Below are 57,671 nucleotides of genomic sequence, written 5' to 3'. Positions count from 1 at the left end.
GCCCGTGGCTTTGAAGCACTGTTGCTCACCGCCGCTGCCGGTCCAGCCGATACCAGAACGAGCGTAGCCGTGGAAATCAACGGCCAGCGCCTGAGCAGACATAACGCCTGCCGCAACGGCGACCGCCAGTGGAAGTTTGCGCAGAGTAATCATCATTCTATCTCCTGAGATCATTGCTTTTCTTTGAACACTTCACCCTTCGGGCTGCCTCTTTGTTGGCTGCGCTCACTCACCCTGGTCACGTACTTTTGTACGCTCCCAGGGATTCATTCCCTTGCCGCCTCGATGCAGCGCGAATGGTTTTGTGTTTTTTTTTAGTTAGAAGCCTTACACGCCCGGCTCTTTATGCAGCCGACGACAAGCGGTGCCATCCTCACGGAATAAATGGCAGCGCTCCGGCGGCAAACCGATGGCGAATGTGGCTCCCTCTTCTACCAGCACCACGTCGTTCTGGCGGTAAACCAGGTTTTGACGGATGGATGGGATCTGGATATGAATTTGCGTTTCGTGGCCGAGCTGTTCGACCACCTGAACTTCACCTTCAAGGGTGACGTCGGCGATATCGCTGGGCAGCAGATGTTCCGGGCGAATCCCTAAGGACATGTTGGCGCCGACCTGAACGCGGGCGCTGTCCACCGGCAGCCAGACCTGCTGACGGTTTGGCAGCTCCACCTGCACCTGCTCAATGGCGGTAGCGGTGACTTTCACCGGCAGGAAATTCATCTTCGGCGAGCCAATAAAGCCCGCGACGAAACGATCCGCCGGGTAGTGATAGAGTTCGAGAGGCTTCCCGACCTGCGCGACGCGACCGGCGTCCAGCACCACAATCTTGTCGGCCAGGGTCATCGCTTCGACCTGGTCGTGGGTCACGTAAATCATCGTGCGGCCAAGACGCTTATGCAGACGGGAAATCTCAATGCGCATCTGCACGCGCAGCGCGGCATCGAGGTTAGAGAGCGGTTCATCCAGCAGGAACACGCGCGGTTCAGCCACCAGAGTACGGCCAATCGCCACGCGCTGACGCTGACCGCCGGAAAGCGCTTTCGGTTTGCGCTCCAGCAGATGGGCCAGCTGAAGAACTTCCGCCACCTGAGTCACGCGCTGGTTAATCAGCTCTTTTTTGGCGCCGGCCAGCTTCAGGCCAAAAGACATGTTTTCCGCGACGGAAAGGTGGGGGTAAAGCGCATAAGACTGAAACACCATCCCGATACCGCGCTCGGCGGGCGGGACATCATTCATTCGGGTATCGCCAATCAGCAGATCGCCGCTGGTCACCGTTTCCAGCCCGGCAATCATACGCAGCAGGGTGGATTTGCCGCAGCCTGATGGCCCAACAAACACGACGAACTCCCCATCCTGGATCTCGAGATTGATATCTTTCGATACCACTACGTCACCCCAGGCTTTCGTTACATTTCGCAGCTGTACGCTCGCCATGCCCTTCTCCCTTCGTTACAACCTGTCACTTAACGACACATTCAAGATGGGCTGACTATGCGGCATTCATAAATAGGGTAAATCCTCCACCCCCCGGCTTTTTTATGGGGGAGGAGGCGGGAGGATGAGAGATTGCGTCTCGCCGCCGGGGGGGACGGACGGACGTCGATTTCGTGATGTAGCCTGCAAAATTGGCCGCCTTTTTATGTGCTCCAGGACTCATAACCGGCATTTCTGTAATGGAGATCACACTATCGGGGGATGGGGCGTAGACATGGGGAGGATGGAAAGAGGTTGTTAAAAAAGGAAACTCATCACCGTTAAGCCACTCAAGTGTATCCACGAGCACATCACCAAATAGGACGGGTATATGAAAATCAAAACTGGCGCTCGCATCCTCGCGCTGTCTGCATTGACCACGATGATGTTTTCCGCCTCTGCCCTCGCAAAAATCGAAGAAGGTAAGCTGGTTATCTGGATTAACGGCGACAAAGGCTACAACGGCCTCGCTGAAGTGGGTAAAAAGTTTGAAAAAGACACCGGCATTAAAGTCTCCGTAGAGCATCCGGATAAGCTGGAAGAGAAATTCCCGCAGGTTGCCGCGACCGGCGACGGCCCTGACATCATCTTCTGGGCTCACGACCGTTTTGGCGGCTACGCGCAGTCCGGCCTGCTGGCGGAAATCACCCCGGATAAAGCGTTCCAGGACAAACTCTATCCGTTCACCTGGGATGCGGTTCGCTATAACGGCAAGCTGATTGCCTACCCGGTTGCCGTTGAAGCGCTGTCGCTGATCTATAACAAAGACCTGGTGCCAAACCCGCCGAAAACCTGGGAAGAGATCCCGGCGCTGGATAAAGAACTGAAAGCGAAAGGTAAGAGCGCGCTGATGTTCAACCTGCAAGAACCGTACTTCACCTGGCCGCTGATCGCCGCCGACGGCGGTTATGCGTTCAAGTTTGAAAACGGCAAGTACGACGTGAAAGACGTAGGCGTGGATAGCGCTGGCGCGAAAGCGGGCCTGACCTTCCTGGTCGACCTTATCAAGAACAAACATATGAACGCCGACACCGACTACTCCATCGCGGAAGCGGCATTCAACAAAGGCGAAACCGCGATGACCATCAACGGTCCGTGGGCGTGGTCTAACATCGATAAGAGCAAGGTTAACTACGGCGTTACCCTGCTGCCGACCTTCAAAGGCAACCCGTCTAAACCGTTCGTTGGCGTACTGAGCGCCGGTATTAACGCCGCCAGCCCGAACAAAGAACTGGCGAAAGAGTTCCTCGAAAACTACCTGATGACCGATCAGGGTCTGGATGAAGTGAACAAGGACAAACCGCTGGGCGCGGTCGCGCTGAAATCCTTCCAGGAAAAACTGGAAAAAGATCCGCGTATCGCCGCCACCATGGCTAACGCCCAGAAAGGTGAAATCATGCCGAATATTCCGCAGATGTCCGCCTTCTGGTATGCCGTTCGTACCGCAGTGATCAACGCAGCTAGCGGTCGCCAGACCGTCGATGCGGCGCTGAAAGACGCACAGGCTCGTATCACCAAGTAATACGGTTTCCCTTATTTCTTAGGGAATAAGGTTTGTTGAATACGTTGTTACGCGAAATCATTCGCGCTACATCGAGGCGGCAAGGATGCAAATCCCCAGGAGCTTACATCAGTAAGTGACTGGGGTGCGCATCCGCAGCCAACAAAGAGGTAGCGCGAAGGATAAAGTGTAAAGAGGATGATCCCCATGGATGTCGTGAAAAAGAAGCACTGGTGGCAAAGCCCGCAGCTCACATGGTCTGTGATCGGCTTGCTGTGCCTGCTGGTGGGTTACCTTGTTGTTTTGATGTACGCCCAGGGGGAGTACCTGTTTGCCATCATGACGCTGATTTTGAGCTCGGTTGGCCTGTATATTTTTTCCAATCGCAAGGCCTACGCCTGGCGCTATGTCTATCCGGGTCTCGCCGGGATGGGGCTGTTCGTCCTGTTCCCGCTGATCTGCACTATCGCTATCGCTTTCACCAACTACAGCAGCACTAACCAGCTGACCTTCGAACGCGCCCAACAGGTGCTGATGGACCGCTCCTTCCAGGCGGGGAAATCCTACAACTTCGCGCTTTATCCGGCGGGAGATGAGTGGAAGCTGGCGCTGACCGACGGCGAAAGCGGCAAAAACTATCTTTCCGACGCCTTTAAATTCGGCGGCGAACAGAAGCTGGCCTTAAAAGAGGCAGACGCCCTGCCGGAAGGCGAGCGCGCCACGCTGCGCGTGATTACGCAAAACCGTACCGCCCTGAACCAGCTGACCGCCGTGTTGCCGGATGAAAGCAAAGTCATTATGAGCTCCCTGCGTCAGTTCTCCGGTACCCAGCCGCTGTACGCGCTGGCCAGTGACGGCACGCTGACCAACAACCAGAGCGGCGTGAAATACCGTCCGAACGCCGAGGTCGGTTTCTATCAGGCGATCAACGCCGACGGTAGCTGGGGCAGCGAAAAGCTCAGCCCGGGCTACACCGTGACCATCGGCTGGGATAACTTCACTCGCGTGTTCCAGGATGAAGGCATCCAGAAACCGTTCTTCGCGATTTTCGTCTGGACGGTGGTGTTCTCCGTTCTGACCGTGATTCTCACCGTTGCGGTCGGCATGGTGCTCGCCTGTCTCGTCCAGTGGGAAGCCCTGAAAGGTAAAGCGATTTACCGCGTACTGCTGATTCTGCCTTACGCCGTACCGTCGTTTATCTCGATTCTGATTTTCAAAGGGTTGTTCAACCAGAGCTTTGGTGAGATCAACATGATGCTCAGCGCGCTGTTCGGCATCAAGCCGGCCTGGTTTAGCGACCCGACCACCGCGCGTACCATGATTATCATCGTCAACACCTGGCTGGGCTATCCGTACATGATGATCCTGTGCATGGGCCTGCTGAAAGCGATTCCTGACGATTTATATGAAGCCTCGGCAATGGATGGCGCTACGCCGTTCCAGAACTTCTTCAAAATTACGCTGCCGCTGCTGATCAAGCCGCTGACGCCGCTGATGATCGCCAGCTTCGCCTTTAACTTTAACAACTTCGTGCTGATTCAGCTGTTGACCAACGGCGGGCCGGACCGGCTCGGCACCACCACGCCGGCGGGCTACACCGACCTGCTGGTGAGCTATACCTACCGTATCGCCTTTGAAGGCGGCGGCGGTCAGGACTTCGGCCTCGCGGCGGCTATCGCCACGCTGATCTTCCTGCTGGTAGGCGCCCTGGCGATTGTTAACCTGAAAGCCACACGTATGAAGTTTGATTAAGGGAGATAACGATTATGGCTATGGTTCAACCCAAATCTCAGAAGCTGCGCCTGTTCACGACGCACCTCCTGCTGCTGATTTTTATCGCGGCGATTATGTTCCCGCTGCTGATGGTCATCGCTATCTCTCTGCGCGAAGGGAACTTCGCCACCGGTAGCCTGATCCCCGAAAGTATCTCCTGGGAGCACTGGCGGCTGGCGCTCGGCTTCAGCGTCGAACACGCTGATGGTCGCGTCACGCCGCCCCCCTTCCCGGTGCTGCTGTGGCTGTGGAACTCCATCAAGGTGGCAGGCATTACCGCCATTGGCATCGTCGCGCTCTCTACCACCTGCGCTTACGCTTTTGCCCGCATGCGCTTCCCGGGTAAAGCAACGCTGCTGAAAGGGATGCTGATTTTCCAGATGTTCCCCGCGGTGCTGTCGCTGGTCGCGCTGTATGCCCTGTTTGACCGTCTCGGCCAGTACGTGCCGTTCGTCGGCCTGAATACCCACGGCGGCGTCATCTTCGCCTACATGGGCGGTATCGCGCTGCACGTCTGGACGATCAAAGGTTACTTCGAAACCATCGACGGCTCGCTGGAAGAAGCGGCGGCGCTGGACGGTGCGACCCCATGGCAGGCTTTCCGCCTCGTGCTGCTCCCGCTGTCGGTACCGATTCTGGCGGTGGTGTTTATTCTGTCGTTCATCGCGGCGATTACCGAAGTGCCGGTGGCCTCCCTGCTGCTGCGCGACGTAAACAGCTATACCCTTGCGGTCGGAATGCAACAGTATCTCAACCCGCAGAACTATCTGTGGGGCGACTTTGCCGCCGCGGCGGTGCTTTCCGCCATTCCGATTACCGTGGTGTTCCTGCTGGCCCAGCGCTGGTTGGTTAACGGCCTGACGGCTGGCGGAGTGAAAGGTTAATTTTTTTGTAACACCCGCCCCAAATTTCAGATGAGGGCCGGCGGTTTAGCGGTAATACGCGACCCCAACCGGGTATTACCGCCGTCGCCCTCAGCTGAAAAAGTAAGGCAAATGCCACTGCTATCCTCAACTGGACCCTACATAAATTCTATTTGTGACTGTTGGTCAGCGGCCCTGGAGGCCGCTTTTTTTTATTCGCGCTTCAGACGGTTGGAGTTACACAGCCAGAGCGTTATCACCAGAATCAGGATCGCCGCGGAGTAAATCAGCACCGCCATAGGCGACTCATGATCGATAATGATCAGGCGGACGATTGCGGTGATGCCGATATAGACAAAGTAGCGCAGCGGGAAGTGAAATCCCGACTCAAAGTACTTCACTATCAGCGCGATAAACTCGAAATAGAGGAAGTAGACCACCAGCCCTTCCACCAGCTTGTACTTGCTGACAGGCTCCGGGGTGAACAGGACATGCGCCAGATGCAGCGTCTCCTTTCCCAGAAATACGATCAGAATGACCCCCAGGCACAGCAGGCCAAGATTCAAAACGGTTTGCATTGCGGTTGCAATAAAACTCACCAACGGACGATAAACCGGCGGCATAGGTACACCTCATCATCATGATTTCCTGTGACCTGTATAACGCAAAAATGTGATCCAGATCTACATTTGTAAGTCCCTTCTTTCCACTGCTTGCCTTTCTCATCTCCGACGAAATACGTAAAAAGAGAAATTTTTACTTTCGGCAACGCTGTGAGGTAGTTAACTAAATCCCTTTTTATGTTCAAAAAACAGAATATAAATACCCGTCAAATCAGTTAATTAACCATAATAAGATCACAATTTTACAATATTGTAATAAGCGAATATTTTTCTCTTTCAGGCATAAATTACGCCCGCATTAGAGTAAGTTTTTCCTTAGAAATTGACTTAGCATACTCGCAGATTAATAAACCCTCGTTAGCGGAACGATATAAAACATGATTACTGAACACTCATCCCTGCTTATAAACTGGCTAAAAAAAGAAGTGGCTCCGGCATTAGGCTGTACGGAACCCGTTGCTATTTCTTTTACCGCAGCTTACGCAGCGAAACATTTAGATACGGCTTGTCAAAATATTAGCGGTTTTATTTCTGCGAACCTGTACAAGAATGCGATGGGCGTAACTATTCCGGGCACTTCCGTCAGCGGGGTGGCGCTCGCAGCCGCGATCGGCGCATTTGGTGGCGATGCGGATAAAGGTTTAAAAACGCTGGAGGGAATTACCGAACGGCATGTTGAATTAGCCCAGAAGTTAATTGCCGCTGGCCAGGTCAATATTAGCGTGCAAGACACCCCTGATTTTATTCATCTGGATCTGACGCTAACGGGCGGCGAAAAGAGCTGCCGCGTGGTGGTCAAGGGCACGCATACCAATATCGTTGAGCTGTATATTAATGGCGAAGCGCAGGTGCTGGCGGACAAACAGAGTACGGTAACGCAGCAGGAAACATTAGCCACCTTTTCGCTTTCCGAGGCCTTTGATTTTATTAGCGAGGTCGAATTCGCCGACATCGCATTTATTCTCGAAGCCGCCCGGCTCAATTCGGCTCTGGCGGAAGAAGGTAAAAGCAAAAAATACGGCTTGAACATCAACGGCACCTTCTCTGATGCGGTAAAAAATGGCCTGCTCAGCAACGACCTGCTGAGTAAAGTCATCATCAATACCGTCGCCGCATCCGACGCGCGAATGGGCGGAGCCCCCGTCGTCGCGATGTCTAACTTTGGTTCCGGTAACCAGGGTATCGCCGCCACCATGCCGGTAGTGACGGTCGCGGAGCATCTTAACGCCGATGAAGAGACCCTCGCGCGGGCGCTGGCGCTCTCCCACCTGACCGCCATATCGATCCACTCCCGCTATACGCGTCTCTCCGCGCTATGCGCGGCGTCCACGGCAGCGATGGGCGCCGCGGCCGGCATGGCGTGGTTATTTACCCGTGACCTGCAAACAATTAATACCGCTATTATTAATATGATCAGCGATATTACCGGCATGATTTGTGATGGCGCCTCTAATAGCTGCGCAATGAAAGTGTCGTCCGTGGTTTCCAGCGCCTTTAAGGCCGTACTGATGGCGATGCAAAATAGCTGCGCTGGCTCTAATGACGGCATTGTTTGCGCTGACGTTGAGCAGACTATTAATAATCTCTGCCGTCTGGTAATTAAGCCTATGGCCTATACCGATAAAGAAATCATCAACATTATGGTAGCAAAGTAATCATTAATTAGCGTTTTAATGTACCTTACACAAATAATTAATCTCCTGAATACAACAGGTATTGTTTATGAACAAAAAAGTGATTCTACGGGGTATGAGCGCCATACTTCCCCTGTGCATCGGCGACTTTCCGTTTTCATTTATTGTCGGCGCGCTAAGCGTTAGCGCCGGGATGAGTATCTGGCAAAGTACGGCATGGTCGACGATTGTCATCGCCGGTTCGGCACAAATGCTGGCGTTAAATATGCTAAAAACCGGAGCGAGCCTTGGGGTGATTATATTCACCACGCTGATTATTAATCTTCGCCATGTGCTTTATAGCGCCTCTATTTCCAGTACGGTACGCGAAGCCTCCTTCTTTAAAAAATGCTTTATGGCGTATGCCCTGACCGATGAAGTGTACGCCACGACGGTGAAAGAGATGGAGGAGAATAAAAAAGATAAATATCTTTTCTATTTTTCAGCAATGCTGACGTTTTGGTTCGCCTGGGTGCTGGCCGATTTCCTTGGCGCTCTGGTTGGCGCCTCTTTTCCGCACATTGAAAAATATGGTCTGGACTTCGCGATGGTCGCCGCATTTATCGCCATCGTGGTCCCACAAATCAAAAGCCAGGCCTGCACCGTCGCCGCCGTTGTTGCTGCCGTATCCGGGGTACTTTTGGTCGTACTGCCCTACTCGTTAGGTATCGTCGTCGCGTCCGTACTGGGCGTAATGGCGGGCCTGAGCGTCGATCTCGCCGAAGAGCGTAAACAGGCGCAGGCCGCTGACAAACTCTCTCTCGAAGGAGCGCTGGAAAATGAGTAATAGCTTTTTTATCGCCCTGACGCTGGGCATGGCCGCCGTGACCTTTCTTATTCGCTTCTCGTTCATTGGCCTCGCCGGGAAGATTCAGATGTCGAGCCGGGTCAGCAAGACGCTGCGTTTTGTGCCGGTAACCGTGCTGCCGGCCATCATCACGATTCAGATCCTGAGCGTGAACTCCAGCATGGAGTTCGATTTGAAAAACCCGAAGGTGATCGCCGCGATTATCTGCACGCTCGCCAGCTTCCGCCTGGGCCTTGTCTGGGTCGTCGTCAGCGGCGTCGGTTCACTGGTTTTGCTCAACTATTTCATGTAACCACCTATCAGAAGGAATCAACAGAATGATAATTACCACCGCCGCTGCGCCTGCCGCCATTGGCCCGTATGTTCAGGGAGTAAACCTGGGTACCATGACGATGACCTCAGGGCAGCTCCCGGTCAATCCGCAGGACGGCACCATGTCTGACGACATCGCTCAGCAGACGCGACAGTCGCTGGATAACGTTAAGGCTATCGTTGAAGCGGCGGGTTTGCAGGTGAAAAACATCGTTAAGACGATGGTCTTCGTCAAGGATCTGAACGACTTCGCCACCATCAACGCGGTGTATGAAGCGTTCTTCACCGAACACAACGCGGCCTTTCCGGCCCGTTCCTGCGTTGAAGTCGCCAGACTGCCTAAAGATGCGGGCATTGAGATCGAAGCCATCGCCGTCGCCTGATCCCCAGCCGGAGGCCCTCCTCCGGCCACTTCTTATCCCCCCACTTTTGAGGTTTACCCGCAGCGAACTTTACGGGCAAAATATCGCCACTTCTTTGCGAGGAACGCAGAATGCTAAAGATTCGTCTTGCACGTCCGGAAGATGCGGCTTTACTCAACGAAATGGCCAATGCCAGCTATCGCCACCACTTTGCCCACCTCTGGCATAGCGCCGATGAAATGGAGCACTACCTGCAGCAAGAGTATTCCATGGCCGCGCTGGCGCACAGCCTGGCCGATCCGCAGTGCTGCTGGTTGATTGCTGAGGCAGAGGAGCCAATTGGCTTTGCTAAATATGCCTGCCGCCAGGATATCAACCCCGAAGGCCCAACGGGTACGCTATTGCATAAACTCTATCTATTACCTGACGCTACCGGGCATCGCTACGGCGAGCAGATTTTTCGCGCCGTCGAGAAGCGAGCGAAAGAGACCGGTGAAAGCTGGCTATGGCTGGAAGTGCTCGCCGCGAATACCGGTGCCCGCCGTTTTTATGAACGTCAGGGGATGCAGCACGTGAAGGATGTGGCATTTCATTCTGCAACCCAGGAAAGCACACTCCATATTCTGGCTAAACCAATCTGAGAGGCAGCATGCATACCCTTCGTGAAACCGCCATTCGCAACGTCGCCAGCGGCGAAAACGTGGTGATTTACCAGCCCGCCAACCTCTACGACTGCACGCTTGGCGATAACGTCTTCGTCGGGCCATTTGTGGAGATTCAGGGCCATACCCGTATCGGCAACGACAGCAAAATTCAGTCCCACACCTTTATCTGCGAGTACGTGACCATTGGCGAGCGCTGTTTTATCGGCCACGGCGTGATGTTCGCCAACGATATGTTCCGCGAGGGAAAGCCCAACGCCGACCGCGAGAGCTGGGGAAGAATTGTGATTGGCAACGATGTGTCTATCGGCAGCGGCGCAACCATTCTGGCGGTCAGCATCTGCGATGGAGTCGTGATTGGCGCGGGCAGCGTGGTGACCAAATCCATTACGGAGAAAGGCGTGTGGGCCGGGAACCCGGCAAAGCTGCTGCGGCGGCTATAACAAAAATGCCGGCCACATGGGCCGGCATTGCGAACGTTTTAGCGATTATGCGCGCCAGGATTTATAGCGGTTAATCAGGCCGTTAGTGGAGCTGTCGTGGCTGCTCACTTCGGAACCATCTTTCAGCTCCGGCAGGATGCGGTTAGCCAGCTGTTTGCCCAGCTCAACGCCCCACTGGTCGAAGGTGAAGATATTCATAATCACGCCCTGGGTGAAGATTTTGTGCTCATACAGGGCAATCAGCGCGCCCAGGCTGAACGGCGTAATTTCACGCAGCAGAATAGAGTTGGTGGGGCGGTTGCCTTCAAACACTTTGAACGGCACCACGTGTTCCAGGGTCGCCGGATCTTTACCCTGATCGCGATATTCCTGCTCAACCACTTCGCGGGATTTACCAAACGCCAGCGCTTCGGTCTGCGCAAAGAAGTTGGACAGCAGCTTCGGATGGTGATCGGACAGCGGGTTATGCGTAATCGCCGGCGCGATAAAGTCGCAAGGCACCATTTTGGTCCCCTGGTGAATCAGCTGGTAGAACGCGTGCTGACCGTTGGTACCCGGCTCGCCCCAGATGATTGGGCCAGTCTGGTAATCCACGGCGTTGCCGTTACGGTCAACGTATTTACCGTTGGATTCCATGTTGCCCTGCTGGAAGTAGGCGGCAAAACGGTGCATATACTGGTCGTACGGCAGAATCGCTTCGGTTTCAGCGCCGAAGAAGTTGTTGTACCAGATACCGATCAGCGCCAGCAGCACCGGCAGGTTTTTCTCAGCCGGCGTGGTGGAGAAGTGTTTGTCCATCGCGTGCGCGCCGGAGAGCAGCTCAACAAAGTTGTCGAAGCCCACGGACAGGATGATGGACAGGCCGATGGCTGACCACAGAGAGTAACGGCCGCCAACCCAGTCCCAGAACTCAAACATATTGGCGGTATCAATACCGAACTCGCCAACCGCTTTACCGTTGGTCGAGAGCGCGGCAAAGTGTTTTGCGACGTGCTTCTCATCGCCGGCGGTCGCCAGGAACCAGTCGCGCGCGCTGTGGGCGTTGGTCATGGTTTCCTGAGTAGTAAAGGTTTTCGACGCGACCAGGAACAGGGTAGTTTCCGGGTTCACCGTTTTCAGCACTTCGGCAATGTGGGTACCATCGACGTTAGAAACAAAATGCATATTCAGGTGATTTTTGTACGGGCGCAGCGCTTCGGTCACCATGAACGGGCCGAGGTCGGAGCCGCCGATACCGATGTTGACGACGTCGGTAATCGCTTTACCGGTGTAGCCTTTCCAGCTGCCGGAGATAATGGCTTCGGAGAAGGTTTTCATCTTCTCAAGCACGGCGTTCACTTCCGGCATCACGTCTTTGCCATCAACCAGAATCGGAGTATTGCTGCGGTTACGCAGCGCAACGTGCAGCACCGCGCGGTCTTCCGTGCGGTTAATCTTCTCGCCGGAGAACATGGATTTAATGGCGTCTGCCAGGAAGGTCTCTTTGGCCAGGTCCTGCAGTTTTGCTAACGTCTCTTCGGTGATGCGGTTTTTGGAAAAATCCACCAGCATCAGATCGTCGAACGTGGCGGAGAATTTAGAGAAACGATCGCTATCTTTCGCGAACAGATCCGCGATGGTAACGTCTTTCATTTCATCAAAGTGTTTCTGTAATGCCTGCCAGGCAGAGGTCTGCGTTGGGTTGATGTTTTTCATTAGCAATACTCTTCTGATTTGAGAATTGTGACTGCGGTCGATTGTAGCGCCGGTGACGAAAAATTGTGATGATTTTTGTGTTATGCCGATGATACGCGTCAGGATTAGAGCCAATTTGGCGCAAATCGCCCCTCATAGTATAGACATCATAAGGCTTTTTTCTGTCAGCGACTCGCGCATGAAAAATCCGCATAACCCTGACGTTGACATACTTCGCCTGAAGCCTTTATATAACGGCAGTACCTACATATACGTAGGTAGGTATGGATCGCGCATTTCACGCTACAGCGAAAGGGTATTGCAGGGGGGTATAATGTCCCGCGTCCCCCTGGCAAAGTGAAAGACGTCGGTAATTGCCAGAAGAGGTGCGTTGCCCAGGTAACCGTATTGGAGGAGCCAGTCCGGGGAAAATACGTGAGGGGGAGCAACGCCGAGGTGAATAAGCGTCTGGTTACGCTCATCACCGGCCACAGGGGCTGAATCCCCTGGGTTGTCACCAGAAACGTTCGCAGTCGGGCGTTTCATACTCGCCGTCTGATGCACAGCATCGGCAAGCGGGTCTACAAGGTGGAGCACTTCTGGGTGACATCGTAGTTTGTTTATCGCTCTGCGCCCACCCTGTTTTTCGCTCTTCCCTTGTGCCATGGCTGAATAATTTGGCCTGGCTTATTAAGACATTTTATTGCAATCCGGTTGCGTCCAGCCCCGCCAGGATTGGTTTTCTGGAATCGTTTTAATAAGTCAGGCCCCCTGACACGAGGTTGTTATGACAGACTTAGTTGTAGCCAAGTTCGGCGGCACCAGCGTTGCCGATTTTGATGCCATGAACCGTAGCGTGGACGTCGCGCTGCTGGACGCCAATACCCGCGTGGTGGTGCTTTCCGCCTCAGCGGGGGTGACCAACCTGCTGGTCGCCTTAGCGGAAGGGCTGGAACCCGGCGAACGTTTCGCGAAGCTCGATGCCATGCGTCAAATCCAGTTCAATATTCTGGAGCGTCTGCGCTATCCCAACGTTATTCGCGATGAAATTGAGCGCCTGCTGGAAAACATCACCACCCTGGCGGAAGCCGCCTCCCTGGCCAGTTCAACCGCGTTAACCGACGAACTGGTCAGCCACGGCGAACTGATGTCTACTCTGCTGTTTGTCGAGATCCTGCGCGAGCGCGGTATCGCCGCCCAGTGGTTCGACGTGCGCAAAATTATGCGCACCAACGACCGCTTTGGCCGCGCGGAACCGGATATTGCCGCCTTATCTGAATTAACCCAGCAGCTGCTGGCCCCGCGTCTTGCGGAAGGCGTGGTGATCACCCAGGGCTTTATTGGCAGCGAAGCCAAAGGCCGCACCACCACGCTTGGCCGCGGCGGCAGCGACTATACCGCCGCGCTACTCGGCGAAGCGCTAAACGCCACCCGCGTCGACATCTGGACCGATGTTCCGGGTATCTATACCACCGACCCGCGCGTCGCCCCGGCGGCCAAACGCATTGACGTTATCGCTTTTGAAGAAGCGGCGGAAATGGCGACCTTTGGCGCGAAGGTCCTGCATCCGGCTACCCTGCTCCCCGCCGTGCGCAGCGATATTCCGGTATTCGTCGGCTCCAGCAAAGAGCCGAAAGCCGGCGGCACGTTGGTGTGCAAAAACACCGAAAACCCGCCGCTGTTCCGCGCGCTGGCGCTGCGCCGCAAGCAGACGCTGCTAACCCTGCACAGCCTGAATATGCTGCACTCACGCGGTTTTCTGGCCGAGGTATTCAGTATTCTGGCCCGTCACAGTATCTCCGTCGATCTGATCACCACGTCGGAAGTGAGCGTGGCGCTAACCATGGATACCACCGGTTCGACGTCGGCTGGCGATACCCTGCTCACCCAGGGACTGTTGACCGAACTTTCCTCTCTGTGCCGCGTTGAGGTCGAGCAGGATCTGGCGCTGGTCGCCATCATTGGTAATGAACTGTCGAAGGCGTGCGGCGTCGGTAAAGAGGTGTTTGGCGTACTGGACCCGTTTAATATTCGTATGATTTGCTACGGCGCATCCAGCCATAACCTGTGCTTCCTGGTCCCGGGTGCGGATGCCGAAAAAGTGGTGCAGAAGCTGCATCATAATCTGTTCGAGTAATAGCGAATAAAATGGCCCGCCATTTCTGCCGGGCCATTTTTAGTTTCCCATCACCGTGGTCATCAGCAATCTGTTCAACTCCCTGACATCACCGCTCCGGCTCTCAGGCAGCGCTGGCGGGATTGCGCCTCTGAGCAGCTCGGACTGAATAAACGCATGCAGCAGCGGTCGACGCGGGCCGTTTTCCGCCTCTCCTGCGCGCTGTTTACGTTCCAGCAGCTCGTCTATTTCCGCACGTAGACCCGCTGCCAGCTCGCTTCCTGCCAGCAGTTCATCAAAGCGCATCGGCGGCACGCCTTTTCCCGCCTCAACCCAGCGGACGGCCAGCAGCGGGCGCAGTACGTAAAAGTACTTTTTCAGCCGCACCCGTTCGCCTTGCAGATAGCCGCGAAAATTTTTACGGGCCATCGAATAGTAATGCCAGCGGGCGCGAACCGGAGAAAACCAATGCGGTATTACTTTCTTCAGCGCCTGAACCGTTGCGTCATCCTGCTGATACACCACCGGTGAATCCAGCCATTCGATCAGCGTCGGGTTCGCCCCTTTCAGCAGACCCAGCGCCTTGCGCCACTCCCAGCCGCAGACGTCCAGCTCATCGTCGATGGGCAGCTCAATAACATCGCGCGGGGGCTCCACCCGCAGGTACCACTCCAGCGGGTGAACGTAGAGAAACCGCACATCATAATCGCTGTCCGGCGAGGCAAAGCCCCAGCCCCGGCTGCCGGATTCGCAGGCGTAGAGCACTCTGACGCCCTAGCGCTGCTCCACCTCTTTTAACTGCCGCCGCACCTTATGGCGCATGGCGGCGCTTACAGCGTGATACGTCATTTTCATTATCCTTTTAGATTCACCAGGCCATGCAGCACCTGGTCCAGGCCGCCGAAGACCGAGATTTTATCGATGCGCTCCGCCACTCTTTCCAGCGTTTCCAGCTCTTTTAAGCGCAGCGCGACCGGGTTGTTCTCCATCACCTTCGCGGTGTTGAGCAGCGAGCGCGTCGCCGCGGTCTCTTCACGCCGGCGGATCACGTTCGCCTGCGCCGATTTCTCCGCCTCCACCAGCTGCGACAAAATGGCTTTCATGTCGCCGGGCAGCACAATATCCTTCACGCCAAGCGACGCGACGTCGATACCAAATGCCGCCATGCGCTCGGTGACCTGCGCGCTCACGACCTCATCAATGATTTTCTTATCTTCCAGCAGCTCATCCAGCGTTCGCGTTCCGACGGCTTCACGCAGCGCAAACTGCAGCTCGCGATACAGATGGTCCAGCGGCTTCGTCAGCTGTCCAAACGCCTGCAGTACATCGCTGTAGCGCCAGTTCGCCGCCAGATTTAAACGCAGGTTCACTTTATCTTTGGTCAGAATCTCCTGGCCGCCAACCTCCAGCACCTGCAGGCGGGTATCAACCACTTCAGCTTCCACCAGGTGATTGACCTTCCAGTACGCGCTCAGGCCAGGCTGCAGCAGCGATTGTGTCTCGCCGTCGATTTTCAGCACCCCGACGTGCCACGCCGGCACCGATACGGTGAGGATCGCTTCGCGGCCTTTTACCGCCCCGTGACGTCGCGGCTGCAGCACCGCATTCATAATGTCAGCCGGAACCGCAACCTGCCGGGTATCGATACGTAGCAGCTGAATTTCATCACCGGCGGACCAGTACAGTCGGCGCGTCGAAGGGGGTAAAATTTCCTGCAGCACACCGTTGGCATACAGCGCCCCGGCCTCGACATCCGTCAAATCCGCCGCCAGGCAGTAGCGTTCAATCCATTCCGGCTGAAAGCGTCGTAAATACTCCGCCAGCGCCTCCGGCACTTCGCTGCCGTCCCGGTTAACGATCAGCACTTCGGGGACGTTGAACCACGGCAGGCGATGCTCGCCCGCTTCCAGAACCTGATAGTAGTCACCCTGACGGGATAAAAGGCCAAGCTGACCTTTACGTATCGTGATTTTCTTCGTCATTTTTTGTTCCTTAGCAAAATCAGGCGCGGGTGCAGGGGCGAAGCCGCAGGGGAACTCCCTTTTGCCTGCGGCACGGCGCCTTTACCGGCGGCCTGCTGTGGGGCGTGCTGACTGCGCATCACCCCGCGTTATTTCTATGATTAACGACCAGTTTTCATTGGAGATGAAATCGGGAATCGAACCCATTGGTGGTCATCGGCTGACGGAACGCGCCCGAAAAACGGCCTGTACCGTTCCTGGCGTGCCGGCGAGGTTTAACCCCCTGCGTTTTCAGCGTCGTGACGGAAGGGATATTGCCAGTTGCGTGCCAACAATAAAAAATGCGAGAGTTATTTTTCAATGAATTGATTAATAACGTTTTTATTTTTAATTCAAACGATAGCGCTTGCCGCCGGCAGCAGGTTTTTTTATCTTTAAATATCGAAACTTATCTTTTGGGATAAACATGAAAAAGCGGCGAGTGGTCATTGGCGTCCTCGGAACGGTGCTGGACAAACGCGGCAAGCGGGCGAATCGCTTTAAAAAATGGCGGCCTACCGTTGGGCTATGCCAGCAGGCCGATTTTCCTGTCGACAGGCTGGAGCTTCTCCACCAGCCGCGTGATGAAAATATGGCGCAAAAGCTGATTGACGATGTCGCCCAGCTTTCGCCGCATACCGAAGTGCGCCCGCATACGATTGAGATAAACGATCCGTGGGATTTTGAAGAGGTCTACGCGGCGTTTCTCGACTTCGCCAACCGCTATCGCTTTGATACCGAAAACGAAGAGTATCTGGTGCATATCACCACCGGGACCCACGTGGCGCAGATCTGCTGGTTCCTGCTGACCGAAGCGCGCTATCTCCCCGCCAGCCTGCTGCAGACCAGCCCTGCGCCGAAAGGCGCAGCGGATGACGCCGTCGCCGCCGGTATTTACTCGGTGATCGATCTGGACTTAAGCCGCTACGCCGCGCTCACCAGCCGCTTTCAGCGCGAGCAGCAGCAGTCCGTCTCCTTCCTGAAGGCGGGTATCGAGACGCGTAATGCGACGTTCAACGCGCTTATCGATCGTATTGAGCGCGTGGCGATCCGATCGACCGATCCGATCCTGCTGACCGGCCCAACGGGCGCCGGGAAGTCCGTCCTCGCCAAACGTATTTTTCAGCTTCGTCAGTCGCGCCATCGGGTGGCGGGAAAATTCATGGCGGTAAACTGCGCCACGCTGCGCGGTGATAACGCCATGTCCACGCTGTTTGGACATGTCAAAGGCGCGTTTACCGGCGCGGTTACGCCTCGCGCCGGGCTATTACGCGAAGCCGACGGCGGCGTGCTGTTTCTCGATGAAATCGCCGAGCTGGGGCTGGATGAGCAGGCTATGCTGCTGAAGGCCATCGAAGAAAAAACCTTTTTCCCGTTTGGCTCGGATAAAGAGGTGCACAGCGACTTCCAGCTGATCGCCGGCACCCATCGCGATATGCAGCAGTGGGTAGCGGAGGGGCGCTTTCGCGAAGATCTTTATGCGCGCATCAATATGTGGCGCTTTGCCCTCCCCGGCCTGGCGCAGCGGCGGGAAGATATTGCGCCGAACGTGGAGTATGAATTACGGCGACTGGCCAACGAGCGGCAGACGCAGATCCGCTTTGATAAAGACGCCCGCGAACGCTATCTGGCCTTTGCCTGCTCGCCGCAGGCGCAATGGCGCGGCAATTTCCGCGAGCTAGGCTCCTCCGTGGCGCGTATGGCGACCCTGGCCGAGCAGGGGCGCATTACGCTGGCCGTTGCGGAAGAGGAGATAATGCTGCTGAAAGAGAGCTGGCAGCTCACGACATCTTCTCCTGATATTGCAATGGAAATCGATCTGTTCGATCGCCGCCAGCTGGAAACGGTGCTGGAGGTCTGCCAGCGCAGCGTTTCGCTCTCCGAAGCCGGACGCGAGCTGTTCGCCGTCTCCCGGCAAAAAAAGGCCAACCCTAACGATGCCGACCGCTTGCGCAAATATTTAGCGCGCTTCGGACTCAGCTGGGAGCTTATCCGCAGCGGAACATGAGCATAATTTGTTTGAATAATATGTCTTAGCACGATAAACAATAGCGATGGCCGGGCTCGATCCCGGCCGGTCTATAACAAGCAAACACAACTTACGTGCAAGGAAAACAACATGCTCGCCACGCTTACGCGGCTGTTCCCATTATGGGCGCTGCTGCTCTCGGTTATCGCCTATTACACGCCATCCACTTTTACCCCCGTTGGCCCGTGGGTCCCGACGCTGCTGATGCTGATTATGTTCGGCATGGGCGTGCATCTGAAAGTCGACGATTTTAAGCGCGTGCTTTCCCGCCCCGCGCCGGTCGCCGCAGGCATTTTTCTCCACTACCTGGTGATGCCGCTCGCCGCCTGGCTGCTGGCGCTGATTTTTCACATGCCGCCCGAGCTCTCCGCCGGGATGGTGCTGGTCGGCAGCGTCGCCAGCGGTACGGCATCCAACGTGATGATCTTTCTGGCAAAAGGCGACGTCGCGCTCTCAGTCACCATCTCATCGGTTTCCACGCTGGTTGGCGTGGTCGCCACCCCGCTGCTGACGCGTCTGTACGTGGATGCGCATATTCAGGTGGACGTGATGGGGATGCTGCTCAGCATTCTGCAAATCGTGGTGATCCCGATTGCGCTGGGGCTGGTAGTGCACCATCTGCTACCGAAAGTGGTGAAGGCGGTGGAGCCGTTCCTGCCGGCCTTTTCGATGGTCTGCATTCTGGCGATTATCTGCGCCGTGGTGGCCGGTTCCGCATCGCATATCGCTTCCGTAGGCTTTGTGGTGATTATCGCCGTCATCCTGCATAACACCATCGGCCTGCTCGGCGGCTACTGGGGCGGACGGCTGTTTGGCTTTGACGAATCCACCTGCCGCACGCTGGCGATCGAGGTGGGAATGCAGAACTCCGGACTTGCCGCCGCGCTGGGGAAAATCTACTTTGGCCCGCTGGCCGCGCTGCCCGGCGCGCTGTTCTCAGTCTGGCACAACCTGTCCGGCTCGCTGCTGGCCGGCTACTGGTCAGGGAAGCCTATCGCCGACAAACCGCGTAAACGGTAAAAGAGCGCGAATAACCCGTAATTTTCCCGGCTTGCGCTGCGCTTAGCCGGGCTACGGTCCGTGCAGCTTGCGGGTTTTGTAGCCCGGACAGGTGCGCAGCGCCGCCTCCGGGATTTTCTGCGAGGCACAACAATTTACCGTGAGACGTCAGCCCCAATACCGTACACTGAAACCACAGGCTAATTGAGGGCACCACTATGGCACTCCCCCGCATCACGCAAAAAGAGATGACCGAGCGCGAACAGCGCGAACTGAAAACCCTGCTAGACCGCGCGCGCATCGCCCATGGCCGTCCGCTGACCAACGCGGAAACCAATAGCGTGAAAAAAGAGTACATCGATAAACTGATGGCCCTGCGCGAGGCCGAGGCTAAGAAAGCCCGCCAGCTGAAGAAAAAGCAGGCTTATAAACCAGACGCAGAGGCCTCGTTTTCCTGGTCGGCAAATACCCCGACGCGCGGCAGACGTTAACGCCCTTTCTTCTTGCGCCCCGGCGCGGTAAAGCGTTTGCCGTTCGACGCCGGGCGGGAAGACTTGTCGCTGGTTTTTTCAATCGCCACGACGGGACGCTTGATGCCGGCCGTTTTCGGCTTCGCTTTTGCCTTCGGTTTCGCTTCTGAAGACGAGTTTTCAATCAGTTTGAAAAGATCGATCAGCTCATCGTCGGTCAGATCGCGCCACTCTCCCAGCGGGATCCCCGTCAGGCTGACGTTCATGATCCGCGTCCGCTCAAGCTTCGTCACTTCATAGCCAAAGTGTTCGCACATCCGGCGGATCTGGCGATTCAGCCCCTGCACCAGGGTAATGCGGAACACAAACGGCGCTTCTTTTTTCACTTTGCACTTCTTCGTCACCGTGCCGAGAATCGGTACGCCCGCCCCCATGCCGCGGATAAACTCATCGGTTATCAGCTTATCAACGGTGACCAGATACTCTTTTTCGTGATCGTTACCGGCGCGCAGGATTTTATTCACCAGATCGCCATGGTTGGTCAGAAAGATCAGCCCCTGGGAGTCTTTATCCAGGCGACCGATGGGGAAAACGCGTTTACTGTGGTTAACGAAATCCACAATATTGTCGCGCTCGCCGTCTTCGGTGGTGCTGACGATGCCAACCGGTTTATTCAGCGCAATCAGGACCAGATCGTCCGCTTCGCGCGGCTCAATCAACCGGCCATTGACCTTTACCACGTCGCCCGCTTTAACCTGGTCGCCGATGGTAGCGCGCTTGCCGTTGATAAAAACGTTGCCTTGTTCGATAAAGCGATCGGCTTCACGACGCGAGCAAATTCCGCTTTCGCTGATGTATTTATTGAGTCGGGTTGATGAGTCGGGCAGCATAAAATCTCCTGTAAAAGCGAAATATACCCTACCTTATGGGCGATAAAAAAGAATCGCGCTCTCGTCGCCTGCCGCTAAATGTGATCTGCTCCGCCTTTCAACACAAAAGTGTGCCCATGAAAGCCCGGCAACTTTGCCCGGCGAAACAAAGCAGAATCAGGCTCTTATCACGTCCGGCACAAAGGTGCCATAAACCACCGGTAAGCAACGCAAATGTGCAACAGAAACGGTCGGAACATCATCATGAAATAGAGGAAAATTTCTTTGAAGCGGGTCGCTGATGGGGTTATATCAGATCATGACAGCAACTCTCCCATTTGCACAAATGTGCAGGAGCCGACAGTGACGATGGAAAACAGCGACGATATTCGTCTGATCGTGAAAATCGCCCAGCTCTACTATGAGCAGGATATGACCCAGGCGCAGATTGCCCGCGAGCTGGGGATATACCGCACCACTATCAGCCGTCTGCTGAAGCGCGGCCGCGAGCAGGGCATCGTCACTATCGCCATCAACTACGACTACAACGAAAATCTGTGGCTTGAGCAGCAGCTAAAACAAAAATTCGGTCTCAAAGAGGCGGTGGTGGCGGCCTGCGACTCACTGCTGGAGGAGGATCAGCTCAATCTTATCGGCCTGCATGGCGCGCAATTGGTCGACAGGCTGCTGGAGCCGGGCGATATCGTCGGCTTCTCCTGGGGTCGGGCGGTGCGCGCGCTGGTGGAGAATCTGCCGCAGGCCAGCCAGTCCCGTCAGGTTATCTGCGTGCCGATTATCGGCGGCCCCTCCGGAAAACTGGAAAGTCGTTACCACGTGAATACGCTGACCTACGGCGCAGCGGCGAAGCTGAAAGCGGAATCTCATCTCGCTGATTTCCCGGCACTGCTGGATAACACATTAATTCGCAACGGTATTATGCAGTCCCGGCATTTTAAAACGATTGCCTCCTACTGGGATAACCTGGACGTCGCGCTGGTGGGCATTGGTTCTCCGGCGATCCGCGACGGCGCCAACTGGCATGCATTTTACGGCAGTGAAGAGAGCGACGATCTCAACGCTCGCCAGGTCGCCGGCGATATCTGTTCGCGTTTTTACAACATTGATGGCGCGCTGGTCGAAACCGCCATGAGCGAAAAAACGCTCTCTATCGAGATGGCGAAACTCAAGCAGGCGCGCTACTCGGTGGGTATCGCCATGGGCGAGGAGAAATACGCCGGGATTCTTGGCGCCTTAAACGGTCATTACATTAATTGTCTGGTGACGAATCGAGAAACCGCTGAGTCATTACTGAAGTAAATGTCAAGAATATGATTTCACGCAGCGCTGCTGCGGGGGATCCCTTTATCTAAAGAAACAGGAGTCGATAATGAATACATGGTTAAATTTAAAAGACAAAATAATTATCGTGACCGGCGGCGCATCAGGAATCGGCCTGGCGATTGTCGATGAGTTATTATCCCAGGGCGCAAACGTGCAGATGAGCGATATTCACGGCGGCGACAAACATCAGAATCGCGATAATTATAATTTCTGGCCAACCGATATTTCCAGCGCCAGCGAAGTGAATAAAACCGTCGAGAGTATTATTCAGCGCTTTGGCCGCATTGATGGTTTAGTCAATAACGCCGGCGTCAACTTCCCGCGTTTATTAGTGGATGAGAAAGCGCCGTCCGGTCGCTATGAATTAAATGAAGCGGCATTCGAAAAAATGGTCAATATCAACCAGAAAGGCGTGTTCCTGATGTCGCAGGCGGTGGCGCGCCAGATGGTTAAACAGCGCAGCGGCGTGATTGTTAACGTCTCGTCAGAAAGCGGTCTCGAAGGCTCTGAAGGCCAGAGCTGCTACGCCGCGACCAAAGCCGCGCTGAACAGCTTTACCCGCTCCTGGTCGAAAGAGCTGGGCAAGCACGGTATTCGCGTCGTAGGCGTCGCGCCGGGCATTCTGGAAAAAACCGGGCTGCGTACGCCGGAATATGAAGAAGCGCTGGCCTGGACCCGCAATATCACCGTCGAACAGCTGCGCGAAGGCTATAGCAAAAATGCGATTCCTGTTGGTCGCTCCGGCCGTCTCAGCGAAGTTGCTGATTTTGTTTGCTATCTGCTCTCAGAGCGCGCCAGCTACATTACCGGAGTAACCACTAACATTGCGGGCGGCAAAACGCGCGGCTAAGGGGGAAACATGGTTAACGTCATCTTCTGCGCTCACGGTCAGCTGGCCTGCGCCATGCTCGACTCGGTGCGCATGGTTTACGGCGATGTCCACGTCAGCGCCGTGGCGTTTGTACCGGGGGAAAACGCGGGCGATATCGCCGATAAGCTTGAAAAGTTGGTAAGTACTCACAAAGAGGAGGAGTGGCTCATCGCCGTCGATCTACAGTGCGGCAGCCCGTGGAACGCCGCCGCCGGCCTGGCGATGCGCAACCCGCAGCTTCGGGTCATCAGCGGCCTGTCGCTACCGCTGGCTCTGGAGCTGGTCGATAACCAGCAAACGATGAATGCAGAAGCACTGTGCCAACATCTTGAGACCATCGCCAGCCAGTGCTGCGTCACCTGGCGGCAGCCGGAAACCGTTGAGGAGGATTTCTGATGAACATTACGCTCGCACGCATTGATGACCGCCTGATTCACGGCCAGGTCACCACCGTTTGGTCAAAAGTGGCCAACGCCCAGCGCATCATTATCTGTAATGACGACGTGTATAACGACGACGTTCGCCGCACGCTGCTTCGCCAGGCCGCGCCGCCGGGCATGAAGGTCAATGTGGTGAATATCGAGAAAGCCGTCGCCGTTTATCACAACCCGCAATATCAGGACGAAACGGTTTTTTATTTATTCACTAATCCGCAGGACGTATTAACCATGGTGCAGCAGGGCGTCAAAATAGCCACGCTAAATATTGGCGGCATGGCCTGGCGACCGGGTAAAAAACAGTTAACCAAAGCGGTGTCATTAGACGCAACGGATATTAATGCCTTTCAGCAGTTAGATACTCTGGGCGTTAAGCTTGATTTACGCGTCGTGGCTTCAGATCCGTCGGTTAATATTCTCGATAAAATAGCAGAGCAGTCCGTTACAGAATAATAAAACGCGCCTTTTATTACACACTGTCATTCTGGATGTATCGCGGCGGCAAATGAGCGAGTCACCAGCAGCATAGATTACTATGCGACTGGGGCGAGAGAATGCAGTCAACAAAGAGGCAGCCTGAAGAACATCGTGTAAATGCCGTAAAAGGCAGGGATTTCTATACCCTCAAGGTGACAAATTATGGAAATAAGTACCCTACAAATAATCGCCATATTTATTTTTTCCTGTATTGCCGGGATGGGCAGCGTGCTGGATGAATTCCAGACGCACCGCCCATTAATCGCCTGTACCGTGATTGGCTTAATTCTCGGCGATCTAAAAACCGGGATTATGCTCGGCGGGACGCTGGAGCTGATCGCGCTCGGCTGGATGAACGTCGGCGCGGCGCAGTCTCCGGATTCGGCGTTAGCCAGCATTATCTCCGCCATCCTGGTGATCGTGGGCCAGCAAAGCATCGCTACCGGAATAGCGATTGCGCTGCCGGTCGCTGCCGCAGGTCAGGTGCTCACCGTGTTCGCCCGCACCATTACCGTGGTGTTCCAGCACGCGGCGGATAAGGCCGCGGAAGAGGCGCGCTTCAGAACAATCGATCTGCTGCACGTGTCGGCGCTGGGCGTTCAGGCGCTGCGCGTCGCCATTCCCGCACTCATCGTTTCTCTGTTTGTCAGCGCGGATATGGTCAGCAATATGCTCAACGCCATTCCGGACTTCGTCACCCGCGGTCTGCAAATCGCCGGCGGTTTTATCGTGGTGGTCGGCTACGCCATGGTGCTGCGCATGATGGGCGTGAAGTATCTGATGCCCTTCTTCTTCCTCGGCTTCCTCGCGGGCGGCTACCTCGACTTTAGCCTGCTAGCCTTCGGCGGCGTCGGGGTCATCATCGCGCTGATTTATATCCAGCTTAATCCGCAGTGGCGTAAACCCGAACCGCAGGCCGCCGCCACCTCTTCCACTGCCCTTGACCAGCTTGACGACTGATGGAGCCCAACATGGAACAGAGAAAAATTACCCAAGGCGACCTGGTGAGCATGTTTCTGCGCTCCAACCTGCAGCAGGCGTCATTCAACTTCGAACGTATTCACGGGCTTGGCTTCTGCTACGACATGATCCCGGCCATCAAGCGCCTCTACCCGCTGAAGGAGGATCAGGTCGCCGCGCTGAAGCGTCATCTGGTGTTCTTCAACACCACTCCGGCAGTCTGCGGGCCGGTGATTGGCGTCACCGCCGCGATGGAGGAAGCCCGGGCCAACGGCGCCGCTATCGACGATGGCGCCATCAACGGGATCAAAGTTGGCCTGATGGGGCCGCTGGCAGGCGTGGGCGACCCGCTGGTATGGGGCACGCTGCGGCCGATTACCGCCGCCCTCGGCGCCTCGCTGGCGCTCTCCGGCAATATTCTTGGACCGCTGCTGTTCTTCTTTATTTTCAACGCGGTACGTCTGGCGATGAAGTGGTACGGGCTACAGCTTGGCTTCCGTAAAGGGGTCAATATCGTCAGCGATATGGGCGGCAACCTGCTGCAAAAACTGACCGAAGGCGCCTCCATTCTTGGCCTGTTTGTGATGGGCGTACTGGTCACCAAGTGGACCACCATCAACGTCCCGCTGGTGGTCTCGCAAACCCCGGGCGCTGACGGCTCAACCGTCACCATGACCGTACAAAACATCCTCGATCAGCTTTGCCCCGGCCTGCTGGCTCTGGGCCTGACGCTGCTGATGGTGCGCCTGCTCAATAAGAAAGTGAACCCGGTATGGCTGATTTTCGCCCTCTTCGGTTTGGGGATTATCGGTAACGCGCTGGGCTTCCTGTCCTGATTTTTCCGCCCCGGCGATGCCGGGGCTACTTCAACAAGTTAGACCCAAAAGATTTCGCAGCCGTCATGCGAAAGATGAAGGGGATGAGGTGGTAAACATGCAAACAACAACAGCCCTGCGGCTCTACGGCAAACGCGATCTGCGCCTGGAAACCTTCGAACTCCCGGCGATGCAGGATGATGAAATTCTCGCCCGGGTGGTCACCGACAGCCTGTGCCTCTCCTCGTGGAAAGAGGCGAACCAGGGCGAGGACCACAAAAAGGTGCCTGACGATGTGGCGACCAACCCAATCATTATCGGCCATGAGTTCTGCGGGGAGATTATCGCCGTCGGCAAAAAATGGCAGCACAAGTTTCACGCCGGCCAGCGCTATGTGATTCAGGCCAACCTACAGCTGCCGGATCGCCCGGACTGCCCCGGTTATTCTTTTCCATGGATCGGCGGCGAAGCCACCCACGTGGTGATCCCCAACGAGGTGATGGAACAGGATTGTTTGCTTTCCTGGGAAGGCGATACCTGGTTTGAAGGCTCGCTGGTGGAGCCGCTTTCCTGCGTGATTGGCGCCTTCAACGCTAACTATCATCTGCAGGAAGGCAGCTATAACCATGTGATGGGCATTCGTCCGCAGGGGCGCACGCTGATCCTCGGCGGCACCGGCCCGATGGGCCTGCTGGCCATCGACTACGCGCTGCATGGCCCGATCAACCCGGCGCTGCTGGTGGTCACCGACACCAATAAGCCAAAGCTCAGCTATGCGCGCCAGCACTATCCCTCCGAGCCGCAAACGTTGATTCACTATCTGGATGGGCGCGACGCCAGCCGCGAAACGCTGATGGCGCTCTCCGGCGGCCACGGCTTTGACGATATCTTCGTCTTCGTCCCTAACGAACAGCTCATCACCCTGGCATCCTCGCTGCTGGCCCCGGACGGCTGCCTGAACTTTTTCGCCGGCCCGCAGGATAAGCAGTTCAGCGCACCGATCAATTTTTACGATGTGCATTACGCCTTCACCCACTACGTGGGCACCTCCGGCGGCAATACCGATGATATGCGCGCCGCCGTAGCGCTGATGCAGGAGAAAAAGGTGCAGACCGCGAAGGTGGTGACTCATATTCTGGGGCTGAACGCGGCGGGCGAGACCACCCTGGATTTACCGGCGGTAGGCGGCGGTAAGAAGCTGGTTTATACCGGAAAAAACATTCCGCTTACGCCGCTGGGAAACATTAGCGACCCGCAGCTGGCGGCGATTATGGAACGTCACCACGGTATCTGGTCAAAAGAGGCGGAAGAGTACCTGCTGGCCCACGCGGAGGATATTACTCATGATTGATCGCGATACGCGGCTGTGCATGTCGCTGGCCGGTCGCCCGGGTAACTTCGGCACCCGCTTTCATAACTACCTGTATGAAAAGCTGGGGCTGAACTATATCTATAAAGCGTTTACGACCCAGGATATAGCCGCGGCGGTAAACGGCGTGCGCGCATTAGGCATTCGCGGCTGCGCGGTCTCAATGCCGTTTAAAGAGAGCTGCATAGCGTATCTTGACGCGCTTGACCCTTCGGCAAAGGCGATTGATTCGGTCAACACCATCGTCAACGACGACGGCAGGCTGACCGGGCTGAATACCGACTATATCGCGGTGAAAAGCCTGATTGACAGCTATCAGCTCGATTCCTCAGCCAAAGTGATGATCCAGGGCAGCGGCGGAATGGGCAAAGCGGTCATCGCCGCCTTCCGCGATGCCGGTTTCCGCGATGTGATTATCGCCGCCCGCCATCGCGAGCGCGGCCTGGCGCTGGCAAAGCAGTACGGTTTTCAGTGGCAGCCCAGGCCGGAGGGAATCGCGGCGGATATTCTGGTTAACGTCACGCCGCTCGGCATGGCGGGCGGCGCGGAAAGCGAAACTCTGGCCTTTAGCCCGACGATGGTGGAACGGGCCGACGTGATATTTGACGTGGTCGCTCTGCCGCCGGAAACCCCGCTCATCAAGCTGGCGCAGAGGCTGGACAAGCGCGTTATCAGCGGCGCGGAGGTGATTGCCCTACAAGCGGTGGAGCAGTTTGCGCTCTACACCGGCGTGCGTCCGGACGCGGCGCTGGTCGCTGAAGCCGCGGCCTTTGCCAGAGGATAAGGGCAAAACGGAGAGCGCCAGGGAGGGCGCTCTAATAACCGTTGATCAGAAAGGCGATTGCATCGCGCAGCGCAGCCCTGTCCGCCGTCAAATCAGCAACCCGCTTGCCCAGTTCTTTCTGCGGTAAACCCGCCATCATATGCGTCATCACAATATAAGTTTGACCGGCAATCGTAATCACGGGACAAATTTTGGTCGGAGGCTGGGTATCAGGTAGTTGGTTTTGTTCTATCACAGGGGCAACCAGGATATGCTTCAGGACATTCGCGACCGGATGCTGCAGGTTGATTAAATAAGGGAAAACCTTTTTACCGCTTCCCGTATTCTCATAAGCGCAATATTGTTCCATCAGAACGGCCTTTGAAAATCACTAAACGAACCGTTTTCTTCTACCCATTGGTTAATCGTATCGATCGATTTCTTATTGTCTCGTAACCACTCTTCACGTTTGTGCTCACGAAATTTCTCAAGTAAAGCTTCCGTTAAAACCGCCGAAATGTTGATTTTAAGCTTACGCGCCTCTTCCAGGATTTCAGGCGAAAGCGAGACATTGACTGATTTTTTAACGTTCGACGTAGTGCGCATGATAGCCCCCATGGTAATGCGCATGACATGCCTCAGATTAGCGTAATAAACGAGCATTTTCTATTCCTTTGCCTGTGAATCATCAACGTAAAACTAAGCGGTTCCCGCTAACCTGTCACGCCCGGTAGAGTCAGTCTGCGAGGCGCTTTCCAGATTAATTCAGAGAGTCGCTGCGCCAATAATCACCGCTCCGCTTTGCTCAGCGCGTCCCAGCGTGAGCCACGTCAGCAAGCGGTGAGATATCCTGTGATAACATCTCTGCCCGAATAATCATCTGGTCAAATGGAGAAATAATGGAACTGCTGCTATTGAGTAACTCAACGCTGCCGGGCAAAGCCTGGCTGGAACATGCGCTGCCGACCATTGCCGGGCAGCTAAATGGCCGCCGTTCTGCGGTATTCATCCCTTTTGCCGGGGTGACGCAAACCTGGGATGATTACACCGCGAAAACCGCCGCCGTCTTCAGCCCAATGGGCGTTACGGTTACCGGTATTCACAGCGTCGCGGACCCGGTGTCGGCGATTGAGAATGCGGAGATAGTTATCGTCGGCGGCGGCAATACCTTTCAGTTGCTGAAAGAGTGCCGCGAACGCGGCCTGCTGGCGCCGATGGTGGATGTGGTGAAGCGCGGGGCGCTGTATATCGGCTGGAGCGCGGGCGCTAACCTGGCCTGCCCGACGATTCGCACCACTAACGATATGCCGATTGTCGACCCTAACGGTTTTGCTGCGCTGGGGCTGTTCCCGCTGCAAATTAACCCGCATTTCACCAACGCGCTGCCGGAAGGCCATAAAGGCGAGACCCGCGAACAGCGGATCCGCGAGCTGCTGGTGGTTGCGCCGGAGCTGACGATTATCGGCCTGCCGGAAGGCAACTGGATACAGGTGACGCAGGGCCACGCTACCCTTGGCGGCCCGAATCCAACGCTGGTATTCAGAGCCGGAGAAGACGCGGTGACCCTCAACGCCGGTCATCGTTTCTAAACCCCGTGCGCACGTTTCCCGGAGGCGGCGCTGCGCGCCTGTCCGGGCTACCATCCCGCAGACGGTGGAGAACTCGTAGCCCGGGCAAGGCGCTCTGTGCCGTCCCCGGGAGCAAAGCGCAGAGCGGCATAATTCCCCGGAGGCGATGCTGCGCATCTGTCCGGGCTACCATCCCGCAGACGGTGGAGATCTCGTAGCCCGGGCAAGGCGCTCTGCGCCGCCCCCGGGAGCAAAGCGCAGAGTGGCATAATTCCCCGGAGGCGATGCTGCGCATCTGTCCGGGCTACCATCCCGCAGACCGCGGTATACCTGTAGCCCGGCTAAGCGCAGCGCGAGCCGGGGATGTCTGGCGGCACATCAGCGCTTAATACTCATCGCGCTCATCGTCCTCATCCGGCTGCTCCATCACGCTATAGGCCACCGAGCAGAAAAGTGAATTCAGACGCTTCATATCGCCCAGCAGCGCCAGGTGCAGCGTACTGGTCTCAATACTCTGCACGTTTTGCTGATGCAGGCGGTCAACGTGGGCATGCGAGTAACGACGGTTCATGATACGAAAACGATGCTTGCTGCGGCGCAGGCGGCGGGCGCTCGGCACGTCGCTGGAGAAGAAGACCGACATCGCCAGCTGCAGATTGCTGAGCAGCTGCTCGTAGAGGGCATCCAGCTCTTTTAATCCCTCCATGGAGAACGCGCGCCGCGCGGCCAGCGATTTATCGGCGATCTCGCTGCCCATTCTTTCGACGATATCCGAAGCCTGCTCGAGGTTAAGCGCCATTTCGATAATTTCCGCCCAGCGGCGGGACTCCTCATCCGCCAGCTCCTCTTTCGGCATCCGCGCCAGATAGAGCTTAATGGCGGTGTAAAGTACGTTGATATCGTCCGCCATCCGCCGCAGCTCTTTCTCCTCACGCGGCTCGCCGTGCATCACTTTATGCAGGCTTTCCAGCATCTGCTCCATGGCATCGCCAATACGCAGGGTTTCGCGGGCAGCATTGGCCAGCGCCAGGGCGGGCGTATCCAGAGCCGAAGTATCAAGATGCTTCGGCTTCAGCCGCGCGTCCAGCTCGGGCTCATCGCGAATCAGACGCTTACAGAGGTTAGCCATGGGGCCGGCAAACGGCACCATGGCTATACAGCGGATCAGGTTGTAGAAGACGTGGAAATAGATAACCAGTTCGGATTTTTGCAGCGGAAGCTCATCCATGACGTTTGCCAACAGATGCACAAACGGCAGGATAATCAGGCTACCCACCAGCTTAAACAGCAGGCTGCCGAGCGCCACGCGGCGCGCGGCGGCATTAGCGCCGCTGTTGTTTAGCATGGCCAGCAGCCCGGATCCGAGGTTGGCGCCGATCACCAGGCACAGCGCCACCGGAAACGAAATCACGCCGGTGGCGGTTAACGTTGCGGTCAGCAGCACCGCTGCCAGGCTTGAATAGCTGATGATGGCAAACACCGCGCCGATCAGCGCATCCAGCATAATATCGCCGGTCAACGAGGCAAAAATCACCTGCACGCCGTTAGCCTGGGTGATGGGATGCACCGCCTGAACGATCAGCTCCAGCGCCAGCAGAATCAAGCCCAGACCGATCCCCACGCGCCCGAGCTGGCCCGCGCGCGTTTGCTTGCGCCCAAGGAAGAAAATCACGCCGATAAAAATCAGCAGCGGCGAAAGCCAGGACAGATCGAAGGTCAGCACCCTCGCCATCAGCGCGGTACCGACGTCAGCGCCCAGCACCATCACCAGCGCAGGGGCCAGCGCCACCAGATCCTGGGCGACAAAAGAGGTGACCAGCATGGTGGTGGCGTTGCTGCTCTGCACCAGCGCGGTAACGCCGATCCCCGCGCAGAAGGCGAGCGGTTTTTTCTCCACGCTGCTGCTGAGTACGCTTCGCAGACGAGCGCCGTAGACGCGCATTACGCCGGTACGGACGATATGGGTGCCCCACACCAGTAGGGCGACGGCGGACAACAGGTGTAGCAGAGTTAACACGGAATCAGCTTCTCCTTATATTTATTCGTTCCCGAAACTCATAAACCGTTACAGGCCGGATAGCGCTTCGCTTATCCGACGGCAACGATCGCAAGCTTCCTTCAGTATAAGGGTTTACGCACAATAAAGAGACAGGGCGCTCGTTGAGCGCCCTGTTAGTTGTAAGGAAAGATAACGGTTTGGTGGATCAGTCGGCATCGTAACCGAGGTTCGGCGCCAGCCAGCGCTCCACTTCCGCTACGCTCATCCCCTTACGCAACGCATAGTCTTCCACCTGGTCCCGCTGAATTTGCGCTACCGCGAAGTATTTGCTGTCCGGATGGCTGAAGTACCAGCCGGAAACCGACGCGCCGGGCCACATGGCAAAAGATTCCGTCAGCTTCATGCCGGTGCGTTTTTCCACCTCCAGCAGTTCCCAGATCGTCGCCTTTTCGGTGTGCTCCGGGCAGGCCGGATAGCCCGGCGCCGGGCGAATTCCCTGGTAGTTCTCGCGGATCAGCTCCTCGTTGCTGAGGTTTTCGTTCGCCGCATAACCCCAGTAAACCTTACGCACCCGCTCATGCAGATACTCGGCAAAGGCTTCCGCCAGGCGGTCGGCAATCGCCTTCACCATAATCTTGTTGTAGTCATCGTGCTGCGCTTCGTAGGCGTCGGCCAGCGCGTCTTCCTCAAGGCCGCCGGTCACCGCAAAGGCGCCGATATAGTCCGCCTTCCCCGACAGCTTCGGCGCGACAAAATCCGCCAGGCAGTAGTTGGCAAAGCCGACTTTCTCCGTCTGCTGGCGCAGATGATGCCCCACCGTCAGCACGTGAGTCCGGGTTTCATCGCGATAGATTTCAACATCGTCGCCGACGCGGTTAGCCGGGAACAGCCCCACCACGCCGCGCGGATTCAGGGCCTTCCCGGCGCTGAGCTTATCCAGCAGTTCGTTGGCGTCTTTGAACAGGCGCTGCGCCTCTTCGCCGACCACTTCATCTTCCAGAATGCGCGGATACTTACCGGCCAGCGACCAGGTCATAAAAAACGGCGTCCAGTCGATATAGTTACGCAGGGTTTCGATACTGGCCTCAACCTCATGCACGCCCAGACGATGGGCCACCGGCGGGGTGTAGCTTGCCCAGTCAAAGGCCAGGTCGTTATCGCGCGCGGCCTCCAGCGTGACCGGCGGGGTGCGCGGCTTTTTACGCCCGTGCTGAATACGTACCGTTTCGTACTCTTTGCGGGTACGGGCGACAAAATCATCGCGCTGGCTATCGGACAGCAGCGCGGCGACCACGCCAACGGTGCGCGAGGCGTTCTGCACGTAGACCGTCGGCCCGCTGTAGTTCTGCTCGATTTTCACCGCCGTGTGCGCTTTCGAGGTGGTTGCGCCGCCAATCAGCAGCGGAATAGTAAAGCCCTGACGCTCCATCTCCTTCGCCACGTTGACCATCTCATCCAGCGACGGCGTAATCAGCCCGGAGAGGCCAATCAGGTCGGCGTTAACCTCGCGGGCGGTTTTCAGGATTTTATCCGCAGGCACCATCACGCCAAGATCGACGATTTCGTAGTTGTTACACTGCAGCACCACGCCGACAATATTCTTGCCGATGTCGTGAACGTCACCCTTCACGGTGGCGATGACCATCTTGCCGTTGCTGGAACCTTTCTCTTTGCTGGCCTCAATATAAGGTTCGAGGTAGGCCACCGCCTGCTTCATGACGCGGGCGGATTTCACCACCTGCGGCAGGAACATTTTCCCTTCACCGAACAGGTCGCCGACCACGTTCATGCCGTCCATCAGCGGCCCTTCGATAACCTCAATCGGACGCGCGGCCTGCTGGCGGGCTTCTTCGGTATCGAGCTCGATAAATTCGGTAATGCCTTTAACCAGCGAGTATTCGAGGCGTTTTTTGACGTCCCAGCTGCGCCATTCCGCCTGCTGAGCGTTAGCGGTATCGTCGGTTTTGCTGCCGCGATACTTTTCCGCCAGATCGAGCAGACGTTCAGTGCCGTCATCGCGGCGGTTCAGAATCACATCTTCAACCGCATCGCGCAGCTCGGCGGGAAGGTCGTCGTAAATCGCCAGCTGGCCGGCGTTAACGATGCCCATGTCCATGCCGTTGCGGATAGCGTAGTAGAGGAATACCGCGTGAATCGCCTCGCGCACCGGGTCGTTGCCGCGGAAGGAGAACGACACGTTAGAGACGCCGCCGGAGATCAGCGCGTGCGGCAGTTCGCGTTTGATATCTTCGCAGGCGCCGATAAAGTCCTGGGCATAGTTGTTGTGCTCTTCAATCCCGGTCGCCACGGCGAAAATATTCGGGTCAAAGATGATATCTTCCGGCGGGAAGCCCACCTCTTCGGTGAGAATTTTGTACGCCCGGCGGCAAATTTCAATTTTCCGCTCGCGGGTATCGGCCTGGCCCACTTCATCAAAGGCCATCACCACGACGGCGGCCCCGTAGCGGCGCACCTTTTTCGCATGCTGGATAAACGGCTCAACGCCCTCTTTCATCGAGATGGAGTTAACGATGCCTTTACCCTGAATACACTTCAGGCCCTTTTCGATGACCTCCCATTTGGAGGAGTCGATCATAATCGGCACGCGGGCGATATCCGGCTCACCGGCGATCAGGTTGAGGAAACGCGTCATTGCCGCTTCGGCGTCGAGCATCCCCTCATCCATATTGATATCGATAATCTGCGCGCCGCTTTCCACCTGCTGGCGCGCCACATCCAGCGCTTCGTTATATTTTTCTTCTTTAATCAGGCGCTTGAATTTCGCCGAGCCGGTAACGTTGGTGCGTTCGCCGACGTTCACAAACAGGCTGTCATCGCCGATATTCAGCGGCTCAAGGCCGGAAAGACGACAGGCGACGGGGATTTCCGGCAGCTGGCGCGGCGGCAGGCCGGCCACCGCGCGGCTCATGGCGGCGATATGTTCCGGCGTGGTACCGCAGCAGCCGCCGACAATATTCAGGAATCCGGCCTCAGCCCATTCGCGAATTTGCGCCGCCATCGTGTCGGCGTCGAGGTCGTATTCGCCAAAGGCGTTCGGCAGACCGGCGTTCGGGTGGGCGGTAACGTAGCATTCGGCGATACGCGACAGCTCCTGCACGTACTGACGCAGCTCATCCGGCCCCAGGGCGCAGTTGAGGCCAAACGTCAGCGCATCGGCGTGGCGCAGCGAGTTATAAAAGGCTTCGGTGGTCTGGCCGGACAGCGTGCGCCCGGAGGCATCGGTGATGGTGCCGGAGATCATAATCGGCAGATCGACCCCCAGCGCTTCAAACTCCTCTTTAACCGCAAAAATCGCCGCTTTGGCGTTGAGGGTATCGAACACAGTCTCAATCAGAATCAGATCCGCCCCGCCTTCCACCAGCGCTTTGGTGGATTCACGGTAGGCTTCCACCAGCCCGTCAAAGGTGATGTTGCGGAAGGCCGGGTCGTTGACGTCGGGAGAAATGGACGCAGTGCGGTTAGTCGGGCCGAGGACCCCTGCGACGTAGCGCGGTTTTTCCGGCGTGCGTGCGGTCCAGGCATCGGCGCTGGCGCGGGCCAGTTTCGCCGCCACAAAGTTGATTTCCGCCGACAGGGATTCCATCTGGTAATCCGCCATCGCGATGGTCGTCGAGTTAAAGGTGTTGGTTTCAATGATATCCGCCCCGGCCGCAAAATAGGCATCGTGGATAGCGGTTATCACATCCGGCTTGCTGAGAACCAGCAGGTCGTTGTTGCCCTTCAGGTCGCACGGCCAGTCGGCAAAGCGCTCGCCGCGAAAGTCCTGCTCACTCAGACGGTAGCTCTGGATCATGGTGCCCATGCCCCCATCCAGAACCAAAATACGTGCTTTTAACTGCTGATGCAGTTGCTCAACTTTGCTGCTCACACTCGCTCCCGACAACGCTCAACCAGACCGAAAAAACTCAACAGACCATACTGGCACAAACCGAAGGGGTGGAAAAGAGAACAGCGGGCAAGATGAGACATGTTCAGCTTCACTCATCCGATCAGTCGGGTAGTGATTGCATTATCGCCAAATAAAACGAAAATCATTTCCACGATACAGAAAAAAGGAGTTCGCGATGGCGACCCCCGCTCCCGCAAAACGCGGCAGAAAACCTGCCTCCCCCGCCGCCGCTCCGGCCGGCGGGCAAGTTCAGTCCCTGACCCGCGGACTGAAGCTGCTCGAATGGATTGCTGAATCCCACGGCAGCGTGGCGCTGACCGAACTGGCCCAGCAGGCCGGCCTGCCTAACTCCACGACTCACCGCCTGCTGACGACCATGCAGCAGCTGGGTTTTGTTCGTCAGGTCGGTGAGCTGGGCCACTGGTCGGTGGGCGCCCATGCTTTCGTCGTCGGCAGCAGCTTCCTGCAAAGCCGTAATCTGTTGGCGATCGTCCATCCGATTTTGCGTCAGCTGATGGAAGATTCCGGTGAAACGGTTAACCTCGCGGTGCTTGACCAGAGCGATCATCAGGCGATTATTATCGATCAGGTGCAGTGTACGCAGCTGATGCGTATGTCGGCACCGATTGGCGGTAAGCTGCCGATGCACGCTTCCGGCGCCGGAAAGGCGTTTCTGTCGCAGCTAAGCGAAGAGCAGGTTACCGGCCTGCTGCACCGTCAAGGTCTGCACGCTTATACCCATGCCACCCTGGTATCACCGGTACATCTGAAAGAGGACCTGGCCCAGACGCGTAAGCGCGGCTACTCGTTTGATGACGAAGAACACGCGCTGGGCCTGCGCTGCGTAGCGTCGTGCATTTATGATGAACATCGTGAGCCGTTCGCCGCCATCTCCATTTCCGGGCCCATTTCCCGTATTACCGATGACCGCGTGACCGAGTTCGGCGCGATGGTGATTAAGGCGGCGAAAGAAGTGACGCTGGCCTACGGCGGAGTGCGCTAAATGAGCGATCTGAAATCCTACTGGCAGGATAAATACCCTTCTGCTTTCTGCTGGTCTTTCGGCGATTCACCGGCGCTGGCCGACGAGCTGGCTGCCCTGGTTATCGCCGGGAAGAAGCGCGGCACCTGCGGCTCGCTTACCAGCTATCAGCAGGAGCAGCCGCCCGTGACGCCGGGGGCGTATCACATTGTGCTGGACGGCAAAGGGAAAGCCGTCTGCGTGATACGCACCCTGACCCTCAGGCTCATTCGTTTTAACGAAATGAGCCCTGAGCTCGCCGCGCTGGAGGGCGAAGGTGATTTGAGCCTCGCTTACTGGCAATCGGCGCATCAGGCATTCTTTGAACGCGAAGGCACCTGGGCGCCGGATATGGAGCTGGTGTACGAAGAATTTGCCGTTATCGAAGCAGCCTGAAGCAGGCCATCGGCTATCCCGCCTGCTTCAGGTCGCCGTAGCGCACGCTAAAACGCTGACGGCGGCGATAGGCGTAGACGTCTTCCACGTGGCCGTTGCGGATACGCGTTTGCAGCTCCCGCCAGTAGTCGGCGCGCAGCAGGTCGGCGTGCATCTCTTCAAATAGCGGTCCGATGCGCGGGTCAGCGCACAGCCAGTGGCGAAACTCTTCCGGGAAAACATCGCCAGGCGAGACGCTATACCAGGGCTCGCTGGCGAGTTCATCCTCCGGGTAGCGCGCCGGCGGGATCTCGCGGAAATTCACCTCCGTCATATAGCAAATTTCATCGTAATCGTAGAACACCACCCGGCCGTGACGCGTGACGCCAAAGTTTTTAAATAGCATATCGCCGGGGAAAATGTTGGCGGCGGCCAGCTGACGAATGGCGTTGCCGTACTCCTCTACCGCATCGCGCAGCGCCGGACCGTCCACCTGCTCCAGCCAGATATTCAGCGGCACCATCCGCCGCTCGATATAAAGATGGCTGATCGCAATCCGATCGCCGAGATCGGTAATTTTCGCTCCGGCTTCGGTTTGTAACAGGGCCATTAGTTCGGGCGCAATTTGCCGTTTCTCCAGGACGAAGTTCTCAAACTCCTGGGTATCGGCCATCCTTCCCACGCGGTCGTGCTCTTTGACCAGCTGATAGCAGGCGCGCACGTGGGCGGCGGTCATCTCTTTCTGCGGCGCAAAGCGGTCCTTGATGACTTTAAATACCCGATCAAATCCCGGCAAAGTAAACACCAGCATCACCATGCCGCGAATCCCCGGCGCTTCAATAAATTGCTCATCGCTGCGGGAAATATAGTGCAGGTATTCCCGATAGCTCTCGGTTTTCGCATGCTTCTGGCAGCCAATCGCCATGTACAGTTCAGCGGTGGTTTTCCCCGGGAGAATCTCGCGCAGCCACTCGACCAGCGCGCCGGGTAGCGGCGCGTAAACCATAAAATAGGAGCGGGCGAAGCCAAAAACGATGCTGGCTTCGGCATGCGTCGTCAGACAGGCATCGACAAACAATTCGCCTTCATCGGTGCGATGGATTGGCAGAAGAAAAGGCAGCGTCGCCATCGGCGTAACCAGTTTGCCTACCAGCCAGGCCGCCTTATTGCGGTAAAACAGTTCATTCGCCACCTGCAGGTGCGAGCGGGAAAGCAGCTCGCTGCCGAGCGCCTCCTGCAGGCAAGCGGTGATATAACCGATATCGCGCGCGCTGTTTTGCCACGGCAGACGGAGAGGAAGATCGGATAACACTTTGCGTAATAGCGTGTCCCAGCCGCGCTCGGGGAAGAAATCTTTGGCCAGCGGGCGCGGGATGGCGCGTAAGCGCCGCTCTGGTTGAGAGCTGAAAATAAAAAGCCGCTCGGGAGTCAGCGAGCGGTGGTCAAACAACCGGCAATAAACGGAATTGAAAAAGCTCTCCGCAATTTCGAAACGAGGGTAATCCGGCAGCAGGTGGGTATAGTGTTCTTTTACCCGCAGCAAAAAATCGGTATCGGTATTTTTACCATCGGTAATGCAGCGCAGCTGCTCGACGACCAGGCCGACATGGTGATCGTAGAGATGAATACGCTGCTTCATCGCCTGCTGGACGGCATGCCAGTCAGCCTGTTCAAAGCGCTGCTGGGCGCCGGAAGTCACTTCAAGAAAACGACCGTACTGGGCGTCAAAACCCTGCAAAATAGTTTGAGCAATCAATAATTCCAGGCCACGCGTCATCTCTTCCCCCTCACCCATCCCTCTCCCCCGGAGAGAGGGAGAGGGGGAAATTATCAGAACTGATCTTCTTCTGTAGAGCCGGTTAACGCCGTGACTGATGAGGCTCCGCCCTGGATAATGGTGGTGACCTTATCGAAGTAGCCGGTGCCGACCTCCTGCTGATGAGAGACAAAGGTGTAGCCATCTTTAGCCGCCGCGAACTCCGGCTGCTGGACCTTCTCAACGTAGTGCTTCATCCCCTCGCCCTGGGCGTAGGCGTGGGCCAGGTCGAACATGTTGAACCACATGCTGTGAATACCGGCCAGGGTGATGAACTGATACTTGTAGCCCATATCCGACAGCTGCTGCTGGAAGCTGGCAATGGTTTTATCATCCAGCTTTTTCTGCCAGTTAAACGACGGCGAGCAGTTGTAGGCCAGCAGTTTGCCGGGATATTTCGCGTGGATCGCGTCGGCAAAGCGCTTCGCCAGCTCAAGGTCCGGGGTAGAGGTCTCACACCACACCAGGTCGGCATAGGGCGCGTAGGCCAGCCCGCGGCTGATGGCCTGTTCGATACCGGCATGGGTACGGAAGAAACCTTCGCTGGTACGGTCGCCGGTAATGAACTGGCGATCGTAAGGATCGCAGTCTGAGGTAATTAAATCCGCCGCATCGGCGTCAGTGCGAGCGATCACCAGCGTCGGCACACCCATGACGTCCGCCGCCAGACGCGCGGCGACCAGTTTCTGAATCGCCTCTTGCGTGGGAACCAGCACTTTGCCGCCCATATGGCCGCATTTTTTCACCGATGCCAGCTGGTCTTCGAAGTGTACGGCCGCTGCACCGGCCTCAATCATCGATTTCATCAGCTCAAACGCATTAAGCACGCCGCCAAACCCCGCTTCCGCATCGGCGACGATCGGCAGGAAATAATCGGTATAACGCGGATCGTTCGGCTCAATGCCCGCAGACCACTGGATCTGATCCGCGCGGCGGAAGCTGTTGTTGATCCGATCGACCACGGCCGGTACCGAGTTCGCCGGATAGAGCGATTGATCCGGATACATGCTGGAGGCCAGGTTGGCGTCCGCTGCGACCTGCCAGCCGGAAAGATAAATCGCTTCAATGCCCGCTTTCGCCTGCTGCAGCGCCTGACCGCCGGTCAGCGCGCCCAGGCTGTTGACGTAGCCTTTTTTCGCTTCCCCGTGCAGCAGTCGCCACATCTTTGCCGCGCCCAGCTGCGCCAGAGTACATTCCGGGTTGACCGAGCCGCGCAGCTTCACCACATCTTCGGCGCTGTATGGGCGAGTAATGCCTTCCCAGCGCGGATTCGTCCAATCTTTGTTTAATTCTTCGATTTGTTGGGTACGGGTTTTCATGTGCAGATGCTCCATATTGTTGTGTGGTGAATTAGGCCAGAAGGCGGTAGCCCGGCAGGGTTAAGAAATCGATCAGCTCGTCGGAGGTGGTGATCTGTTCCATCAGGCGCGCGGCCTCGTCAAAACGTCCGCTGCTGTAGCGGTGTTCGCCCAGTTCGTCCTGAATCACCCGCATCTCTTCAGCCAGCCACTGGCGGAACAGCGCTTTGGTAACCGGTGTGCCGTTACTGAGGGTTTTCTCATGGTGGATCCATTGCCAGATAGAGGTACGGGAGATTTCCGCCGTCGCCGCATCTTCCATCAGGCCATAAATCGGTACGCAGCCGTTGCCGGAAATCCACGCCTCGATATACTGCACCGCCACGCGAATGTTGGCGCGCATGCCCTCTTCGGTTCGTTCGCCCTCGCAGGGGGCCAGCAGCTGTTCAGCGGTAATCGGCGCATCGTCTTCGCGGGTAACGGACAGCTGATTTTTGTTCTCGCCCAGTTCGCCGTTAAAGACGGCCATCGCGGTGTCAGCCAGCCCGGGATGCGCGATCCAGGTACCGTCATGACCGTTATTCGCCTCCAGCGATTTGTCCGCTTTTACCTTGTTCAGCACCTGGTTGTTTAGCTCGGCATCTTTGCTCGGAATAAAGGCCGCCATGCCGCCCATCGCAAACGCGCCGCGCCTGTGGCAGGTCTTAATCAACAATCGCGAGTAGGCGCTGAGGAAAGGCTTGTCCATCGTCACCACCTGACGGTCCGGCAGAACGCGATCCGGATGATTCTTCAGCGTTTTGATATAGCTGAAGATGTAGTCCCAGCGCCCGCAGTTCAGACCCACAATATGGTCGCGCAGGGCGTGCAGAATTTCGTCCATCTGGAATACGGCGGGCAGCGTTTCGATCAGCAGCGTGGCTTTGATGGTGCCGCGCGGCAGCTCAAAACGGTCTTCCGTAAAGCTAAATACTTCACTCCACCACGCGGCTTCCTGCCAGGCCTGAGTCTTCGGCAGATAGAAATAGGGGCCGCTGCCTTTTTCCAGTAACGCTTTGTAGTTGTGGAAGAAATAGAGGGCGAAGTCGAACAGACTGCCGGGAATCGCTTCCCTGCGCCACGTCACGTGTTTTTCCGGCAGATGCAGACCGCGCACGCGGCAGATCAGCAGCGCCGGGTTCGGCTTCAGCTGATAAATCTTGCCGGCTTCATTGGTGTAGCTGATGGTGCCGTTAACCGCATCGCGCAGGTTAATTTGCCCATCAATGACTTTGCTCCATTCGGGCGCCAGTGAGTCTTCGAAATCCGCCATAAAGACTTTTACATTCGCATTGAGCGCATTGATGACCATCTTGCGCTCTACCGGACCGGTAATTTCTACCCGCCGATCCTGCAAATCGTCCGGGATACCGCGGATCGTCCAATCACCGTTGCGAATGGAAGCTGTTTCCGAAATAAAATCTGGAAGCTTACCGTTATCAATTGCCTGCTGCTGCTGGATACGCGCGGCCAGGAGTTTATTGCGCTCAGGCGTAAAGCGGCGCACCAGCTCGGTCAGAAATTCTACGGCCTCAGGCGTTAAGATTTGCTTCTCCTGGTCGCCATATGGCTGGCTAAAAGCCAGTTCGTCAGTGATTGTCGCCTGCTGCGTCATGTGCTGCTCCTCTTGGTTGATCCAGTTGGCGCGAACGTAAGATCGTTGTGTAGTTTTCGTTCAGCACAATTAAGACTACGCATTTATTTTTCAAAATCAAAAACAATTTCCATTTTTAATTTAATTATCATTTAACCTATTGATAACAATATAAATAAAGTTTAATTACAATATGAGCTGCGTTTCGGAAATAAAAAAGGCACCCGAAGGTGCCAGAGGCAAAATGCTGAAACGCTTTAGGATCGCGTTGTGTAGAAGATTAATCCAGAGTCGGATTCATATGGCGTAGATCGTATGGCGTGATCTGGTAGACGTAATAATTCAGCCAGTTGATAAACAGCAAATTGCCATGGCTTCGCCAGGTGGCGCGCGGTTTGTTCTGCGGATCGTTCTGCGGGAAATAATTATGTGGAACCTGCGGATCGAGACCCGCTTCCACATCGCGGAAGAACTCGCTGGCCAGGGTGTTCGCGTCATATTCCGGGTGACCGGTCACGAAGGCGATGCGCTTATCTTTGCTGGCAAACAGGTAGGCGTCCCCTTCTTCCGTCTCCGCCAGGATCTCGAGGTCGGTGTAGTCGCGTATCAGCGCCGCCGGGAAATCGGCATAGCGCGAGTGCGGGGCCAGAAAGCTATCGTCAAAGCCGCGGGTTAACAAGGCATGAGGTTGCAGGATATGGTGTTCGTAGACCCCGGAAATCTTCTCAGAGCGGGTCTGTTTAGGGATACCGTAGAGGATATTGAGGGCTGCCTGTACCGCCCAACAGACAAACAGCGTTGAGGTAACATGATCTTTAGCCCATTCCAGCACCTGTTTTATCTGCGGCCAGTAGGCAACGTCATTAAATTCAACCAAACCTAAAGGTGCACCGGTAACAATCAGGCCATCAAAGTTCTGATCGCAAATATCTTCAAAGTTGCAGTAGAAGTTGTTCAGGTGTTCCGCCGGCGTATTACGTGATTCGCGGGCATCGATGCGCAGCAGCTGGATATCAAGCTGCAGAGGAGAGTTGGAAAGCAGTCGCAAAAACTGATTCTCAGTCTCGATTTTCTTCGGCATCAGATTAAGGATGAGCACCTTCAGCGGGCGGATTTCCTGAGTCGTCGCGCGAGTTGTCGTCATCACAAAGACGTTTTCATTACGCAAGAAATTGACGGCCGGTAGCTCGTCCTGCACCCGAATTGGCATAACTTTATTACCTCATAGCATACGTATAAACGTTTAGACATCCAGACAGCTGAAGATACCCAGGAATAAGGTGAATGTCGAGCCTGCAGGTGCAGGGTGAGAAAATTTCACGGAGACATTTGAGTTAGAATATAAGAACAAAGAAAAGGAGCAAATATGGTTATTAGTATCCGCCGTTCACGGCATGATGAAGGGAAAAAACTGATTGCGATCTGGCGTCGGTCGGTCGATGCAACGCACGATTTTTTATCAAAAGAGTATAGAGCGGAACTGGAAGATCTGGTGAGCGCGTTTTTACCCGAAGCGCCGCTGTGGGTCGCGGTGACGGAGAAAGACGAGCCGGTCGCCTTTATGCTACTTACGGGGGAACATATGGATGCGCTATTCGTTGACCCTACGGTCCGCGGCTGCGGCGTGGGTAAGCTGTTGATTGAACACGCGCTGACGTTAGCGCCCAAACTGACGACCAACGTTAATGAGCAGAATGAACAAGCGGTCGGATTTTATAAGAAGATGGGCTTTAAGGTGACAGGCCGTTCTGAGACGGACGATCTTGGAAAACCCTATCCGTTATTGAATTTGGTACATGAGTAATGAAGTAAGACTGGATAAGGGTAACCGATGTCCGGTCGGTTCAGACGACAAAAACGCAAAAAGCCCATCCGTCAGGATGGGCTCTTCACTTGTTTGATGCCTGGCAGTTCCCTACTCTCACATGGGGAGACCCCACACTACCATCGGCGCTACGGCGTTTCACTTCTGAGTTCGGCATGGGGTCAGGTGGGACCACCGCGCTAGTGCCGCCAGGCAAATTCTGTTGTCAGAAACGAATCTTTTACACCGATGCTGCGTTGGCTGCATTCGTAAAGTCAGTCACATACTACAGTATGCTCCTTCCTTTACTTCATTTGCCGCCTTGCCTCAGCGTAAAATCTTTCGTTCCCGAAAATCTGTAATCTAAGCTGAAAATCTCTCAATCCGCCAAAACATCTTCGGCGTTGTAAGGTTAAGCCTCACGGTTCATTAGTACCGGTTAGCTCAACGCATCGCTGCGCTTACACACCCGGCCTATCAACGTCGTCGTCTTCAACGTTCCTTCAGGACCCTTAAAGGGTCAGGGAGAACTCATCTCGGGGCAAGTTTCGTGCTTAGATGCTTTCAGCACTTATCTCTTCCGCATTTAGCTACCGGGCAATGCCATTGGCATGACAACCCGAACACCAGTGATGCGTCCACTCCGGTCCTCTCGTACTAGGAGCAGCCCCCTCAATTCTCCAGCGCCCACGGCAGATAGGGACCGAACTGTCTCACGACGTTCTAAACCCAGCTCGCGTACCACTTTAAATGGCGAACAGCCATACCCTTGGGACCTACTTCAGCCCCAGGATGTGATGAGCCGACATCGAGGTGCCAAACACCGCCGTCGATATGAACTCTTGGGCGGTATCAGCCTGTTATCCCGGAGTACCTTTTATCCGTTGAGCGATGGCCCTTCCATTCAGAACCACCGGATCACTATGACCTGCTTTCGCACCTGCTCGCGCCGTCACGCTCGCAGTCAAGCCAGCTTATGCCATTGCACTAACCTCCTGATGTCCGACCAGGATTAGCTGACCTTCGTGCTCCTCCGTTACTCTTTAGGAGGAGACCGCCCCAGTCAAACTACCCACCAGACACTGTCCGCAACCCGGATTACGGGCCCACGTTAGAACACCAGCCATTAAAGGGTGGTATTTCAAGGATGGCTCCATGCAGACTGGCGTCCACACTTCAAAGCCTCCCACCTATCCTACACATCAAGGACCAGTGTTCAGTGTCAAGCTATAGTAAAGGTTCACGGGGTCTTTCCGTCTTGCCGCGGGTACACTGCATCTTCACAGCGAGTTCAATTTCACTGAGTCTCGGGTGGAGACAGCCTGGCCATCATTACGCCATTCGTGCAGGTCGGAACTTACCCGACAAGGAATTTCGCTACCTTAGGACCGTTATAGTTACGGCCGCCGTTTACCGGGGCTTCGATCAAGAGCTTCTCCGTGAGGATAACCCCATCAATTAACCTTCCGGCACCGGGCAGGCGTCACACCGTATACGTCCACTTTCGTGTTTGCACAGTGCTGTGTTTTTAATAAACAGTTGCAGCCAGCTGGTATCTTCGACTGATTTCAGCTCCACGAGCAAGTCGCTTCACCTACCATCAGCGTGCCTTCTCCCGAAGTTACGGCACCATTTTGCCTAGTTCCTTCACCCGAGTTCTCTCAAGCGCCTTGGTATTCTCTACCTGACCACCTGTGTCGGTTTGGGGTACGATTTGATGTTACCTGATGCTTAGAGGCTTTTCCTGGAAGCAGGGCATTTGTCACTTCAGCACCGTAGTGCCTCGTCATCACACCTCAGCGTTAGTGACGTTCCGGATTTACCTGGAACATCCGCCTACATGCTTAAACCGGGACAACCGTCGCCCGGCCAACATAGCCTTCTCCGTCCCCCTTCGCAGTAACACCGAGTACAGGAATATTAACCTGTTTCCCATCGACTACGCCTTTCGGCCTCGCCTTAGGGGTCGACTCACCCTGCCCCGATTAACGTTGGACAGGAACCCTTGGTCTTCCGGCGTGCGGGTTTTTCACCCGCATTATCGTTACTTATGTCAGCATTCGCACTTCTGATACCTCCAGCAACCCTCACAGGCCACCTTCAACGGCTTACAGAACGCTCCCCTACCCAACAACACATAGTGTCGCTGCCGCAGCTTCGGTGCATGGTTTAGCCCCGTTACATCTTCCGCGCAGGCCGACTCGACCAGTGAGCTATTACGCTTTCTTTAAATGATGGCTGCTTCTAAGCCAACATCCTGGCTGTCTGGGCCTTCCCACATCGTTTCCCACTTAACCATGACTTTGGGACCTTAGCTGGCGGTCTGGGTTGTTTCCCTCTTCACGACGGACGTTAGCACCCGCCGTGTGTCTCCCGTGATAACATTCTTCGGTATTCGTAGTTTGCATCGGGTTGGTAAGTCGGGATGACCCCCTAGCCGAAACAGTGCTCTACCCCGAAGATGAGTTCACGAGGCGCTACCTAAATAGCTTTCGGGGAGAACCAGCTATCTCCCGGTTTGATTGGCCTTTCACCCCCAGCCACAAGTCATCCGCTAATTTTTCAACATTAGTCGGTTCGGTCCTCCAGTTAGTGTTACCCAACCTTCAACCTGCCCATGGCTAGATCACCGGGTTTCGGGTCTATACCCTGCAACTTAACGCCCAGTTAAGACTCGGTTTCCCTGCGGCTCCCCTATACGGTTAACCTTGCTACAGAATATAAGTCGCTGACCCATTATACAAAAGGTACGCAGTCACCCAACCAGTGGGCTCCTACTGCTTGTACGTACACGGTTTCAGGTTCTTTTTCACTCCCCTCGCCGGGGTTCTTTTCGCCTTTCCCTCACGGTACTGGTTCACTATCGGTCAGTCAGGAGTATTTAGCCTTGGAGGATGGTCCCCCATATTCAGACAGGATACCACGTGTCCCGCCCTACTCTTCGAGTTCACAACCTGTGTGTTTTAGTGTACGGGAGTATCACCCTGTACCCTGCGACTTTCCAGACGCTTCCACTAACACACAAGCTGATTCAGACTCCGGGCTGCTCCCCGTTCGCTCGCCGCTACTGGGGGAATCTCGGTTGATTTCTTTTCCTCGGGGTACTTAGATGTTTCAGTTCCCCCGGTTCGCCTCGTTAACCTATGTATTCAGTTAACGATAGTGCAACGAATTGCACTGGGTTTCCCCATTCGGACATCGCCGGCTGTAACGGTTCATATCACTTACCGACGCTTTTCGCAGATTAGCACGTCCTTCATCGCCTCTGACTGCCAGGGCATCCACCGTGTACGCTTAGTCGCTTAACCTCACAACCCGAAGATGTTTCGTAAAACATCATCGTGTCGCGAAAATTTGAGAGACTCGAACACACATTAACTGTGTGTCGTTTCAATTTTCAGCTTGATCCAGATTTTAAAGAGCAAATATCTCAAACGTCACCCGAAGATGAGTTTTGAGATATCGGTTGGTTGTGCCTTTCACTCACAGCCAGCAAGTGGCGTCCCTAGGGGATTCGAACCCCTGTTGCCGCCGTGAAAGGGCGGAGTCCTAACCGCTAGACGAAGGGGACACGAGGTGTCGCGACTTCGCAGCCGTCTTGCTTCTTTACATCTATCAGACAATCTGTGTGAGCACTACAAAGGCAGGTTCTTTAAGGTAAGGAGGTGATCCAACCGCAGGTTCCCCTACGGTTACCTTGTTACGACTTCACCCCAGTCATGAATCACAAAGTGGTAAGCGCCCTCCCGAAGGTTAAGCTACCTACTTCTTTTGCAACCCACTCCCATGGTGTGACGGGCGGTGTGTACAAGGCCCGGGAACGTATTCACCGTGGCATTCTGATCCACGATTACTAGCGATTCCGACTTCATGGAGTCGAGTTGCAGACTCCAATCCGGACTACGACATACTTTATGAGGTCCGCTTGCTCTCGCGAGGTCGCTTCTCTTTGTATATGCCATTGTAGCACGTGTGTAGCCCTACTCGTAAGGGCCATGATGACTTGACGTCATCCCCACCTTCCTCCAGTTTATCACTGGCAGTCTCCTTTGAGTTCCCGGCCGGACCGCTGGCAACAAAGGATAAGGGTTGCGCTCGTTGCGGGACTTAACCCAACATTTCACAACACGAGCTGACGACAGCCATGCAGCACCTGTCTCAGAGTTCCCGAAGGCACCAAAGCATCTCTGCTAAGTTCTCTGGATGTCAAGAGTAGGTAAGGTTCTTCGCGTTGCATCGAATTAAACCACATGCTCCACCGCTTGTGCGGGCCCCCGTCAATTCATTTGAGTTTTAACCTTGCGGCCGTACTCCCCAGGCGGTCGACTTAACGCGTTAGCTCCGGAAGCCACTCCTCAAGGGAACAACCTCCAAGTCGACATCGTTTACAGCGTGGACTACCAGGGTATCTAATCCTGTTTGCTCCCCACGCTTTCGCACCTGAGCGTCAGTCTTTGTCCAGGGGGCCGCCTTCGCCACCGGTATTCCTCCAGATCTCTACGCATTTCACCGCTACACCTGGAATTCTACCCCCCTCTACAAGACTCCAGCCTGCCAGTTTCGAATGCAGTTCCCAGGTTGAGCCCGGGGATTTCACATCCGACTTGACAGACCGCCTGCGTGCGCTTTACGCCCAGTAATTCCGATTAACGCTTGCACCCTCCGTATTACCGCGGCTGCTGGCACGGAGTTAGCCGGTGCTTCTTCTGCGGGTAACGTCAATTGCTGAGGTTATTAATCTCAACACCTTCCTCCCCGCTGAAAGTACTTTACAACCCGAAGGCCTTCTTCATACACGCGGCATGGCTGCATCAGGCTTGCGCCCATTGTGCAATATTCCCCACTGCTGCCTCCCGTAGGAGTCTGGACCGTGTCTCAGTTCCAGTGTGGCTGGTCATCCTCTCAGACCAGCTAGGGATCGTCGCCTAGGTGAGCCGTTACCCCACCTACCAGCTAATCCCATCTGGGCACATCTGATGGCAAGAGGCCCGAAGGTCCCCCTCTTTGGTCTTGCGACGTTATGCGGTATTAGCTACCGTTTCCAGTAGTTATCCCCCTCCATCAGGCAGTTTCCCAGACATTACTCACCCGTCCGCCACTCGTCACCCGAGAGCAAGCTCTCTGTGCTACCGTTCGACTTGCATGTGTTAGGCCTGCCGCCAGCGTTCAATCTGAGCCATGATCAAACTCTTCAATTTAAGTTTGATGCTCGTAGAATTAAACTTCGTAATGAATTACGTGTTCACTCTTTGAGACTTGGTATTCATTTTTCGTCTTGCGACGTTAAGAATCCATGTCACTTTGAGTGCCCACACAGATTGTCTGATAAATTGTTAAAGAGCAGTGCAACGCGGCTTTCGCTCACCGTTACGAGGTGGCGTATATTACGCTTTCCTCTTTCAGAGTCAACCCGTTATTTCAGGATTTTTTCTCTTCAACCGACCCGGTTGTTTGTGAAGTGATTCACATCTGCCGTGTCGATGGAGGCGCATTATAGGGAGTTCCCGAGCATCCGCAATAGTAAAATTGCAGAAAAATGACTGACTGCTGCATTCCCCAGCAAAACCCCGCTTTATACCCTGTTACGCACAGAATTATCCACAGGTGGCGGCCGATACCCTCTCATAAAGGCCCGCTCTCTTCTCTCTATAGGGCGCGATCCTGGGATAAAAAGAGAAAGATAAAAATTCGCGAGCGTTGCGCAAACGTTTTCGTTACAATGCCGCGCTATAACAAGGATGCCCGGTTGGGTGCGTTAGGTGAGTTTTTAGACAAAAATTCACCTAACGCTCTCTGTAATATTCAAATCCTGGGGATTTAATACCATGCAACAACGTCGTCCAGTCCGCCGCGCCCTGCTCAGTGTTTCTGACAAAGCCGGTATCGTCGAATTCGCGCAGGCGCTTTCCGCTCGTAATGTCGAGCTACTGTCTACGGGTGGTACCGCACGCCTGCTGGCTGAGAAAGGTCTGCCGGTTACCGAAGTCTCTGACTACACCGGTTTCCCGGAAATGATGGACGGACGCGTGAAGACCCTGCATCCGAAAGTTCACGGCGGTATTCTCGGTCGCCGTGGCCAGGATGACGGTATTATGGAACAACACGGTATCGCGCCTATTGATATGGTGGTGGTTAACCTGTATCCGTTTGCTCAAACCGTTGCCCGCGAGGGCTGCTCGCTGGAAGATGCGGTAGAAAACATTGATATCGGCGGCCCAACCATGGTTCGCTCAGCGGCGAAGAACCATAAAGACGTCGCCATCGTGGTGAAGAGCAGCGACTACGATGCCATTATTAAAGAGATGGATGCCAACGAAGGCTCCCTGACCCTCGACACCCGCTTCGACCTCGCCATTAAGGCATTCGAACACACCGCCGCCTACGACAGCATGATTGCCAACTACTTCGGCAGCATGGTTCCGGCCTATCACGGCGAGAGCAAAGAAGCCGCGGGTCGCTTCCCGCGCACCCTGAATCTGAACTTCGTTAAGAAGCAGGATATGCGCTATGGTGAAAACAGCCACCAGCAGGCGGCCTTCTATATAGAAGAAGAAGTCAAAGAAGCCTCTGTCGCCACTGCACAGCAGGTTCAGGGTAAAGCGCTCTCCTATAACAACATCGCTGACACCGATGCCGCGCTGGAATGCGTCAAAGAATTCAGCGAGCCGGCCTGCGTTATTGTGAAGCACGCCAACCCATGTGGCGTAGCGGTAAGCACCTCTATTCTGGACGCCTACGACCGCGCGTACAAAACTGACCCGACCTCTGCCTTCGGCGGCATTATCGCCTTTAACCGCGAACTGGATGCCGAAACCGCGCAGGCGATCATCTCCCGCCAGTTTGTTGAAGTGATCATCGCGCCGTCTGCGACGGAAGAAGCCCTGAAGATCACTGCCGCGAAACAGAATGTCCGCGTCCTGACCTGCGGTCAGTGGACGCAGCGCGTACCGGGTCTGGACTTCAAACGCGTTAACGGCGGCCTGCTGGTTCAGGATCGCGATCTGGGTATGGTTACGGAAGGCGAACTGCGCGTGGTTTCCAAACGCCAGCCGACCGAGCAGGAGCTGCGCGATGCGCTGTTCTGCTGGAAAGTGGCGAAATTCGTTAAATCCAACGCCATTGTGTACGCCAAAGAGAATATGACCATCGGGATAGGCGCAGGCCAGATGAGCCGCGTTTACTCCGCCAAAATCGCCGGGATTAAAGCCGGTGATGAAGGTCTGGAAGTGAAAGGTTCGGCGATGGCCTCTGACGCCTTCTTCCCGTTCCGCGACGGTATTGATGCCGCTGCTGCCGTTGGCGTGAGCTGCGTCATTCAGCCCGGTGGTTCTATTCGCGACGAAGAGGTGATTGCCGCCGCCGATGAGCACGGCATCGCGATGATCTTCACCGACATGCGCCACTTCCGCCATTAATTCACGGAGCAGACGATGAAAGTATTAGTTATTGGCAACGGCGGACGCGAACACGCGCTGGCCTGGAAAGCCGCACAGTCACCGCAGGTTGATACCGTTTTTGTCGCCCCGGGTAACGCGGGCACCGCGCTGGAACCGGCGCTGCAGAACGTGGCTATCGGCGTCACCGATATTCCGGCGCTGCTGAGCTTTGCGCAGAGCGAGAAGATTGACCTGACCATCGTTGGCCCGGAAGCGCCGCTGGTAATTGGCGTTGTCGATGCGTTCCGTGCCGCAGGGCTGAAAATCTTCGGCCCAACGGAAGGCGCGGCGCAGCTTGAAGGCTCCAAAGCCTTCACCAAAGATTTCCTCGCGCGTCATAACATCCCGACGGCGGAATACCAGAACTTCACCGAAGTCGAGCCCGCGCTGGCGTACCTGCGTGAGAAAGGCGCGCCGATCGTCATCAAGGCCGACGGCCTGGCCGCTGGCAAGGGCGTGATTGTCGCCATGACGCTGGAAGAAGCGGAAGCCGCCGTTCACGACATGCTGGCAGGTAACGCCTTTGGCGACGCCGGACACCGCATCGTCATTGAAGAGTTCCTCGACGGCGAAGAGGCGAGCTTTATTGTGATGGTCGACGGCGAGCACGTCCTGCCGATGGCCACCAGCCAGGATCACAAACGCGTGGGCAATGGCGATACCGGCCCAAACACGGGCGGTATGGGCGCTTACTCACCGGCGCCGGTGGTAACCGATGAGGTTCACCAGCGCACCATGGAACGCATTATCTGGCCAACCGTAAAAGGTATGGCAGCGGAAGGGAACACCTACACCGGTTTCCTCTATGCGGGCCTGATGATCGATAAACAGGGAAACCCGAAGGTTATCGAGTTCAACTGCCGCTTTGGCGATCCGGAAACCCAGCCGATCATGCTGCGCATGAAATCGGATCTGGTAGATCTGTGCCTCGCCGCCTGCGACGGCAAGCTGAATGAGAAAACCTCCGAGTGGGACGAACGCGCCTCGCTGGGCGTCGTGATCGCCGCCGGTGGCTATCCGGGCAACTACAGCACCGGTGATGAGATCCACGGCCTGCCGCTGGAAGAAGCGGCTGACGGCAAGGTCTTCCACGCCGGTACCAGACTCGCTGATGACGATCGCGTGCTGACCAGCGGCGGCCGGGTGCTCTGCGCTACCGCGCTGGGTCACACCGTCGCTGAAGCGCAAAAGCGCGCTTACGCCCTGATGAGCGATATCCGCTGGGACGGCAGCTTTAGCCGTAACGACATCGGCTGGCGCGCTATTGAACGTGAGCAAAACAGCTAACGGCTGAGCTTTGCCAGCAGCGTTTTGCGCGTAATGCCCAGCTGACGGGCGGCTTCAGTTTTGTTGCCGCCCGTTTTTTCGAGCGCCACCAGGATCGCTTCTTTCTCGACTTCCACCAGCGGCTGAATAATATCCTCACCGTGCGGCGCGTCCGAAACCGACGTACCGGCAATCGCCAGCGGCAGCTCGCGTTCCGAGATATACTCTCCGGTCAGCAGGACCACCGCCCGCTCTACCGCATTTTCCAGTTCGCGAATATTCCCCGGCCATGCGTAGTGAATCAGTAAGTCCATCGCCTGCGGCGTAAACCCCTGCACCGCTTTGCGGTTACGCTCGGCATAACGCTGCAGGAAATAGCGCGCCAGCTGAGGGATATCCTCCTTGCGCTGACGCAGCGGCGGCATATCGATAGTCACGACGTTCAGGCGATAGTAGAGATCCTGACGAAAACATCCGGCGCTGACCTCTTCAGCTAAATCCCGGTGGGTGGCGGCAATTAGCCGTACATCGACCGAAAGGGTCTGATTGCTGCCCACGCGCTGCACTTCACGCTCCTGAATCGCCCGCAGCAGGCGCACCTGCATCAGCGGTGAAATATCGCCAATCTCATCGAGAAAGAGCGTACCGCCGTCCGCTTCAACAAAACGCCCTTCTCGCCGTTTGTCCGCGCCGGTAAAGGCGCCTTTCTCGTGACCAAACAGCTCCGACTCCAGCAACGACTCGTTGAGTGCGGCACAGTTGAGGATCACCAGCGGCCTGCGGCTGCGGGCGCTGCTGGCGTGCAGCGCCCGCGCGACCAGCTCTTTCCCGGTGCCCGACTCGCCGTGAATTAATACCGTCGCATCGGAGGGGGCAACCAGGGCAATATTATTCAACAGCGCCCGCATCGCCGGGCTATCGCCCACCATGCCAAACTGGGCCGCGGGGGGACTACCCGCGACGGGTGACTCGCTCAGCCGCGTATGGGCCAACGCCTCAGACAGCGTCTGCTGCAGCTTGTCAAAGTCCAGCGGCTTGATAAGGTAGTCCAGCGCACCGGATTTCAGCGCCTCTACTGCGGTATCGACGCTGGAGTATGCGGTCATGATCAATACCGGAATCGACGGATTCCAGGTTTTGATCTCTTTCAGCGTTTCGATGCCGTCCATCTCGGCCATGCGGATATCGCAAAGCACCAGATCAAACACCGTCTGGCGCACCTGTTCCAGCGCCTGTACACCGTTGTAGGCCAGCGCAACCCGGTATCCCCAGCCCCGCAACAGCGCCTGTAAGATAGTGCAGTGGCTGATATCATCGTCCACCACCAGAATATCGATCTGCTCGCCACTCATCCTTGTTCATCCTTTTGTTGCCCGTTGACCGGCAAATAGAGAGTAAATAGCGCGCCTTCGCCGGGGGCGCTCTCGGCGTGAATCGTTCCACCGTGCTGCTCGACAATGTTCTGCACCACCGCCAGGCCCAGCCCGGTGCCGTCGGCCTTGGTCGTGAAGTACGGAGTAAAAATGGCCTGTAGCTGTTCCGCCGTCATCCCCTTGCCGCTGTCCGCAACGCTCACCTTTACTCGCCCGTCGCCGCATTCCCTCACCGCCACCGTAATCACGCCATCGCGGCCAATAGCGTGGACGGCATTGAGATAAAGGTTCAGCAGCACCTGTTTCAAACGATCCGGATCGGCCTGAATGCGGCATAGCGCGGGCTGCGCGGTGAACGCGAGCGTTATTGCCCGGCTGGCGGCATCCTGGCTAATTAGCTGAAGCGAGTGCGTAATCACGTCATTCAAATCAACCGATTGATACGTTAAATGCGCCGGACGCACCAGTTCCAGCAGCTCGCTGACGACCCTGTTCAGGCGATCGGCTTCCTTCGCCATCACCTGGGCCAGCTGATGCGCTTCGCCATCGGCTGGGGTTCGCTCGGCAAAATACTTTGCCAGCCCTTTTATAGATGACAGCGGGTTGCGGATCTCATGGGCGACGCCCGCGGCCAGATGACCAAGCGCCACCAGCTTTTCTTTACGCGCCGTCGCCTCCTGCAGCTGCTTGCGCGAACGTTGATAGCGGCGGAACCAGAACTGCGCCAGCAACGTTGCCGCCATCACTACGCCCGCCGCGCAGAGCATGATAACCATATTACGCAGGCTACGGGCATGGTCGGCATCCAGCTCGCGGGTATCAAAAGCAATAAAAATAACCTGGGGAGCCTGGGTACGTAGCCCGGCAGCTTCGCGACGCATCATCATGCGCATATGATGCCCGCCGCCGTTAAGCGGGCGAAATTGACGATAAATCTCCAGCGCCGGTTCCGGTTTTTCGAGCCGGCGCCAGCGCTCCTCGCTCCCAATATTCAGCTCACGCAGAGTGCTGGCAGGATAGAGCGACTCACCAACCCGCCGCGGGTCGCTATGGGCAATGATTTTACCGCTCTCATCCGTCACAGCGAACCACAGCACGCCAGGCTGCCAGGCCATCTCCTCCAGCAACGCCTGCAGTTGGGAATGATGCATACGCATTCCCATGCCCACCCGGGCGCCGGACTCAAGGGCGCGAATCAGCACGCTGCCTTTTTCCTGGATAGTCTGGCGCGCGGCTTCATTTTCACGGCCATAATCACGCACGATTAACGCAGAGAACAGGCACACCAGCAGCAAGATAAGGCCGGTTAACAACCAGCTCAGCCAGACGGCGACGGAATCCTTAGACAACCGCATCGCGTTCATGACAACTCCCTTTCCTCAGACACCGTATCGCTCAGCAGAAATCATGCCATTTTTCCGTCCCGTCTAACCGCTTCTCAGGCGCAAACCGGGAAGGCAATCGAGTAAAAATGACCCACAGCCTCCTTGACCGCGAGTCATTTTTACTCGCTCTCGTCTGGCTGGAAGGCGCTCAATGCCCGATATCCTGCGGCCTTTCCATTCTGGCACAGAAGATGCAAATCATTGAGTAACCATAAGCCAGGAGAATAAACTATGAAACGGAACAAAAAAATGACGCTGACGCTGATTGCCCTCGCCGCGCTGACTTTCGGCAGCAGTTCAGCCTGGGCAAGGCACCACTGGAATAACGGCAGCGGAATGGGCCCCCAGGGCTACAGCCAGCTCACCGCCGATCAGCAGGCCACTGCCCAGAAGCTGCATAACGATTTCTATGAACAAACCCGCGTTTTGCGTCAGCAGCTTCAATCAAAACGCTACGAATACCATGCGCTGTTAACCGCGGATAAGCCTGACAGCGCGAAAGTCGAATCCATTGCCCAGGAGATGGAGGTTCTCGGTCAACAGCTGGCCCAGCAGCGGGTGAAGTTCGATCTCGCGTTAGCGCAGGCGGGTATTTCTCGCGGTGTGGGTATGGGACCAGGGAGCTGCGGCGGAGGCCGCGGTCATATGGAGATGAGCCACTGGTAAGGCTCAGAAGCTTTTTTCGGTCGGCTGCCAGGTGCAGAAATCTTCGTTTGCCACCAGCAGCAGCTGAGAGCCTTCAGGCGCTTCCAGCCACGCCACGCTGACCTCAATGGATGAGTGATTCTGGCGTCGCTCAATATGCGCCAGCGCCTGCGTATCGAGGTCAGGCTTCACGGTCTGACCTTCACAGGTGGTCACCGTCCTGTTGGCATGCCAGCGCCCCTGGCGCAGCATAACGCGTCCCTGACGCAGAGCGTCGCTGGTCTGGCGTATTTGCTCAGCGCGATAGCGGTATAGCGCGACCTGATCGCTGGAAAGCTGCTGCTTCTGCCCATCGATTTCACGCTGCATAAAGCTGAGTTCGCCCTGCGCATCAAACCGGGCGCGAATATGTTCCGGCGGTTTACCGTAGACGTTGAGTTCAATCAGCGCGAGCTGGCCATCCTGCCAGCGGTACTCGCTGGTCGAAGTATTACCATGACGCCATGGACTGAAGGCGGCAAGGAGATGGACCTCGCCGTTAGAATCTTTGCGCCAGATACGCATCGCCCCCTGGTTATCCGCATATCCGCTGGCGGTAAACGGCGGGAGAGAGGAATCATGGCTGCAGGCAGTGAGCAGCAATACGCCTACCAGCGCCAGCGTGCGGCGCCAGGTAGACAAAAGGGGCCGACAAGCCCCTTCGATAAAACTGTACACTGCCACGCGGTCTTACTTAACTGCGTCTTTCAGAGCTTTACCAGAAACAAATGCCGGTACGTTTGCTGCGGCGATTTTGATTTCATTACCGGTCTGCGGGTTGCGGCCAGTACGCTCAGCGCGGTGGTTCACTTTGAAGGTACCGAAACCAACCAGTTGAACAGCATCACCTTCTTTCAGAGACTCGGTAATTGCAGCCAGGGTAGATTCCAGGGCAGCTTTCGCCTGTGCTTTGGACAGGTCAGCTTTGTCCGCAATTACATCAATCAGTTGAGTCTTGTTCATAAGTTATCCTTACAATGTGTTTATCGCTTGCTAAGCATCGAGTGCGACGGAAATGCCTGAAAAGCACTCTCCTGCATACACGCACCGATAGCCACGTTTTTTCGCCCCCCAAATGTAGACCAGACGGGGGGCGGAATGGAAGCCTTCAGACGCTACAATTCAGGCGGTAAATCACGTTTTCTGGTCTCATTGCTGAAAATTTATACCAATATTGCTCTCACCGGCCTCGCGAAGGTCTGCACGCAGCCCTTTGATCAGTTCAATATCGCGTTCTTCGCAGTCGGCCAGAAGACGGAAAATTTCCCACTGAATATCCCATTCCTGTTCGACAGCCGGGTTTTCTTTGAGCTCTTCGTCGGTCATTTCGCGACCAGCCTGGGTCATTTCCAGCATCGCAACGGTGGTGATCGAGCTCTTGCTGACTTCAATAGCATGTTCGAGCGTTTCGCCGCTCAGCCGCGAATGAATCAGCTCACTCAAGGCCACGCAGGCATCAATGGCCGGATAGACGCCGTACAGGTCGTAATCATCAGCGGCCGGAATCGCCTCTTCCAGCTTTTCCAGCTGGCTGTCGAAATTCACCTTCGCATCTTTTACCGTCAGCGTTTCCCAGATCAGATCGAGAATACGGCGATAAAGCTGGCCATCGGCGAACTCAGTTTGCTGACAGAACATGGCGTAGTTGGGGTACATCCGCTCGCACAGGCAGGCCATAAAGGTCACGTGCTGCCAGCTTTCCAGCTTCTCCAGACGCAGATGAATCGGGTTTTGTAACATGATGAAATCTCGAAGTCAGAAATTAGCCGCAGTGTACCTGAATCAGTCGTGATTTGCTTGCCAACGCACAAACGCCGGACGCCGGGACGCCACGGCATCAGCCCAGCGCGTCGGTTCAGGCAGGCGGTAGCCTTTCAGGCAGCGCTCCACCCACATTAGCGCGCTATCCAGGCCCACGCGGTGCCCGGTACTCACAAACAGGGGATTACAGCGCGTTTTACTGCGCAAAACCCACGCCAGCTGCTCGCCTTTATCTAACAACGGCGCCAGCGCGCCGGGCTCATCGCCCAGCGGCTCGAACTTACCGCACAGCCGTTTTTTCGCCACACCGATGGTCGGCACATCCACCAGCAGACCAAAATGGCTGGCGACGCCGAGGCGGCGCGGGTGGGAAATACCGTGGCCATCAACAAATAAGAGATTTGGCTTCTGCGAAAGCTGCTCCCAGGCCGCCAGCAGCGCGGGGGTTTCGCGAAAGGAGAGGAAGCCGGGGATATAGGGCATCGTGGTCGCGACGCGCGCGACCTGATACTCCACCAGCTCCAGGGACGGATAGCTCAGCAGCACCATCGCCGCCCGGGTCACCTCTCCCTCTTGCTCAAATCCAACATCCGCTCCGCCGATCAGCGTCGGCGGATCCTGGTCCAGCCGATCGCCTCGTTCAACCGATGCCGCCA

The 57,671-nt window shown here is 56.1% G+C and carries 48 protein-coding genes, 1 tRNA gene, 3 rRNA genes, 1 pseudogene and 1 riboswitch (2 of these 54 only partly in view); of the genes and pseudogenes, 28 read left to right on the top strand and 25 right to left on the bottom strand.

Annotated elements, in window-relative coordinates; translation table 11 throughout:
- Together BJF97_RS01620 and malK are read right to left on the bottom strand one after the other, a co-directional pair.
- On the bottom strand, positions 1-156 hold the beginning of the coding sequence (locus tag BJF97_RS01620; RefSeq protein ID WP_014227535.1) for a maltoporin. It extends 1,134 nt beyond the left edge of the window; the window shows 156 of its 1,290 coding nt (coding positions 1-156); the start codon lies at positions 154-156; its stop codon lies off the left edge, out of view.
- A gap of 171 nt (positions 157-327) precedes the next feature.
- Positions 328-1,437 carry a maltose/maltodextrin ABC transporter ATP-binding protein MalK gene (gene malK / locus BJF97_RS01615; RefSeq protein WP_004097762.1) on the bottom strand — a complete coding sequence of 370 codons (1,110 nt, stop codon included), beginning with the start codon at positions 1,435-1,437 and terminating at the stop codon, positions 328-330.
- A 370-nt stretch (positions 1,438-1,807) separates the two neighbouring features.
- Here malK and malE point away from each other — a divergent pair, with 370 nt between their 5' ends.
- The 3 genes from malE to malG all read left to right on the top strand — a co-directional run bounded on the left by malE (position 1,808) and on the right by malG (position 5,634).
- On the top strand, positions 1,808-2,998 hold the full coding sequence (gene malE / locus BJF97_RS01610) for a maltose/maltodextrin ABC transporter substrate-binding protein MalE (protein WP_014227534.1): 1,191 nt from the start codon (positions 1,808-1,810) through the stop codon (positions 2,996-2,998).
- A gap of 186 nt (positions 2,999-3,184) precedes the next feature.
- The gene (gene malF, locus BJF97_RS01605) at positions 3,185-4,729 is read left to right on the top strand and encodes a maltose ABC transporter permease MalF (protein ID WP_014227533.1); all 1,545 of its coding nucleotides are present in this window, start codon (positions 3,185-3,187) and stop codon (positions 4,727-4,729) included.
- Positions 4,730-4,743: 14 nt separating this feature from the next.
- Entirely contained in the window at positions 4,744-5,634 is an 891-nt protein-coding gene (gene malG / locus BJF97_RS01600; protein WP_004097756.1) for a maltose ABC transporter permease MalG, read from the top strand.
- Between the two features lie 191 nt (positions 5,635-5,825).
- Here the strand turns inward: malG and psiE are convergent, their stop codons facing one another.
- Entirely contained in the window at positions 5,826-6,236 is a 411-nt protein-coding gene (gene psiE / locus BJF97_RS01595; protein ID WP_004097754.1) for a phosphate-starvation-inducible protein PsiE, read from the bottom strand.
- Positions 6,237-6,613: 377 nt separating this feature from the next.
- Here psiE and BJF97_RS01590 point away from each other — a divergent pair, with 377 nt between their 5' ends.
- The 6 genes from BJF97_RS01590 (at position 6,614) to BJF97_RS01565 (ending at position 10,496) form a co-directional block, all read left to right on the top strand.
- Complete coding sequence (locus tag BJF97_RS01590) at positions 6,614-7,891, top strand: L-cysteine desulfidase family protein (protein WP_032695070.1); 1,278 nt, start codon at positions 6,614-6,616, stop codon at positions 7,889-7,891.
- A gap of 67 nt (positions 7,892-7,958) precedes the next feature.
- Positions 7,959-8,696 (top strand): AzlC family ABC transporter permease, encoded by a 738-nt coding sequence (locus BJF97_RS01585; RefSeq protein ID WP_004097750.1) that lies wholly within the window; start codon positions 7,959-7,961, stop codon positions 8,694-8,696.
- On the top strand, positions 8,689-9,009 hold the full coding sequence (locus BJF97_RS01580; protein ID WP_004097748.1) for an AzlD domain-containing protein: 321 nt from the start codon (positions 8,689-8,691) through the stop codon (positions 9,007-9,009). The genes BJF97_RS01585 and BJF97_RS01580 overlap by 8 nt, the downstream gene beginning before the upstream one ends.
- A 25-nt stretch (positions 9,010-9,034) precedes the next feature.
- Positions 9,035-9,412 carry a Rid family detoxifying hydrolase gene (locus BJF97_RS01575; protein ID WP_004097745.1) on the top strand — a complete coding sequence of 126 codons (378 nt, stop codon included), beginning with the start codon at positions 9,035-9,037 and terminating at the stop codon, positions 9,410-9,412.
- A gap of 110 nt (positions 9,413-9,522) precedes the next feature.
- The gene (locus BJF97_RS01570; protein WP_032695069.1) at positions 9,523-10,032 is read left to right on the top strand and encodes a GNAT family N-acetyltransferase; all 510 of its coding nucleotides are present in this window, start codon (positions 9,523-9,525) and stop codon (positions 10,030-10,032) included.
- A gap of 8 nt (positions 10,033-10,040) precedes the next feature.
- On the top strand, positions 10,041-10,496 hold the full coding sequence (locus BJF97_RS01565) for an acyltransferase (RefSeq protein ID WP_004097740.1): 456 nt from the start codon (positions 10,041-10,043) through the stop codon (positions 10,494-10,496).
- Positions 10,497-10,541: 45 nt separating this feature from the next.
- Here BJF97_RS01565 and pgi read toward each other — a convergent pair whose 3' ends face one another.
- Entirely contained in the window at positions 10,542-12,191 is a 1,650-nt protein-coding gene (gene pgi, locus BJF97_RS01560; protein ID WP_004097737.1) for a glucose-6-phosphate isomerase, read from the bottom strand.
- Between the two features lie 352 nt (positions 12,192-12,543).
- Positions 12,544-12,777, top strand: a riboswitch (Lysine riboswitch).
- 180 nt (positions 12,778-12,957) lie between these two features.
- On the opposite strand from pgi, the gene lysC reads away from it, so the two are divergent.
- Complete coding sequence (gene lysC, locus BJF97_RS01550) at positions 12,958-14,307, top strand: lysine-sensitive aspartokinase 3 (protein WP_004097732.1); 1,350 nt, start codon at positions 12,958-12,960, stop codon at positions 14,305-14,307.
- A gap of 39 nt (positions 14,308-14,346) precedes the next feature.
- Here the strand turns inward: lysC and BJF97_RS01545 are convergent.
- Positions 14,347-15,135, bottom strand: a pseudogene (locus BJF97_RS01545) (nucleotidyltransferase domain-containing protein).
- Positions 15,136-15,140: 5 nt separating this feature from the next.
- Positions 15,141-16,268, bottom strand: coding sequence for a slipin family protein (locus BJF97_RS01540; protein WP_014227527.1), 1,128 nt, complete (start codon positions 16,266-16,268; stop codon positions 15,141-15,143).
- A 445-nt stretch (positions 16,269-16,713) separates the two neighbouring features.
- Here BJF97_RS01540 and rtcR point away from each other — a divergent pair, with 445 nt between their 5' ends.
- From rtcR to BJF97_RS01525, 3 genes are all read left to right on the top strand, one after another.
- Positions 16,714-18,294: an RNA repair transcriptional activator RtcR gene (gene rtcR / locus BJF97_RS01535; protein WP_032695068.1), complete on the top strand. Its 1,581-nt coding sequence runs from the start codon at positions 16,714-16,716 to the stop codon at positions 18,292-18,294.
- 111 nt (positions 18,295-18,405) lie between these two features.
- Entirely contained in the window at positions 18,406-19,335 is a 930-nt protein-coding gene (gene panS / locus BJF97_RS01530; protein WP_025107709.1) for a ketopantoate/pantoate/pantothenate transporter PanS, read from the top strand.
- A 197-nt stretch (positions 19,336-19,532) separates the two neighbouring features.
- The gene (locus BJF97_RS01525) at positions 19,533-19,805 is read left to right on the top strand and encodes a DUF3811 domain-containing protein (RefSeq protein ID WP_009653910.1); all 273 of its coding nucleotides are present in this window, start codon (positions 19,533-19,535) and stop codon (positions 19,803-19,805) included.
- On the opposite strand, the gene rluF is transcribed toward BJF97_RS01525, so the two are convergent.
- A complete protein-coding gene (rluF, locus tag BJF97_RS01520) occupies positions 19,802-20,674 on the bottom strand; it encodes a 23S rRNA pseudouridine(2604) synthase RluF (RefSeq protein WP_032695067.1) in 873 nt (290 codons plus the stop codon). The genes BJF97_RS01525 and rluF overlap by 4 nt on opposite strands.
- Before the next feature lie 348 nt (positions 20,675-21,022).
- On the opposite strand from rluF, the gene BJF97_RS01515 reads away from it, so the two are divergent.
- From BJF97_RS01515 to BJF97_RS01480, 8 genes are all read left to right on the top strand, one after another.
- Positions 21,023-21,970, top strand: a complete 948-nt coding sequence (locus BJF97_RS01515) for a sugar-binding transcriptional regulator (RefSeq protein ID WP_014227523.1) — start codon at positions 21,023-21,025, stop codon at positions 21,968-21,970.
- 70 nt (positions 21,971-22,040) lie between these two features.
- Positions 22,041-22,844, top strand: a complete 804-nt coding sequence (locus BJF97_RS01510) for an SDR family oxidoreductase (protein WP_014227522.1) — start codon at positions 22,041-22,043, stop codon at positions 22,842-22,844.
- Between the two features lie 9 nt (positions 22,845-22,853).
- Complete coding sequence (locus BJF97_RS01505; protein ID WP_014227521.1) at positions 22,854-23,261, top strand: mannose/fructose/sorbose PTS transporter subunit IIA; 408 nt, start codon at positions 22,854-22,856, stop codon at positions 23,259-23,261.
- Positions 23,261-23,755: a mannose/fructose/sorbose PTS transporter subunit IIB gene (locus BJF97_RS01500; protein ID WP_014227520.1), complete on the top strand. Its 495-nt coding sequence runs from the start codon at positions 23,261-23,263 to the stop codon at positions 23,753-23,755. Before BJF97_RS01505 ends, BJF97_RS01500 begins: the two co-directional genes overlap by 1 nt.
- A 186-nt stretch (positions 23,756-23,941) precedes the next feature.
- Complete coding sequence (locus BJF97_RS01495) at positions 23,942-24,739, top strand: PTS mannose/fructose/sorbose transporter subunit IIC (protein WP_014227519.1); 798 nt, start codon at positions 23,942-23,944, stop codon at positions 24,737-24,739.
- 11 nt (positions 24,740-24,750) lie between these two features.
- On the top strand, positions 24,751-25,575 hold the full coding sequence (locus BJF97_RS01490) for a PTS system mannose/fructose/sorbose family transporter subunit IID (RefSeq protein ID WP_004127729.1): 825 nt from the start codon (positions 24,751-24,753) through the stop codon (positions 25,573-25,575).
- Positions 25,576-25,672: 97 nt separating this feature from the next.
- Positions 25,673-26,905: an L-sorbose 1-phosphate reductase gene (gene sorE / locus BJF97_RS01485; RefSeq protein ID WP_014837120.1), complete on the top strand. Its 1,233-nt coding sequence runs from the start codon at positions 25,673-25,675 to the stop codon at positions 26,903-26,905.
- Positions 26,898-27,707 (top strand): shikimate 5-dehydrogenase, encoded by an 810-nt coding sequence (locus BJF97_RS01480; protein WP_014227517.1) that lies wholly within the window; start codon positions 26,898-26,900, stop codon positions 27,705-27,707. Before sorE ends, BJF97_RS01480 begins: the two co-directional genes overlap by 8 nt.
- Positions 27,708-27,738: 31 nt before the next feature.
- On the opposite strand, the gene BJF97_RS01475 is transcribed toward BJF97_RS01480, so the two are convergent.
- Both BJF97_RS01475 and BJF97_RS01470 read right to left on the bottom strand, forming a co-directional pair.
- Positions 27,739-28,056 (bottom strand): CcdB family protein, encoded by a 318-nt coding sequence (locus BJF97_RS01475; protein WP_014227516.1) that lies wholly within the window; start codon positions 28,054-28,056, stop codon positions 27,739-27,741.
- Positions 28,056-28,349 carry a type II toxin-antitoxin system CcdA family antitoxin gene (locus BJF97_RS01470; RefSeq protein WP_004138471.1) on the bottom strand — a complete coding sequence of 98 codons (294 nt, stop codon included), beginning with the start codon at positions 28,347-28,349 and terminating at the stop codon, positions 28,056-28,058. The genes BJF97_RS01475 and BJF97_RS01470 overlap by 1 nt, the downstream gene beginning before the upstream one ends.
- A 236-nt stretch (positions 28,350-28,585) precedes the next feature.
- Between BJF97_RS01470 and pepE the strand changes: the two genes are divergently transcribed.
- Entirely contained in the window at positions 28,586-29,275 is a 690-nt protein-coding gene (pepE, locus tag BJF97_RS01465; protein ID WP_014227515.1) for a dipeptidase PepE, read from the top strand.
- Between the two features lie 364 nt (positions 29,276-29,639).
- Here pepE and BJF97_RS01460 read toward each other — a convergent pair whose 3' ends face one another.
- On the bottom strand, positions 29,640-31,271 hold the full coding sequence (locus BJF97_RS01460) for a Na/Pi cotransporter family protein (RefSeq protein WP_032695066.1): 1,632 nt from the start codon (positions 31,269-31,271) through the stop codon (positions 29,640-29,642).
- A gap of 187 nt (positions 31,272-31,458) precedes the next feature.
- Positions 31,459-35,142, bottom strand: coding sequence for a methionine synthase (gene metH, locus BJF97_RS01455; protein WP_025107717.1), 3,684 nt, complete (start codon positions 35,140-35,142; stop codon positions 31,459-31,461).
- Positions 35,143-35,338: 196 nt separating this feature from the next.
- Between metH and iclR the strand changes: the two genes are divergently transcribed.
- Together iclR and BJF97_RS01445 are read left to right on the top strand one after the other, a co-directional pair.
- Positions 35,339-36,166: a glyoxylate bypass operon transcriptional repressor IclR gene (iclR, locus tag BJF97_RS01450; RefSeq protein ID WP_004097706.1), complete on the top strand. Its 828-nt coding sequence runs from the start codon at positions 35,339-35,341 to the stop codon at positions 36,164-36,166.
- 9 nt (positions 36,167-36,175) lie between these two features.
- Entirely contained in the window at positions 36,176-36,580 is a 405-nt protein-coding gene (locus BJF97_RS01445) for an ASCH domain-containing protein (RefSeq protein ID WP_089046458.1), read from the top strand.
- A gap of 13 nt (positions 36,581-36,593) precedes the next feature.
- On the opposite strand, the gene aceK is transcribed toward BJF97_RS01445, so the two are convergent.
- From aceK to metA, 4 genes are all read right to left on the bottom strand, one after another.
- Positions 36,594-38,336: a bifunctional isocitrate dehydrogenase kinase/phosphatase gene (gene aceK / locus BJF97_RS01440; protein WP_032695065.1), complete on the bottom strand. Its 1,743-nt coding sequence runs from the start codon at positions 38,334-38,336 to the stop codon at positions 36,594-36,596.
- A gap of 53 nt (positions 38,337-38,389) precedes the next feature.
- Entirely contained in the window at positions 38,390-39,694 is a 1,305-nt protein-coding gene (aceA, locus tag BJF97_RS01435; RefSeq protein ID WP_014837113.1) for an isocitrate lyase, read from the bottom strand.
- A 31-nt stretch (positions 39,695-39,725) separates the two neighbouring features.
- Positions 39,726-41,327: a malate synthase A gene (gene aceB, locus BJF97_RS01430; protein WP_032695064.1), complete on the bottom strand. Its 1,602-nt coding sequence runs from the start codon at positions 41,325-41,327 to the stop codon at positions 39,726-39,728.
- A gap of 259 nt (positions 41,328-41,586) precedes the next feature.
- A complete protein-coding gene (gene metA / locus BJF97_RS01425; protein WP_004109666.1) occupies positions 41,587-42,516 on the bottom strand; it encodes a homoserine O-acetyltransferase MetA in 930 nt (309 codons plus the stop codon).
- Between the two features lie 156 nt (positions 42,517-42,672).
- Here metA and BJF97_RS01420 point away from each other — a divergent pair, with 156 nt between their 5' ends.
- Positions 42,673-43,110, top strand: coding sequence for an acetyltransferase (locus tag BJF97_RS01420; RefSeq protein ID WP_009651731.1), 438 nt, complete (start codon positions 42,673-42,675; stop codon positions 43,108-43,110).
- A 98-nt stretch (positions 43,111-43,208) separates the two neighbouring features.
- On the opposite strand, the gene rrf is transcribed toward BJF97_RS01420, so the two are convergent.
- The 4 genes from rrf to BJF97_RS01400 all read right to left on the bottom strand — a co-directional run bounded on the left by rrf (position 43,209) and on the right by BJF97_RS01400 (position 48,308).
- Positions 43,209-43,324, bottom strand: a 5S ribosomal RNA gene (gene rrf / locus BJF97_RS01415).
- 194 nt (positions 43,325-43,518) lie between these two features.
- Positions 43,519-46,418 (bottom strand): 23S ribosomal RNA (locus tag BJF97_RS01410).
- Positions 46,419-46,607: 189 nt separating this feature from the next.
- Positions 46,608-46,681 (bottom strand) — tRNA-Glu (locus tag BJF97_RS01405).
- 87 nt (positions 46,682-46,768) lie between these two features.
- Positions 46,769-48,308 (bottom strand): 16S ribosomal RNA (locus BJF97_RS01400).
- The 16S, 23S and 5S rRNA genes sit together here with 1 tRNA gene alongside, the layout of an rRNA operon.
- Positions 48,309-48,935: 627 nt before the next feature.
- Here BJF97_RS01400 and purH point away from each other — a divergent pair.
- The gene (gene purH / locus BJF97_RS01390; protein ID WP_032692775.1) at positions 48,936-50,525 is read left to right on the top strand and encodes a bifunctional phosphoribosylaminoimidazolecarboxamide formyltransferase/IMP cyclohydrolase; all 1,590 of its coding nucleotides are present in this window, start codon (positions 48,936-48,938) and stop codon (positions 50,523-50,525) included.
- 15 nt (positions 50,526-50,540) lie between these two features.
- On the top strand, positions 50,541-51,833 hold the full coding sequence (purD, locus tag BJF97_RS01385; protein ID WP_014227507.1) for a phosphoribosylamine--glycine ligase: 1,293 nt from the start codon (positions 50,541-50,543) through the stop codon (positions 51,831-51,833).
- Here purD and zraR read toward each other — a convergent pair.
- The gene (gene zraR, locus BJF97_RS01380; RefSeq protein WP_032692776.1) at positions 51,830-53,164 is read right to left on the bottom strand and encodes a sigma-54-dependent response regulator transcription factor ZraR; all 1,335 of its coding nucleotides are present in this window, start codon (positions 53,162-53,164) and stop codon (positions 51,830-51,832) included. The genes purD and zraR overlap by 4 nt on opposite strands.
- The gene (gene zraS, locus BJF97_RS01375; protein ID WP_014227505.1) at positions 53,161-54,549 is read right to left on the bottom strand and encodes a two-component system sensor histidine kinase ZraS; all 1,389 of its coding nucleotides are present in this window, start codon (positions 54,547-54,549) and stop codon (positions 53,161-53,163) included. The genes zraR and zraS overlap by 4 nt, the downstream gene beginning before the upstream one ends.
- Before the next feature lie 252 nt (positions 54,550-54,801).
- Here zraS and zraP point away from each other — a divergent pair, with 252 nt between their 5' ends.
- Complete coding sequence (zraP, locus tag BJF97_RS01370; RefSeq protein WP_032692777.1) at positions 54,802-55,236, top strand: zinc resistance sensor/chaperone ZraP; 435 nt, start codon at positions 54,802-54,804, stop codon at positions 55,234-55,236.
- A 3-nt stretch (positions 55,237-55,239) separates the two neighbouring features.
- Here the strand turns inward: zraP and BJF97_RS01365 are convergent, their stop codons facing one another.
- The 4 genes from BJF97_RS01365 to nfi all read right to left on the bottom strand — a co-directional run.
- Entirely contained in the window at positions 55,240-55,932 is a 693-nt protein-coding gene (locus BJF97_RS01365) for a DUF1481 domain-containing protein (protein ID WP_004097677.1), read from the bottom strand.
- A 12-nt stretch (positions 55,933-55,944) separates the two neighbouring features.
- Positions 55,945-56,217, bottom strand: a complete 273-nt coding sequence (gene hupA / locus BJF97_RS01360) for a nucleoid-associated protein HU-alpha (RefSeq protein ID WP_004097675.1) — start codon at positions 56,215-56,217, stop codon at positions 55,945-55,947.
- A 186-nt stretch (positions 56,218-56,403) separates the two neighbouring features.
- Entirely contained in the window at positions 56,404-56,994 is a 591-nt protein-coding gene (locus BJF97_RS01355; RefSeq protein WP_004097673.1) for a YjaG family protein, read from the bottom strand.
- A 42-nt stretch (positions 56,995-57,036) separates the two neighbouring features.
- Positions 57,037-57,671, bottom strand: partial view of a deoxyribonuclease V gene (gene nfi / locus BJF97_RS01350; RefSeq protein WP_025107530.1) — the 3' portion only. It continues 37 nt past the right edge of the window; the window shows 635 of its 672 coding nt (coding positions 38-672); its start codon lies beyond the right edge, outside the window — the gene reads right to left on this strand; its stop codon occupies positions 57,037-57,039.

It is taken from the genome of Klebsiella sp. LTGPAF-6F, from assembly GCF_001753185.1.
Taxonomy (GTDB): domain Bacteria; phylum Pseudomonadota; class Gammaproteobacteria; order Enterobacterales; family Enterobacteriaceae; genus Klebsiella; species Klebsiella michiganensis.
The sequence above is the reverse complement of the archived record's forward strand: the minus strand, read 5'-3'. Positions and strand labels throughout refer to the sequence as shown.

Bases quoted from the DNA above. Each gene is read 5' to 3' on its own strand.
- BJF97_RS01470 (WP_004138471.1), bottom strand. From the start codon at position 28,349: ATGCTCGTTTATTACGCTAATCTGAGGCATGTCATGCGCATTACCATG.
- zraP (WP_032692777.1), top strand. From the start codon at position 54,802: ATGAAACGGAACAAAAAAATGACGCTGACGCTGATTGCCCTCGCCGCG.
- BJF97_RS01505 (WP_014227521.1), top strand. From the start codon at position 22,854: ATGGTTAACGTCATCTTCTGCGCTCACGGTCAGCTGGCCTGCGCCATG.
- lysC (WP_004097732.1), top strand. From the start codon at position 12,958: ATGACAGACTTAGTTGTAGCCAAGTTCGGCGGCACCAGCGTTGCCGAT.
- BJF97_RS01525 (WP_009653910.1), top strand. From the start codon at position 19,533: ATGGCACTCCCCCGCATCACGCAAAAAGAGATGACCGAGCGCGAACAG.
- hupA (WP_004097675.1), bottom strand. From the start codon at position 56,217: ATGAACAAGACTCAACTGATTGATGTAATTGCGGACAAAGCTGACCTG.
- BJF97_RS01585 (WP_004097750.1), top strand. From the start codon at position 7,959: ATGAACAAAAAAGTGATTCTACGGGGTATGAGCGCCATACTTCCCCTG.
- aceA (WP_014837113.1), bottom strand. From the start codon at position 39,694: ATGAAAACCCGTACCCAACAAATCGAAGAATTAAACAAAGATTGGACG.
- BJF97_RS01475 (WP_014227516.1), bottom strand. From the start codon at position 28,056: ATGGAACAATATTGCGCTTATGAGAATACGGGAAGCGGTAAAAAGGTT.
- purH (WP_032692775.1), top strand. From the start codon at position 48,936: ATGCAACAACGTCGTCCAGTCCGCCGCGCCCTGCTCAGTGTTTCTGAC.
- panS (WP_025107709.1), top strand. From the start codon at position 18,406: ATGCTCGCCACGCTTACGCGGCTGTTCCCATTATGGGCGCTGCTGCTC.
- malG (WP_004097756.1), top strand. From the start codon at position 4,744: ATGGCTATGGTTCAACCCAAATCTCAGAAGCTGCGCCTGTTCACGACG.
- BJF97_RS01500 (WP_014227520.1), top strand. From the start codon at position 23,261: ATGAACATTACGCTCGCACGCATTGATGACCGCCTGATTCACGGCCAG.
- rtcR (WP_032695068.1), top strand. From the start codon at position 16,714: ATGAAAAAGCGGCGAGTGGTCATTGGCGTCCTCGGAACGGTGCTGGAC.
- BJF97_RS01575 (WP_004097745.1), top strand. From the start codon at position 9,035: ATGATAATTACCACCGCCGCTGCGCCTGCCGCCATTGGCCCGTATGTT.
- sorE (WP_014837120.1), top strand. From the start codon at position 25,673: ATGCAAACAACAACAGCCCTGCGGCTCTACGGCAAACGCGATCTGCGC.
- malK (WP_004097762.1), bottom strand. From the start codon at position 1,437: ATGGCGAGCGTACAGCTGCGAAATGTAACGAAAGCCTGGGGTGACGTA.
- zraR (WP_032692776.1), bottom strand. From the start codon at position 53,164: ATGAGTGGCGAGCAGATCGATATTCTGGTGGTGGACGATGATATCAGC.
- BJF97_RS01515 (WP_014227523.1), top strand. From the start codon at position 21,023: ATGGAAAACAGCGACGATATTCGTCTGATCGTGAAAATCGCCCAGCTC.
- purD (WP_014227507.1), top strand. From the start codon at position 50,541: ATGAAAGTATTAGTTATTGGCAACGGCGGACGCGAACACGCGCTGGCC.
- psiE (WP_004097754.1), bottom strand. From the start codon at position 6,236: ATGCCGCCGGTTTATCGTCCGTTGGTGAGTTTTATTGCAACCGCAATG.
- BJF97_RS01590 (WP_032695070.1), top strand. From the start codon at position 6,614: ATGATTACTGAACACTCATCCCTGCTTATAAACTGGCTAAAAAAAGAA.
- BJF97_RS01355 (WP_004097673.1), bottom strand. From the start codon at position 56,994: ATGTTACAAAACCCGATTCATCTGCGTCTGGAGAAGCTGGAAAGCTGG.
- BJF97_RS01570 (WP_032695069.1), top strand. From the start codon at position 9,523: ATGCTAAAGATTCGTCTTGCACGTCCGGAAGATGCGGCTTTACTCAAC.
- pepE (WP_014227515.1), top strand. From the start codon at position 28,586: ATGGAACTGCTGCTATTGAGTAACTCAACGCTGCCGGGCAAAGCCTGG.
- iclR (WP_004097706.1), top strand. From the start codon at position 35,339: ATGGCGACCCCCGCTCCCGCAAAACGCGGCAGAAAACCTGCCTCCCCC.
- aceB (WP_032695064.1), bottom strand. From the start codon at position 41,327: ATGACGCAGCAGGCGACAATCACTGACGAACTGGCTTTTAGCCAGCCA.
- rluF (WP_032695067.1), bottom strand. From the start codon at position 20,674: ATGCTGCCCGACTCATCAACCCGACTCAATAAATACATCAGCGAAAGC.
- BJF97_RS01510 (WP_014227522.1), top strand. From the start codon at position 22,041: ATGAATACATGGTTAAATTTAAAAGACAAAATAATTATCGTGACCGGC.
- BJF97_RS01565 (WP_004097740.1), top strand. From the start codon at position 10,041: ATGCATACCCTTCGTGAAACCGCCATTCGCAACGTCGCCAGCGGCGAA.
- BJF97_RS01480 (WP_014227517.1), top strand. From the start codon at position 26,898: ATGATTGATCGCGATACGCGGCTGTGCATGTCGCTGGCCGGTCGCCCG.
- malF (WP_014227533.1), top strand. From the start codon at position 3,185: ATGGATGTCGTGAAAAAGAAGCACTGGTGGCAAAGCCCGCAGCTCACA.
- zraS (WP_014227505.1), bottom strand. From the start codon at position 54,549: ATGAACGCGATGCGGTTGTCTAAGGATTCCGTCGCCGTCTGGCTGAGC.
- malE (WP_014227534.1), top strand. From the start codon at position 1,808: ATGAAAATCAAAACTGGCGCTCGCATCCTCGCGCTGTCTGCATTGACC.
- aceK (WP_032695065.1), bottom strand. From the start codon at position 38,336: ATGACGCGTGGCCTGGAATTATTGATTGCTCAAACTATTTTGCAGGGT.
- BJF97_RS01495 (WP_014227519.1), top strand. From the start codon at position 23,942: ATGGAAATAAGTACCCTACAAATAATCGCCATATTTATTTTTTCCTGT.
- BJF97_RS01420 (WP_009651731.1), top strand. From the start codon at position 42,673: ATGGTTATTAGTATCCGCCGTTCACGGCATGATGAAGGGAAAAAACTG.
- BJF97_RS01490 (WP_004127729.1), top strand. From the start codon at position 24,751: ATGGAACAGAGAAAAATTACCCAAGGCGACCTGGTGAGCATGTTTCTG.
- BJF97_RS01540 (WP_014227527.1), bottom strand. From the start codon at position 16,268: ATGACGAAGAAAATCACGATACGTAAAGGTCAGCTTGGCCTTTTATCC.
- pgi (WP_004097737.1), bottom strand. From the start codon at position 12,191: ATGAAAAACATCAACCCAACGCAGACCTCTGCCTGGCAGGCATTACAG.
- BJF97_RS01580 (WP_004097748.1), top strand. From the start codon at position 8,689: ATGAGTAATAGCTTTTTTATCGCCCTGACGCTGGGCATGGCCGCCGTG.
- metA (WP_004109666.1), bottom strand. From the start codon at position 42,516: ATGCCAATTCGGGTGCAGGACGAGCTACCGGCCGTCAATTTCTTGCGT.